The sequence below is a fragment of the Vibrio sp. genome (assembly GCF_048266485.1).
Taxonomy (GTDB): domain Bacteria; phylum Pseudomonadota; class Gammaproteobacteria; order Enterobacterales; family Vibrionaceae; genus Vibrio.
This window is the reverse complement of sequence record NZ_JBLWZK010000004.1, coordinates 173,015-218,113: the sequence shown is the minus strand read 5'-3', so window position 1 is coordinate 218,113 and position 45,099 is coordinate 173,015. Positions and strand designations below refer to the sequence as shown.

Below are 45,099 nucleotides of genomic sequence, written 5' to 3'. Positions count from 1 at the left end.
GTTCAGCAACCGGTGTTTTCTGCCAGATTTTTTGCCCAGCTTCCATATCAGCAACATCATGCTCAATTCTCGCTTGGCAAGAAACTGGCACCGTGGCGAGCAAACTATTATCAAATGGATTGAATACTTGCTGCCCTTTGCCATCCGTTAATACCGAGGCAAGGAGTGTTTGATTTTTTAATTGCTTCATATTCATCCCTTTTTTGTTTTTAACATATTCAGTTTAGCTGAAATTAAATCAGTAAGACGGCTTCATAATGCGCTCAATGAGAATGAAAATCTATCGACCAAGATCACCACTTAAAAAAATGAAGTAGTTCAGTATGGATTAAGGAAAGGAAGAAAAGAAACTCGCTAGATGTCAGATGCCAAAAAGGCGCTCAATTGCTTGAACGCCTTTCTTTAAATTTGGTAGGTGGGCGGACTTGAACCGCCACGCCCGAAGGCAACGGATTTTGAATCCAGAAACCTTAGTCATTAGGCGCATAATACGATCAATAAACCATTGTTGCAATTGACTTTGATAACATGTGGTCATGCTTGGTTTTGGTCGGTTTACCCATTTTTTACCCATTTTTTTCACACCGTTACCCATCGCACACCATCGCAGCCAACTGGTTATTAATAGCGTTAATTCTCTTTTCGCTGCGGTCTAAATAGCGTTGTGTCGTCGCAATGTCACCAGAACCGTTACCGTGACCAATCCAAAGACTAGCCGCCATCATATCAATGGTATTAGCCACTTTCTGGACTGCTGCTTTACGCGCACTATGCAACCCCAAACGAATCCCTTTTAATGCTTCTCTGCATCGACCTGATACAGCTTTCAACGCTTCACCAACGGATTGCACCACACGATAAACCGACTGCCTAGAAACTGGCTCATACCCCTGCCCTTTAGCGCGATTGCTGCGGAGTTCGCACGCCGGGAATAGATAGCCACCAACCGCCCCATATTTCGCAACACGGGCCTTTAAGATTCGTTTTGCTTCATGGTATCGACTGAAATCAATCACACGTCCTTTGGGTGCTGAACGCTCAACCTCTGCACGCACCTGCTCAACGTTTGTCGCGTAGTGTTGTTCTCGCGCTTGGTTATACTCTTCGAAAAGATCATACTCTTGAGCTAAGGCTTCGAGTTGGTCCACTGTTGTACACATTCGAACCAAAAGCGGCGCAAGCTCTCCACCAATGGCCGTGCGCAAGAACCTACGCCCCTCAATAAGCCATTGTTTTTGTATTTGCTTGTTAGTCGTTTTCGTAACATAAGAGCGCACCTGTTTTGAATCAGATAGAAGTATAATTCCACGTTCGAGATCAATGTGCTCGGCGCGCAATTCCCGCGCCTCGATGTTACGTAAACCGAAATCTAAACATAATTTCGCCATGTCATACCAGAACACGCCACGGTCTTTCATCAATGATAAATATTGTGAGTGAAGTTCTAAGGGAATTGCATCGACTGCTTTTGTAGACATAACTTAGCCCTCCACTTTAGTTAAACTTCGGATAATTTGTCTACGGGTGAGCAAATGAGCGATGCGTTTTAAATCTTCAAGTGTTATTCTCTGCTGCATATTGAAGCCCTCCATCGGCTTTGATATATGCCCCTTGTTACTTTGGCGAGTCAAGGGGCTCTTTTTTATTTGATACTGTGCGCCCTAGTGAGTACACTGTAGATATAGTTTTATATAGGTGTGCGCACATGTCAACAGGTAATGTAAATAAAAATAGTCAATCAGTGAAAAAGAACATCCGTTTCGAGCATGAATTAGTAGAAGCCATTGAAAAAAATAAAAATGAACTCGTACCTTTTTCGGCATGGGTTAAACAGGCGTGCCGTGAGAAGTTAGAAAGGGATTGCTCTTAGAAAAAAACGCCCCATTTACGGGGCGCTCAATTTTTTAGTAATCTCCTGGCTTCTCTGTTCATTGTTCGATAATCATCAATAAGTAACTGATACGGAAAATCTTTAGGTAAACCGGTGAGAAAAATAGACGGTATGTCGTGCTCTGATAGCCATCGTCGTGGGTGAACCAGGTAACTATCATCCGCCACAGCATTAGCCAATTCATCGATCAATTGATAATCCATTGCCGCGTGCTCCAGATAAGTTTAGTTTCCCGCCGTTCGTGAATGAGAACCTGTGCTTTAAGTCGGAGAGCCATACAGATTTAGGATCGCTTGAAAACGGGTAATGTCCAGCGTTCGGATATAAAAACCCCCAAACCTTTGAATAATAACGCAAACGGTCGTTATTCCAGTGAATCCCATCTATGCCGTAAATGAAGCGTTCTAGCTGGTTGTCGTTACGTGTCCAAAGTCTGTTGGCCGCATTGATCAGTGATTTACGATTCTTTGGCGGCTTTATTGCGGCCAGTTCATACAGTTCTGCATTTGAACGCCACACGATGCCGTCAACGGTCGCTGACTTTATTCCGAACCACCACCACGCCACGGCAAAGCGTCGCTGATAATGCGATAACTGTTGCCATTGTCTAAGCTGTTCATCTGTCATAATTGACCACCTAAGAAAAGTGGAGCGTGACACCACTAAATGACCATAAAAAAATAGCGTCACGCCCCAAAATAAAAATATAACCTTCGACTATTCCGTTGGTTGCTCGGTATCTTTTTTCTTCGGCGTTTCATTCTCAATCGCTCGCTGCTTGTTGCGCTGCATATAAAACTGGCCGTTGTTCCCTGAATTCCGACCACGCAACATTTTATTTAGCCCGGTTGAACTAGCCCCGCTCCCGCTTGAATTGGTGAACTTACCCATTGTTATCCGCCTCTTTATCATCAGTGAACAACTTCCAACCATTCGATAGGCGCTCTTTGAATGAATCGTAAGCATGCAACTTACGCTTAGACTCGGGCGCCGCATCGTTAACCTTGGCGGAGAACGAACGCATACGGCGCACGCCATCATAAACGCGCTTTGCTGATTGATCATTGGGTGCGCTTACACCTGCCACTTTCGCACCATCAGCCAGTTTATTAATGGCATCATCCACGCTCATTAAGTTGTCTGCATCATCAAACGCTGTTATCAAGCCGTTTTGCAAATCCGTGGCTAAGTCGCCTGTAAAATCAAATCGGTTAACGTGTAGTTTCATAATTCACCCCTTACATATTTACAAGATGCGGGTTAGTAGCTCGTTTAATGTCATGCTCAGTCGGTGCTGGGCCTTTACGCTCAAAATTAACCGGCATGATGAAAGATTTGCGCTCAACCTCACGACGCTTATCAAATAGCTCCGTACAGTGTCCGATTTGTTCCTCAGCAATTTCTAACGCCTGACACAGCAATTTTAAGTGGTGGTATTTCATCGAGTCCAACGCCACGAACACTGGCTGTTTTCGCTCGAACACATCGCAAGCACACAACGCGATCAGCTGCGCACCGTCGTTCTCGCGCACCAAGGTTTCAAACGTGGTGAACTGTGTGACATCGGCCAGCTTTTGGGATGCGCGTGCAACTGTCACCGGATTAAGGCCGTTGGTGTCATCAAATCCCCAGGCCTTTACAGCGTCGCGGCATTGGTCTGTAACTTCATTTATAGCGCCATCGATTTTAGCTAAGAATGGCTGCACGTCAGTTTTCGTTTTGGCGTAGTCATGTTCTAACCTCGATTGCTCGGCTTTTAGTTGAGCTAAGCGAGATAGAATAATTTTTCTGTCCTGCTCGTTTTGTTGCAAAATTTTATCAAGTTCGCTTAAGTCAATCATTTTGCGTCCCTCTTATCTTTAATCACGGAAGCAGCTTCAAAGTATTTGCGCATCACAGTTAACGCATTAATGTGAGTGTCGTTATCCTCGTGCAGTGCTTGGCGCACGCAATCATTAATGAATTGGGCGCGTTCAATGCCACCACGCGACGCCATGCGCTTTATTTGATTAGCCTTTACCCGCACGCAAGGCGCATTATGCCCGCTCATGTTGTTACGCATCTGGTGCACCAACTCGCAAAGGCTTTCCCACGCTTCATTGCGAACGGCACGTAATGGGTGCATATTTTGTTGAATGAGCGAACCAAGGTAGATCATCGCCTCTTGGTTATCACCGGCGAGTAATGCGGCCATTGTTGTGTTCACGTTTGGGTTTCGCATCAAATCGCCCCCTCAAGTGGCAATGCGATCAGGTCGCCTTTTTCAATTAAATGTTTACAGAATGCTGAGTTAACCGCCGACGGCGTGGCGTTTGTTGGTTCAGCGTGGCCGGGGATAACCTGCAAAGCGTATTGCTCGCCAGTTTCTTGATCACGAACGTTCAGCGTTATTAAACGTGCGGCCATATTTTTCAACCGGCAAATACTTTGATCAATAGGTAATTGCTCGCTTTTTGGCCCGTAGATTTTTGGTGCTTTGAATAAATTCGTATCCATGATGTTTCGCCTTTTATGTCTAATGTTGTGATATTTACAAGTAGACAATAGTCCCTATCACTTTTGACGGCAAGGTTAAATATAACTTATTTTTCAATAACTTAATTGACGATAGCGTCAACCGATAGAGGTAAATGATCCGGTATATTTATAATGTAACTTTCGAGCGCGGCGGAAAATTATAGCCACGTTTTTTGCAGTCTGTGGCGTGAAATGTAGTGCATGTGTTCTGCGTTACCGTGAAAACCAAACTTTTACATTTACGGGGCGCAATCGGGTGATCAGCTAAAAATAGACGTTTAGACAATAAGCCAGTGTTTTTTATGTGACTAGACAGGATAGACAAGTAAAGCAGGGCAAAACCCTATTCTATTTATATTTGTTTATTTTTTGTACAAATTCTTTCTCTCACTACTTTTTACGTTTATCCTGTCTATCCTGTCTACTGGGTTGATAAAATCAATAAATACAATAGCATAACCTAGACAAGTAAATTATTTTTCCTGTCCTTTACTTGTCCTCTTCCTGTCCACCGACACAAAAAAAACTGGCTAACTAGACAGGAACTAGACAGGATAGGACAAGTAAATAATTTTTCCTGTCTAATTGGATTACATAAAAATAATTATACAGGCGTAAAAAAACCCGCCGTAGCGGGTCACTTTTATTAAATGAAGTCGTTTATTGTTTTGCCAATGGGGAAACAATACAAGGTATGCTTAATACCGTTAACTGTGGGGCGAGATTCAACTCGTTTAAATCCTAAATCATCCAGTGCTTTGGAAAGAGATTTACCACCACTTAGGCGATATTGATAACCAGAATCGATATCACGACGTAAAAGCTCGGTTGTGGAAAGATGCCCGTTAATAACAAGTAACTGACCTAAAGAGCCTAATCTCTCCGTTATTGCCAGTGTGTTCTCAGGTAATGCAGATTGCATCATGCGCATCTTAGCTGGTGTCATAGGCGCCTCGCTAAATGAAAGGAATTTATCACTTATCACATGATCTTTTAAAAACCAATGAACGCCGCCATTGTCTTCGTGTTTTAGATAGTGGTAAACCTCTTCGTGGTGAATCTTCGATTGAGCTTTACACACCGGTTTATTGAGCCATTGCGACTCTATCACCCACCAACGACGATCATTTTTTTCTAACGGAATACAATCACGGTGGTTAGTACAAACAAAATAATTGGTGTAGTTATCAACAGTTACGCCATTCATATATTTTACGGTCAATCTAAAATCTTCGTTAGTGATAACCGGTTTTAATCTGTTGCCGATGGTGTAACGATCTTTGCCAGATACGTATAACTCTTCAATCACACCTACTGCCCCCTCGTTTGCCCAACCGTTGAAGCGTTCTTGTATCGCATCATTCGTGATCTGAGCAACGTTAGCCTTACCTATGGCATTTTTTATGAAATTAGCAATTGTAGTTTTACCATCACCAAAATCACCTACTACAACGGGGGCGAAACGGTTTAAAACACCTATTTTCTGAACTTGCCATGCCATCCAGTCGAGAATTAACATTTCTGTCTCTTCATCACCGAACACCCATTTAAGATGCTTTTTAATTAGTTCTCCGGCACGTTTAGTATCAACGCGCTCCGGTGAATAATGTACATAGGTGTTCAATGCTATAAGCCCTGTCTGCTTATCTCTATAAACGTCCCGACTTTCTAGCGGATTATAAAAAATACAGTCAACTGTAGGTATCTTACCTTTCACGTATTTACTGGCATTACCTTCACCATTAGGGACTACATTATGAAATCTATTATCGAATGATCGTTGTGTTAGAACGTTCTTCAATGCCTTATGTTGATATTGCCCCTCTGGTGTCATAACCCATTCTTCCACCCAATTTGCAGAAATCTCAAATAGGTTAAACTCACAATCCACATTAGGTAACGTAGGCGAGTTATGTTGTTGTGGTATCGCACCGTCACCGAACGCCACAGCGCCAACATGCGGTTTAACGGTATTTCGTGGTTGCGTTGCTGCTTTCCGATTCGCACTATTGAACGTCGCTTCAAAGCCCTCACCACCGCATTGCATGTATGCTTCTAATAGGCTATTGCGCACTGTTTCAACGTGGAGGAATCCTCCATGAGCCAACGATAAGAACTCAAGACTCAACTCGTTTAATTTTGAGTTGCGCCCGGTATCCGGCCCCATGGCCGCCAAGGCGTTACAAGCATCATCTAGGTGAAGTAATGCGTGTTGGTTTTCCTTGGTGCATGTTTTAACCTCACCTATCTGCGTTGCAACCGTCTTTGGTTTAAGAATTTCGTCAATGATGATTTGAGGAACTAGCGGTAGCTCATTGGTGAATGGAAGTATGTCATTACGCAATTCCTTGTGCGGTTTTAAATAGGCTAATTGGTTGCCTGTTTTAAAATCTATACCACGTATAAAATTACCGTTGTTGGAGTCCATAATTTGCGAACTGTCGAACCCATCAGGTAAGCGAAAAAAGAAATGCTTACTGTCCTTTTTCGGGTCGTTTTGTACCTCAGCACCGCGCAATTCACCTTCTGTAATACCAAGTTTTACAGCTAGTTCAGCAATGCTAATAACTTGGTCTTTGTATGCGTCCCAGTCGACCAAAACAACGTTATCTAACGCAATAGCTACAAAGTCAGCCGTTGCCCATTTAGGATCATCTGCTGTGTATCTTTGGCCTGCGGCATAGGGGGAAGGCTTACCGATAGACTTATAGTAAGGGATCGGCCGATAACCGCACAATTCAGCCATTGCGGCGGTTTGATACACCCAATCATTTAACGGTTTGACCATTCTGTCACTTAGGTTATAATTGTCAGCGGTAGAGGACTTGCCAAAGTTTTTACCACTTAGAGAACCCGGCGCATCGAGTTGCTGCTCGAATGCGCCGCCTCCATTTTCATCAAGCATTATGCTCACCTCGCTGCTCTGGTAACATCCCCGCCATAAACAAACCAAACAAAGGCGCATTGATATAACCTTTACGGCCTACACGTCTATAGCAACGATTAAGAGCTGGATTGTGCTCTCGCTTCCAGATTAAATTCTTTATCTGGGCATGGGTAAATTGTGGGAATTGCTTAGGCACATCAATAGCGGGGATCCAATTGTTTAAATCCATCGCCAATTCATCAAAATTGTTATTCATTTTATTCAATCCTCAGTAGTCGCTTATATATCGGATTAGGTTGTAATAATCCGTTGTGGTCGGATGAACTATATCTAAGAGCTAATTTTGACGATTTAGTCAAAAGATAAAAACGTGACACACATCACATAAAATAAACAGATATCTAATTGACCACACCGTCAAATAGTGATAACAAATCATCCAAATACCCTATCTATCAAGGTTGATTTATGACCGACACAAAGATGGGCATAACGTTTTGTCATTTCTAATGAACGATGACCTAAAACTTCGGCAATCTCTAATAACGTAGCCCCATTTCTAGCCAGTGTTGATGCTGCAGTGTGCCGTAAATCGTGAAAACGACAATTATTGATACCCGCCCTACTTTTTGCATCAGACCAATGACAATCGAAGTTTCTGAAATAATCACCAAGGTTCGAATTATGAGGGAATACGTAACCAGTAGATTTGAACCGGCGAAGCTCATCAACTACGGACATAGTTAACGGTAGCAATCTCTTATCACCGTTTTTCGTATTATGTAACGTAGCGAGTCGGTTATTTAAATCGATGTCGTGCCAAGTCAGTGTCAATAACTCAGTTCGCCGAGCTCCGGTAGTGAGCGCCATCAATACGAGTAAATATAATTTATTCCACTCAGACGAACGGCACGCTATAAGTAGGCGCTTTTGTTCATCGTCAGATAGAAATCGAGTAGAACCTTTAGATTCTTTTCGCTGTTGAATTTCACGGGCGGGATTATGGCGAATATCGAACTCATTACTAATGAATGTAAAGAGTGAGCTAATAGATGCTTTATAACGATTTACTGTTGCCGGGCTTAATCCTTGGTCAGTAAGTTTATCTAGTTCAGCTTTCAATACTGAACGTGTGATTTTACCAACTGGCTTATCTTCAAATACATTAATAAAGTATCCTAACCGTTGATTAATAGACGGATCTCTTCCGTCGTACTGTTCAAGGTATTGAGTTACAGCATTTTGAAATGTAAGTGTGTTTAATGTGTAGTTTGTTAGCGAAGAAGCTAGAGAGTCATCAAGCGTAATTTGAGCTAGGAATTTTTCAGCATCTTTTTTACGTTTGAAACATTTAGAAACGCGACGACCGTCACGCATAAATTGAACGCGATAGGTTTTACCCCGAACACCGCTTAGAGTTTGGATAGTAGCCATTGTAGTTACCTCAGTGCACAGATTTACACAGAATAAAGTAACGACTACGATTTGAGGATTTGTTGCTAAACTTCTAACCCTTTGACCACAAAAGGAAAAGAAGTGGTAGCGGTGGGCGGACTTGAACCGCCACGCCCGAAGGCAACGGATTTTGAATCCGTCGTGTATACCAATTTCACCACACCGCCAAATTGTCACTCAATTAGCTTATAACGCTAAGGAGTGATTGGAATTATACGTATGGAAGGCACCGGCGCAAGTGTTAAATTTTCAAAATGGTTTAATCGCTGATATTTTCACCATTAATACTAATTAGATACAAGTTTCAACTTTAAATGTCCCATACAAATGGCTATTCTGCTGACACCTTTTATAAATTAGATCGCTTATGAATTCTCAAGTACACACTAAGCCTGCTGGTTTTTTACGTCGTTTGGCGGCAATTTTTTATGATGCTCTGATTATTATTGCGGTGGAAATGATCGCGGTAGGTATTGTGATCGCCACCATGGAGGCCCTTTTATCTCAAGGTATCATCAACTACGGCTCTTATATTGATGCTAGTGATTTACTCAATCATCACCCTGTTTGGAGTATTTTATTTCATGGTTATGTGGTGTTTGTCTGGGTAGGCTTTTTAAGCTTCTTCTGGATGAAAGGACAGACTCTCGGCATGCGAGCTTGGAAGTTAAGAGTACAGAATGAAGATGGTAGTAACATTCGTTTCGCTCAATCTTTAATCCGAGCGGCTACATCTCTATTTGGGTTGGGTAATATCACGGTGTTATTTGATTCTGAAAAAAGAGCTTTGCAGGATATGTGGTCAAAATGCCAAGTAGTTCATCTACCAAAAGCAGTTTAAATTCAACTCTCTATTTGAACGACATTAAAAAGGGATGCACTTGGCATCCCTTGTTTATTTTAATACCAATCAAATTAATTATAACTATTTCACTGCTAGGCTTTCCGCCTCATCAGCATCACGGCGACCGCTAAAAAGATCACACTAGGAGCGAGTGCGCCAATTACCGGAGGTATGCCATATACCAAGCTCATCGGGCCAAATACTTCGCTGGAGATGTAGAAAGTAAAGCCTGCGATAACACCTGATAAAATTCTCGCCCCCATGGTCACACTACGAAGCGGGCCAAAGACAAACGATAGCGCCATCAACATCATCACAGCTATTGATAATGGCTGGAAGACTTTACGCCAAAAAGCTAATTCATAGCGAGATGGATCTTGCTCTGAATCTCTCAAATAGGTCACATAACTATATAAACCGGTTAACGATAATTCTTCTGGCTTAACCGTGACTACTGCTAGCTTGTCCGGTGTTAATGTCGTGTGCCATTCATAATTAGGCTCTTTCACTTTACTAAGCTGAACATCATTTTTCATCTTTGTAATTTGAACATCTTTCATCATCCAACGGTTATCATCTTCGTATCGAACGGTTTGCGATACCAGAATATCATTGAGTTTTTTCTTTTGATCAAACTGCCAGATAGTCACACCTTTCAACTCATCTTCGCCATTCACTCGGCCGATATAGATAAAGTTATTACCATCACGCGCCCAAACACCATCTCGAACCGAAACAATGTCACCACCGGCAATCGCCATGGCACGTGAATCTCGCGCTAGCTTTTGTGCTTGTGGCGAGCCCCATTCACCAAGAATCATCACCATTAGCATTAAAGGCACTGCGGTTTTCAATACTGAAACACCAATATTCAGCTTCGAGAAACCTGAGGCCTGCATTACCACAAGTTCAGAACTGGCGGCTAGCATACCTAAACCAATCAAGGCACCAAGTAAGGCTGCCATTGGGAAGAACATTTCGATATCACGAGGAATACTTAATACCACAAAGTACAAAGCTTCCATTAAGTCGTAAGTTCCTCGACCGACTTTACGTAACTGCTCAACGTATTTAATAATGGCAGACAAACCGACCAAGGTCGCGAGACACAAAGAAGAAGTGGCAATAATGGTTCGGCCAATATACCAATCAAGAATTTTAAACACGGCTCAACTTCCTTCTTCTCAATTTATCTCTGAGTCCACGTACAAATAAGCTATCTAAACTATTGAGAATAATCCCGGCAATCAACAAACAAGCATTTATCGACCACATTCCTAATGCTGGCGGCACAGTGCCATCTTCAATGGCCGATTTCATTGCACTGATTGCTAAGAAGTAAGCTAAATAAATCAATACAGCAGGACCTAGTTTGGCGAAACGCCCCTGTCTAGGGTTAACCGCCGATAAAGGCACCACAACTAAAGTAAGCAATGGAATACAAACAATCAAAGTTAAACGCCATTGCAGTTCGGATTTTGCTTCTAGGTCACTGATGCCGATAAGATCTTTCGTTGGAATGGCTTCCCACTTACGCTTTTTCGTTTGCACATCACGCTGACCAATTAACGCTGAGTATTCGTCATAATCGGTATTACGGTAGTCTAAAGAATTAGGAATGCCTTCATAACGAACCCCATCTTTTAGGGTCAACATTTGACGACCATCAGGAAATTCTTGCACCACACCAGAGTTAGCAAACATCACACTTGGACGAATCGAATCTCTTGGTTGTGCTTGAGCGACAAACACATTGGTCAGTTGTTTATCTTTAATATCATCAATAAAAACCACAGCACTACCATCTGGCGCAGGTTGGAACTGACCTTTTTTAAGTAAATCAATACTACTGGTTGCGGTAACTTGTTCAAGAAGTTGGGTTACTTTTTCCTGACTCCAAGGCGAAAGATATAAAGAATTAAAGCCAGCAATGACACCAGTGATCACGGCAAGATATAAAGCGGCATGCACTAAAAATTTATTACCAATCCCGGTGGCATTCATTACCGTAATTTCACTTTCAGCGTACAAGCGACCAAAAGTCAGCAAGATGCCAACATATAAACTCAATGGAAGCATTAATAATCCCATTGCTGGCATATTAAGACCAACAATAGACATAATCATACTGGCGGGAATGTCCCCATCAGATGCATCAGCTAACACACTGATAAATTTTTGGCTCAAAAACACGAGAAAAAGCACAAAGAAGACGGCGAACTGGCTTTTGAGTGTCTCGCGGATCAAATATCTAACAATAATCACGCAGCATTACCTATACAAAACTTGTTTTTTTGACGGAATCACTATAGTTTTCCGATGAGTCTATTATTTTTAATGTTTTTTAACTATATTAATCTTTAAATATCGAGTGAATTTTCAAAAACACTCGATTTACTATTTCTAACTAAATCTTGTGTCGCTTAATTCTAGAACAGTTTGCCCAATGGCAACGAAGAATAAGCATTATCCAACATTTAGTTCTATTTGTCTTTAGGATGTAGGAGTACGCATGGAGTTCAGTGTAAAAAGTGGCAGCCCAGAAAAACAACGCAGCGCTTGTATAGTCGTTGGAGTGTTTGAGCCACGTCGCCTTTCTCCTGTCGCCGAGCAACTAGATAAAATCAGCGACGGCTATATTAGTTCATTATTACGTCGAGGTGACCTCGAAGGTAAACCAGGTCAAATGCTGCTATTGCACCAAGTACCGGGCATGTTATCTGAACGTGTTCTACTTGTTGGTTGCGGTAAAGAACGTGAACTAGGCGAACGTCAATACAAAGATATTATCCAAAAAACCATTAGTACCTTGAACGACACCGGCTCAATGGAAGCAGTATGCTTCTTAACAGAGCTACATGTCAAAGGGCGTGATACTTATTGGAAAGTTCGTCAAGCAATTGAATCAACAAAAGATAGCCTTTACACATTTAATCAATTTAAGAGCAACAAGCCAGAAACTCGCCGCCCTCTACGTAAATTAGTATTTAACGTACCAACTCGTCGAGAGCTAAACCTAGGCGAAAAAGCGATTGCTCATGGTTTAGCGGTTTCATCAGGTGTGAAAGCATCGAAAGATCTTGGCAATATGCCACCAAATGTTGCAAACCCTGCTTATCTTGCTTCCCAAGCACGTCGCCTAGCCGATGATTTCGAAACCATCACAACCAAAATCATTGGTGAAGAAGAGATGGAAAAACTCGGAATGCACTCTTACCTAGCGGTAGGTCGTGGTTCGCGCAATGAATCTATGATGTCCATCATCAACTATAAAGGTAACCCAGATCCAGAAGCCAAACCAATTGTGCTTGTGGGTAAAGGTTTAACTTTTGATTCGGGCGGTATTTCATTAAAGCCAGGCGAAGGCATGGATGAAATGAAATACGACATGTGTGGCGCAGCCTCTGTCTTTGGTACCATGAAAGCACTCGCGAAATTAAACTTACCAATTAACGTGGTTGGTGTGTTAGCGGGCTGTGAAAATATGCCAGGTAGCAACGCTTACCGCCCAGGTGATATTTTAACAACAATGTCAGGCCAAACGGTTGAAGTATTAAATACCGATGCAGAAGGTCGTTTAGTACTTTGTGATGCTCTAACTTATGTCGAGCGTTTCGATCCTGATTGTGTCATTGATGTAGCAACCTTAACAGGCGCTTGTGTGATTGCACTAGGTCATCACATCAGTGGTGTGATTGCCAACCATAACCCGCTATCACATGAGATTGTCAACGCATCAGAGCAAGCAGGTGACCGCGCATGGCGTCTACCTATGTCTGATGAGTACCAAGAACAACTCAATAGTCCATTTGCTGATATGGCAAACATCGGCGGTCGCCCAGGTGGTACAATCACCGCAGGCTGTTTCTTATCTCGCTTTACTAAGAAATACAATTGGGCACACCTTGATATTGCAGGCACAGCTTGGAAATCAGGCGCACAAAAAGGCTCAACAGGCCGTCCAGTACCGTTACTAGTACAATTCTTAGTCAATCGTGCATCAGGCTCGCAAATCATAGAAGAATAATTCTTATCTCTTTGATGAGCTAATCGTATAAAATGGGGGCCTTTACGGTCCCCTTTCATTTTGGTGAACACAAAATCTGCGTATGGCTATTGCAACTTTTTACATCATTGAACCAAACAGCTTGCAAGATACCACTACTGGCCATATTGACTATGTAGTGTATTTAGCCAGCCATTTTGCTTCTCAAGGAGCAAAAGTGTACATCAATGCACAAGATCAAAGCCAAGCAGAAGCCATAGATGAAGCGTTTTGGCAAAAAGAACCTGAACAATTTCAACCGCATAACTTATCTGGGGAAGGACCACAATATGGTACCTCAATTGAAATTGGTTTTAGCCAAGTAAAGCCACATCGCAACCGCCAGTTAGTTATCAATATGGCGAATGATAATACAATTTTTGCTCAGACCTTTAGACAAGTGGTAGACTTCGTTCCTTGCGAAGAAAAACCAAAGCAACAAGCTCGAGAAAGGTATAAAATCTACCGACAAGCTGGCTTTGAAATGCAGACAATTAACATTAAAAACGTTACTCGTAGCTCGGAAAAGCAAAGCACGTAAATCGAGTAACGAATAAATCGAGCAGCGAAGCGCCCTAGCAACGAAAAAGCGCAGCGCTCTAGGCTCGAAAAACATTATTTTTCACGCTCAACGTATCGATAAAAGAAGACTATGGAAAAGACATATAACCCAACATCAATTGAACAAGCGCTATACCAGCGTTGGGAAGAGGCTGGTTACTTTAAGCCTCATGGTGATACTTCAAAGCAAGCCTACAGCATTGTCATTCCACCGCCGAACGTCACCGGTAGTCTTCACATGGGCCACGCCTTCCAAGATACCATCATGGATACTTTGATCCGTTGTGAGCGTATGAAAGGCAAAAACACCCTTTGGCAAGTCGGTACCGACCATGCTGGTATTGCGACTCAAATGGTGGTTGAGCGTAAGATCGCAGCAGAAGAAGGCAAAACAAAACACGATTACGGTCGTGAAGCCTTTATCGATAAGATCTGGGATTGGAAAGCTGAATCTGGTGGTAACATCACTCGTCAGCTTCGTCGTCTTGGCGCATCAGTTGATTGGGAACGTGAACGCTTTACTATGGATGATGGCTTATCTAATGCCACCCGTGAAGTTTTCGTCCGTCTTTATGAAGATGACCTCATTTACCGCGGCAAACGCCTAGTAAACTGGGATCCAAAACTGCACACCGCGATTTCTGATCTTGAAGTTGAAAACAAAGACAAAAAAGGTCACATGTGGCACTTCCGCTACCCATTAGCCGATGGTGCATTAACCGCGGAAGGTAAAGACTACATCGTTGTCGCAACCACTCGCCCTGAAACGGTACTAGGTGATACGGGTGTTGCGGTTAACCCAGAAGATCCTCGTTACAAAGATATCATTGGCAAAGAAATCATCTTGCCTATCGTTGATCGCCGTATTCCAATCGTTGGTGACGAACACGCCGATATGGAAAAAGGCACAGGTTGTGTGAAGATCACCCCTGCGCACGATTTCAATGACTATGAAGTGGGCAAACGTCACCAACTTCCAATGATCAACATTTTAACCCTAAATGCTGATATCCGTGATGCGGCTGAAGTCTTCACCACCACGGGTGAACCATCAGACATTTACAGCACTGACATTCCAGCTCAATACCAAGGCATGGAGCGCTTCGCAGCACGTAAAGCACTCGTTGCAGAAATGGATTCACTTGGCTTATTAGAAGAAGTTAAAGATCACGACCTAACGGTTCCTTACGGTGACCGTGGTGGCGTAGTTATCGAGCCAATGCTGACTGACCAATGGTATGTTCGCACTGCTCCTTTAGCCGCTCCAGCTGTGAAAGCGGTAGAAGATGGCGACATTCAATTCGTACCTAAGCAATATGAAAACATGTACTTTGCGTGGATGCGTGACGTACAAGACTGGTGTATCTCTCGCCAACTTTGGTGGGGTCATCGCATTCCAGCTTGGTATGACAACAACGGCAACGTTTATGTCGGTCGTACTGAAGAAGAAGTGCGTGAGAAAAACAATCTCGATCCAGTGATCGTACTACGCCAAGACGATGACGTATTAGATACCTGGTTCTCTTCAGCGCTTTGGACGTTCGGCACGATGGGCTGGCCTGAAAAAACCAAAGATCTTTCAACTTTCCACCCTACCGATGTATTGGTGTCTGGTTTTGACATCATCTTCTTCTGGGTTGCACGTATGATCATGATGACCATGCACTTTGTGAAAGATGAAGATGGCAAAGCACAAGTACCATTTAAAACCGTTTACATGACTGGCCTTATCCGTGATGAAAACGGCGATAAGATGTCTAAGTCAAAAGGTAACGTACTTGACCCAATCGATATGATTGACGGTATTGATCTTGAATCTCTGGTTGAAAAACGTTGCGGCAACATGATGCAGCCTCAGCTTGCGAAGAAGATCGAGAAAAACACCCGTAAAACTTTTGAAAACGGTATCGAACCTTATGGTACTGATGCCTTGCGTTTCACCCTAGCAGCCATGGCTTCAACTGGCCGTGACATCAACTGGGATATGAAACGTCTTGAAGGTTACCGTAACTTCTGTAACAAACTATGGAACGCAAGCCGTTACGTATTGATGAACACAGAAGAGCAAGATTGTGGTTTTGCTGAAGGTGCTGAGCTTGAATATTCTCTAGCCGACAAATGGATTGAATCTCAATTCGAAATCGCCGCTAAAGAGTTCAATGCGCATATCGAAAACTTCCGTCTAGATATGGCTGCTAACACGCTATACGAGTTTATCTGGAACCAATTCTGTGACTGGTACTTAGAGCTGACTAAGCCAGTATTATGGAAAGGGACTGAAGCAAAACAACGTGCTACTCGTCGTACTCTCATTACTGTACTAGAGAAAACATTGCGCCTTGCGCACCCTGTGATCCCATACATCACAGAGTCTATCTGGCAGAGCGTAAAACCGCTTGTTCCTGGCGTTGAAGGCGACACCATCATGACTCAGGCCATGCCTCTATTTGATGAAAGCAACTTCGATCAAAAAGCACTAGACGATATCGAGTGGGTAAAACAATTCATCACTTGTATCCGTAACTTACGTGCAGAATACGATATCGCGCCAAGCGTCCCGCTTTCAATTATGCTAAAAGCCGATTCGGTTGATGCTAAACGTCTTGAAGATAACCTAGCGGTATTAAGCTCTCTAGGTAAACTGGAAGAAGTGAAAGTATTAACGGAAGGCGAAGAAACACCAGCATGTGCAACGTCACTGGTAGGAAAATCAACTATCATGGTGCCAATGGCTGGTCTGATTGATAAAGATGCGGAACTGGCTCGTCTTGATAAAGAAGTCGCGAAAACCCAAGGTGAAATTAAACGCATCGAAGGTAAGCTAAACAATCAAGGCTTTGTCGCAAAAGCACCAGAAGCGGTTGTTACAGCCGAGCGCGCTAAACTTGAAGGCTACCAAGAAACCTTGGTTAAGCTAGAAGAGCAAAAAGCGACTATTGCTGCTTTATAAGCGGATTATTTAAGTAATACTCTCAAAGGCTAACCGAAAGGTTAGCCTTTTTTAAAGGTATTTTTTATTATTCTGTCACTAATATTAATAATCGCAGCTGGTATAAATAGCTCTTTTTTGTAAGGTTTACTCTTACCTAATTGTCTGAGCATTTTATTTTTACCCATACCGTTGCCATAAAATAATAGTGAGCGAATTATATATGGGCCATCTGATTTTCTTAATTTCTCGCCAGGAACAGAAAATGTATCGGATAACTCCTCTCGAGATATTGTTAACTTAAATTCATTCTCACCTTTGGCAACTTGAAATCGGTCACCAATATTCATATCAAAATGCCGTTCACTAAAAGATCCTTTAAGCATACCGTATAAATCGAACGTTCCTTCTCGATGAAAAGTTGCATTTACAGTGACTAAAATATCATTCACACATACATCATTAGGAATAACAACTTGGAGACTATCTACTGTCGCCACTTGCTCCGTTACTACCATATTTTTCCAGCATATGCTTGGTATTGATAACCCAAGCGGTGAGCCACTACTTTACTCTCAACAATATGCTCTCCCACTTGCTGGTAAGGAATGCTATCTGGGGCTGTATAAACACCATCTCCAGCCACTGCGTCTAAGCCAGAGCCATCATCGTACCCCACTAATTTATCCATACGACCATCAGGATAAGTGACAGTGATAGGAACCTCTGCATTTAAAACTGGTTGACCATTTGCAGTCACTAGTATCGCTGGCACCATAAAGTCTCCAACGACAGCCAGATGACCTAATATAGCAACTTTGGCATTTAAAATTGATTTTCTAAAAATTTGAAGTGCAATTGCAGAATCGTAATTCACTTCATCATACTGAATGATAAATTTCCAAGTACCTGTTTTGTTACCAACATCCAATGACGGTAGTTTATAGCTTGCCCCGGGAAGCCCCGGTTCAATTTCATCGCCATAACTAATTTTAATCGATTCATGGTGACTATCGAGCACACTATTTCCGTTTGAATCCAGCAATTCAAAATGTACGTTAGTGATAGGAATAACGACAGAAGCAAAAAAAGATTGCCCTCGATTAACCTCAAATTCTACCACGGTCTGACGATCGCCTTTTTTAAAAGGTGCATCAATGATTTCAAACAACTCTTTACCCGAAAATAAAGGGACAGTGTCTCTTGCTAAAAGCTGAGAACTAAAACCAAAGACTATACTCAACACCAAAACTTTTAAAATATTGCCATACAATTTCATGATTATTCTCCCCCGCGCATTGTCATAATTTGATTGATAAACAGATTCATCGTATTGGGGTTTTTCACCGTACTATGATTTGCTTTTTTAACTCCTAACGAAGTTGCAAATGTTGGTAATGCACTTCCAACGGTTACGACAATATCATTGTCATGCAATGTACTCTCATCTTGAGCTTCGGCTTGATAAATCACACGTACAACGACTTTTTACTACTATATTCATCTATTTCATTTCAGAGCTAACGTGTGTGAATTAAACCGGAAAGAATGTTAATAAATTAAAAAAAAGAGATAAGCATTAAAAAAGATTATATTTTATAAAAACTCACATAAGACATCGAACAACACAGAAACATAAAATCAATAGCTTCTACCTATCAAACAAATAATCATAAACTTACTTTACGTAATGAGAATTATTCGCAATAATGTACTCAACAAAACAAAGACATTATTCGGAGTCATTATGAAAAAGACATTTACTTTCGCTATCTTACATTTCACTGTTGCTTTTACCGTTGCTTATGTATTAACCGGTGACATTATCTTAGGTAGTTTAATCGCAATGATTGAACCAATGGTGAACACAGTTGCTTTCTACTTCCATGAAAAAGCATGGCAGCAACCAAAGTGGGCTCGTTTAGCAATGTTAAAACCGAGTCGTAAAACCGCAAGCTTCGCTGTGTTGCACTTTAGCGTAGCGTTCTTAGTCGTTTACTTATTAACAGGTGATGTGTTTGTCGGTGGTTTGATGGCGATGTTAGAGCCAAGTATTAATACGGTTGTATTCTACTTCCACGAGCGTGTATGGCAACATAATGAAAAAGCGAAAATCAGCTTACATTGCCACCATCATGAACTACAACAACATAGTATTGAAGTAACAGAAGTAAAAAATGATCAAGTCAGAGCCTATTAATTGCACAACCAAAAGTTAAACAACAAACGCCCACGACCCACTACTCCGAATAAGATAGTGGGCGTTTTTATTTTTCATTTTTATTTTCATAGCCGAGAAATATTGGGATACACTCTCTGCTCTTACTCATATCCTTAAGAATCCAGTCGTACTATGTCTTACACCATTCGCCCTATTGAGCCGCAAGATAACCCTCACATTGCTCAAGTCATTCGTGATGTTTCAGCAGAGTTTGGCTTAACCGCCGATAAAGGTTATAGCGTGGCCGATCCAACTTTAGATACCTTATTTGAGATCTATCAAGCGACGCGTTCTCACTACTGGGTAATGGTTGATAAAGACGGTCTGGTTGTGGGTGGTGCGGGGATTGCCTCACTCGCCAGTAAGCCCGAAGTGTGTGAATTACAGAAGATGTATATTTTAAATCGCGCTCGTGGCCAAGGTTTCGCTAAGCAGTTAATTGATGTTTGCTTTGATCAAGCGAGAGAAATCGGCTTTGAACAGTGTTATTTAGAATCAACCGCGGAGCTGAAAGCAGCGCTTACTTTATATCAAAAGCTTGGTTTTCAACATTTAGATGAGCCTTGGGGAAATACCGGTCACAGTGATTGTGAAGTAGTCATGGCTAAAACGCTATAATCACAATGAATAAAACCTAAGGTTTATAGCGGATGATGGCTAACGCTTTGCGTTTCTGATAACGCCACATTAAACCTAAAGTGATAGCCATCTAAGTGAACATAAAGTTCAGTATTACCAGATAATGCTTGATTAGTTTCTTGCTCTATGACCGCTTGCTTAGGAGCATCAACCTGAAAAATAGCCGTCACATGATCGCTTCTCACATCTAAAGGTATGGTGTACATCATCCCTTCGTATTTTATTTGAGTTGAAACTAACCCGGGCTTTAATGTCGAATAATACACATCAACCTTTAGCTCACAGCCACCACCGTGATGCCAAATTTGCTCAGCCACCACATGTTGCAATCGAACATTACGCACTAAACGTAAAAAGGGTGTGCGCTTAATTTCACTGACAATTGCAGCATCACTAACAGGATCGCCTAAGTGACAAACCGATGCTTCTTCAATCAAGAAATCATCATCAGGTTCTAAAAACAGAATCTCAATCCGATTTTTACCAAGGTTAAGATAAGGCTGAATATCTTTTTGATAACGATATTGGCTACCATCACAGTCAAATACTGCCACCCCACCCACTCGCACTTCGGCATAACGATCAATACCATCGATCACAAGATCTACCCCTGCAAGATCTAACATTGATTGATCGACCTCGATATCGTGCATTAGATGCCATTCTTGCTGATCAATCTCTTGTTCAGTTAAGTAGCTAGGTAATACCGAACTCAATTTGGCAGGAAAAGCGATATCTGCTTGCGGGATAGATAAATCAGTAAGTGGCGATATTTGCCAAAGGCCATCAAGTAAAAAATGCATAATCGTCCGTGAATAAAATTTAGATATAAAAATACCAGCCATATTCAGCTGGTATTTATTAACGAAAAGAAAAGCGTTATTCGCTGTCGTAGTCGTCATTCTCTTCATCATAAATCGCATCTTCACCTTCATAGAAGGTGCCCCAGCCATCATAGATAATGTCAAACTTTTCAGCCAAATGGACAAGCTTCTCAACTTGCTCATCAATAAGATTAGCATCTAAAGCCGATTGCATGATCGCATCACAGCACAATACTTTGCTGCCATCTTCGTCTTCCGTTTCTTCAGCTTCTAAAACCTCAAAGCCCATTTGGAATGCTTCCATCACCGCTTTTTCTAATGTTGCGAAATCTTCAGCGAATAAATGGTGCTCAATATCGTAAAGCGCATCTGGATCACTGCCATCTTCAATCAATGCTGCGATAATTTCACGTGTTTCTTCTTTTTGAAATTCAATCAGTTCTTCTACCGACATGTAATCGTCTTGCATCGATTGATCATTATTAGACATAGCTTAAGCTCCAGTGTGGGCGAATTTTCAATGTAGATTAATACGGTGTATTTTGCCATGAAAGCTCATACTAAGTAAGCGTTAATATGCCTATTAGTTATACTTTGATTTCCACCACACACAAGTTAAATAAAAATTCACTTTATTGGCATTTTTATGTATAAGTAACTTTTACCACCGACTCACAAGGACGTAGTTATGGCTTTCAACTTACGCAACCGTAATTTCTTAAAACTGTTGGATTTTACGCCGAAAGAAATCGATTTTTTACTCAGCTTATCTCGCGATCTAAAACGCGCTAAATACGCAGGCTGTGAGAAGAAATCACTGGTAGGTAAAAATATCGCGCTGATCTTTGAAAAATCTTCTACTCGTACTCGTTGCGCTTTTGAAGTTGCCGCGTTTGATCAAGGCGCGCAAGTCTCCTACCTCGGCCCTTCCGGTTCGCAAATTGGCCATAAGGAATCAATGAAAGATACCGCGCGTGTTTTGGGCCGTATGTATGATGGCATCGAATATCGCGGGTTTGGACAAGCGATTGTGGAAGAACTCGGAGAGCATGCCGGTGTACCGGTTTGGAATGGCTTAACCGATGAATTTCACCCAACGCAAATTTTAGCTGACTTCCTGACTATGCAAGAGTACAGCCAAGACAAACCATTAAATGAAGTGAGTTTTGCTTACTTAGGGGATGCTCGAAACAACATGGGTAATTCATTGATGGTTGGCGCAGCGAAAATGGGAATGGATATTCGCTTAGTTGCACCGAAAGCATTTTGGCCAGAAGAAAGCCTAGTGAAAGCTTGCCAAACTATCGCCCAAAGTACTGGCGCTAAAATCACACTCACTGAAGATGTGACCAAAGGTGTTCAAGGTTGTGATTTCTTATATACCGATGTGTGGGTTTCTATGGGTGAAGCGGCAGATGCTTGGGATGAACGTGTTGCCTTGATGACGCCTTATCAAATTAATATGGATATGATTAATGCTACCAACAATCCAAATGTGAAATTTATGCACTGCTTACCTGCTTTTCATAATGATGAAACTACTGTCGGTAAAGAAGTGGCTGAAAAATACGGCATGAAAGGCTTAGAAGTAACAGAGGAAGTGTTTGAATCAGACTACTCTATTGTCTTCGACCAAGCAGAAAACCGCATGCATACGATTAAAGCCATCATGGTGGCGACTTTAGGTGACTAGCATCATTAGATAAACAGAAATCAAGGCACATAATAATTAGCCTAGGGCTTTAGCAAACGCTTGCGCTTACTTTTATTGGGAGTATAATTTCCGCCAATTATCAAAGGAGTGAGCAATGCGACTGTTAAGCCTAAATATCAAATTTTGCTTCAAGCAAATGGGCTTATTTAATTCTGTTATTGCTTTTATTCTTTTATGATCAAGCCTCCTTTATTGGGGGCTTTTTTGTATCTAAAGCTAGCTAAGGACAAATCATGGCGAACTCGCTCTATCAAAAGCACATTATTTCCATTCCAGAACTGTCTCGTCAGGAGCTTGAATTAATCATTCAGACTGCCGCACAAATTAAAGAGAATCCTCAGCCAGAGTTGATCAAAGGCAAAGTGGTGGCAAGCTGCTTCTTTGAGCCCTCCACTCGTACTCGATTGTCTTTTGAAACCGCCATTCAACGTATTGGTGGTAGTGTGATTGGCTTTGATAACGCGGGGAATACTTCTCATGCGAAAAAAGGCGAAACGCTTGCCGATTCAATCCGCATCATTTCTTCTTATGTCGATGCGTTTGTAATGCGTCATCCACAAGAAGGTGCGGCACGCTTAGCATCTGAGTTCTCCAACGATACACCTATCATCAATGCGGGTGACGGTTCAAACCAACATCCAACCCAGACCTTGCTTGATTTGTACAGCATTTATGAAACGCAAAGCACTTTAGATAATATCAATATCGCGTTTGTCGGAGATTTAAAATACGGCCGCACCGTGCACTCGTTAACTCAAGCGCTCGCTAAGTTCAGCAACGTACGTTTTTATTTTGTCGCTCCTGAAGCGCTAGCGATGCCTGATTATATTTATGAAGAGCTGGATGATGCAGGCATAGAATACAGCTTGCATACCGATATGGATGAAGTGATTCCTAAGCTAGATATTTTATACATGACGCGCGTACAAAAAGAGCGTTTTGATGAGTCAGAATATGCTCATATTAAATCCGCTTTTGTATTAACCGCATCGGCATTAAAAAATGCTAAAGATAATTTGAAAGTGCTTCATCCACTGCCTCGTGTTGATGAAATCACGGTTGATGTTGATAAAACGCCATACGCTTATTATTTCGAACAAGCAGAGAATGGCGTTTACGCACGTACCGCACTGCTTGCACTTGTTCTAAACCAAACTTTATAATCACGGAGGCCTTCCATGTCTAAGCAATACCAATTACAAGTTGAAGCCATTAAAAACGGCACCGTGATCGACCACATTCCTGCACATATTGGCATAAAAGTGCTTAAACTATTTCAAATGGATAACTCAAATGAAAGAGTCACCGTCGGTTTAAATTTGCCCTCTTCGGCTCTTGGCGCTAAAGATTTACTCAAAATTGAAAATACCTTTATCACCGAAGAGCAAGCACAAAAACTCGCTTTATACGCACCTCATGCCACGGTGAATCAAATTGAAGATTATCAAGTCGTCAAGAAACTCGCCTTAACCTTGCCAAAAGTGGTGACTGACGTATTCAACTGTGCAAATAGCAATTGTATTACTCACAATGAACCAGTTTCGAGTAGCTTTTCTGTTATTGAAAAAAATGATGATATTCGCTTAAAGTGTAAGTATTGTGAGAAGAGCTTTTCTCGCGAAATCATGACTGAGAAATAATACCACGGAATAACAAGGAAAAAATAATGACTAAAGTATTGCATACTGAATCAGCACCCGCAGCGATTGGCCCATACGTTCAAGGCGTTGATCTTGGCAGTATGATAATGACATCAGGCCAAATTCCAGTGAACCCAACAACTGGTGAAGTGCCATCTGAGATTACCGCTCAGGCTCGCCAGTCTTTAGATAATGTTAAGGCAGTTGTCGAGTCTTCAGGCTTAACGGTGGGTGATATTGTTAAAATGACCGTATTTGTAAAAGACTTAAATGACTTTGTTGCAATAAATGAAGTGTACGGCACATTCTTTGATGAACACAAAGTTGCCAACTACCCTGCACGTTCTTGTGTAGAAGTCGCGCGTTTACCAAAAGATGTTGGTATTGAAATTGAAGCGATTGCAGTTCGTAAGTAATCGATACAAGAGTAATCAATAATACTAAGTGGGAGGCCTATGCCTCTCATTTTTGTTCAAAAATCCTCCACAAAATAGCACTAATTATCATGGTAATGTTAGAATGCGACTAAATATATGCGCAGGGTAACTATTACTAATGAAATCGATAATCTCATACTCTTTTCAACTGACATTAGCTTGGGTACTAATGGTGATTTCAACTGTCGCACAATCATCGCCTATGTTGAGCTTAGAGTCATCAACAGGACAACAAATTAACTTAAGCCTTAAAGATCTCGAAATCCTGCCTCAGACGATCTTCACAACCTCGACGCCTTGGACTAAAGGGGTTCATACCTATCAAGGACCGAAGTTAAGCTTAATTACTGACAAATTTTCATCTTCTATTAATGGTATTCGAATTTATGCTTTGAATGGCTATTCCTATGACATAAATACTCAAGATTTACAAAGATATCCATTTATCTTAGTCCTTCGACAAGACGAGAAAGTACTATCACTACGTAATAAAGGACCTTTTTGGTTATTGGTACCCTTTGACCTGAACCCTAAATTACTCTCTCACGATAAACTACAGAATCAATTGGTTTGGCAAATAAACAAAATTAAGGCTTTATAATGCACCTGCATCTCTCACGACACATGATGATCAATATTGCCTTTATCTTGCTGCTATCACTATTTACTAGCGGTTTTTTATGGACTGTCTACCTACAAAAAGAAAACAATCACAATATCGATCGATTCTATCGCTCGACCAATTGGTACGCCAACCGAATACTCTACCAGTCGGAAAAGTTTTTGTACAAAGCCGAATTATATCAATTAGGTGCGATTCCTTTATCAGACTTAACTCAAAGTTACGATCTCGTTTGGAACCGCCTACAACTCTTTTTAGAATCGAGTACTACAGAGCTTTTGCGCACTCGTCATCCGCAGGTCACTAAGGACGTAGAAACACTTTTTAATAGCATTAAAGCACTCAGTAATGACTTTAACGAACCAAGTAAACTTCACTCAAAAGCATTTACCGACAAAGTTGTTAACGTTAAAAATGCCCTACTAAAGTTAGATTATTCACTAAACCGAGTACTCACAAGTAGTATCAGCGAAGGTATACGTACCAATAACGATCTCATTCAGTTTTGGCAATTATCTGTTTTTATTATTACCGTATTACTTTCGACGGCTTTACTTCGAATGAGTCGACGCTCAGCAGAACTTGCACAACTCGACCCACTCACTCAATTAGGTAATAGGCGCGCCTTATCAGGCTACCTAAATAAGCAATTAAAACGCTCCTCAACAGTCTGTTTATACGCTATTGACCTAAAACTTTTTAAACAAATCAATGATCACATTGGTTATCAAGTAGGTGATCTCGTTTTAGTGAAATTTGCTCAAAGACTTGCTGCAATAAAACAATGTAAAGCTTTTAGACTTGGTGGTGATGAATTTGTACTTATTTGTACTAAATCAGGTACACCAAATAACTTAGTGGCTCGAGTTAAAGAGTTACAACAACAACTCGAATTTGATTACCAGTCCGAAGAACATCAGTTTCCAGTTCGTGTTCGCATTGGTATTACCTACTCAAATAAAAAAGGGCAACCTAAAGCAGAAGAATTACTCGACCAAGCAATCTTAGCGCTAGATGAAACTAAACGAGCAACCAATAAAGATTATGCTTTTTATCATACGCCTGCTTCATCCACTTCACCTGCCCCTTAAAAAACAAAAGGAGTGATATCATTCGCTCCTTTATTATTACGACTCAACGAACAAACTCGTTAATGCGCAGCTGCCGCCGATGAATTTGAACTTGATTTAATAAATGGTCCTTTCGCAAACCAAGTAATCACAATTAACGCAAAGAACAACCAACCTAGCATGTAGAAGTAATCAATCGTTGAGTTCATAAAAGCTTGAGTCGTGATGATGTGATCTACTGCCGCTAAATGAGCTTGCGTCTCTCCCCCCATCTTATCTAAATACTCTACCGCTGCAGGCTCATAATTACTCACATGTTCAGTCATTGTCGCATGATGAAAATCAGCTCGACGAGTCCATAACCATGTAGTTAATGACGATGCAAAGCTACCACCTAGTACACGCAAGAAAGTGGTTAAGCCCGAAGCATCAGCAATTTTCTGACCGTTCAAGTTCGATAAAAATATCGTGGTTAGGGGCATAAACATAAATGCGATACCAATTCCCATAAATAACTGCACTTGAGCAATCGAGTTAAAATCGACAAACGTATTAAAATAAGAACGTAAGAAACATGACAAGCCAATTACGACAAAGGAAATTGTCGCCAAGACTCTCATGTCCGCTTTATGCGCATATTTACCAACTAATGGCGTTAATAAAAATGGTAATATTCCCATTGGTGCAGAAGCTAAGCCCGCCCAAATCGAAGTATATCCCATGTAAATCTGTAACCACTGTGGCAAAATAATATTAATGGCAAAGAAAGCTGAATAACTTAACACTAGAGCCAGCGTGCCTACCGTATAGTTGCGATCTTTGAACAAGTATAAATTTACGATTGGATGTTCATCGGTTAATTCCCAAATGACAAATGAAATCAGAGCTATTGCTGCAATACAGCTCATTATCACAATGTGAGTTGAAGCAAACCAATCGGCATCATTCCCTAAATCAAGCACAACTTGCAGTAAACCTACCCCAAGAACTAATAAAGCAATACCAATAAAATCGATCGGCATTTTCGCTGTCACATCAACGCGATCTTTCAATTGCTGCCAAACTACCAAGCAACAAAAAATACCAATCGGTAAATTGATGAAAAAGATCCACGGCCAAGAGTAATTATCGGTTATCCACCCTCCCGTAATCGGCCCAACAATCGGCGCAACCACTGTCACCATAGAAATCAGCGCTAATGCTGCACTACGTTTGACTGATGGAAAAATTGCCAACAATAAGGTCTGACACATCGGAAACATAGGGCCAGCAAAAAAACCCTGTAGAGCACGGAATACGATAAGCTCAGGCATACTCGTCGCAATTCCACAAAGGAATGACGAAATTGTAAATAATGCCACCGATAAAATGAACAACCTAAGTTGGCCTATACGGCGAGAAAACCATCCTGTAAGTGGCAGTGCAATCGCATTACACACTGCAAATGAAGTAATTATCCAAGTACTTTGCTCTGAACTTACCCCTAAGTTACCTGCGATCGTCGGCAAGGCAACGTTAGCAATCGTACTGTCTAATACTTGCATAAACGTTGCTAAGGCGAGTGCGATTACCGCCAATGGCAGACTAGGTGGCGTGTATGTTTGATCGTTCATGAACGCCTCTATTGTGCGGTCGCTGTTGTGCCAACACTGCTTACATTAACACTTGATACACCAGCATTTTCATGCAAGATTTTAGCGACAAGCGTATCCACTTCTTCCAAAGAGTTATGATAAACATCAGTGTCATAGCGAGCGTGTTTATTCACTTCTTTAGCCAATAATTGACCATCGGTATCTTTAATATCGACTTTAGCTACCATAGACAAACCAATACGTAATGGGTATTTATCTTGGTTTTGTTCATCTAAATGAATTTTTACAGGCAAACGCTGAACAATCTTGATCCAGTTACCGCTAGCGTTTTGCGCAGGGAGTAGAGAGAACGCGCTGCCCGTACCAATACCTAGGCTTTCAATTTCACCTGTATATTGCACTTCTTCACCATAAAGATCGGAAGTTAAAGTAACTGGTTGGCCAATACGCATATCTTTCATCTGGCTTTCTTTGAAATTGGCATCAACCCACACTTGATGCAATGGAACGATTGCCATTAATTGACTACCCGGTTGTACTTGACTACCGAGTTGAACCGCACGTTTAGCCACATAACCACTAATTGGGGCAACAATTTCAGTACGCATATTATCTAAATAACTTTTACGTAACGCCGAAACCGCTGATTTCACACCTGGGTGCGTTTCTAAAACCGTGTTATCAACTAAGGCCACCGTCATTTGTAGTGATTGCTCTGCCGCTTCCAACTGGCTTTTTGCGCCTTCTAGAGTATCTTGGTAATGAATTAAATCTTCTTTTGAAATCGCGCCTTTCGAAACTAAATTTTTACGACGGTTGTAGTCATTTAAGGCTTGGCGATATTCAACTTTGCTGGCTTCAACTTTCGCTTTAAAGTTATCCGCCGACGCATACATACTACGAACTTCGCGAACTTTACTTGCTAATTTAGCTTCAGCATTTTGTAGTGCAATTTGGGTATCATTAGAATCCAACGTCACTAACACTTGACCTTTTTCCACATAATCACCAACATCTGGAATAACTTTAGTCACCGTACCTGCAATCTGTGGTGAAACCGTTACAAGGTTACCATTCACATAGGCATCATCCGTTTCTTCTACGAATTTTGCATACATTTGATAATAAGCAAACCAACCACCAGCAATCACCAACAATGCAACTAACAGGATCATAAAAGAGGTTTGGCGTTTACTTTTTTGTTTTACAGTACCTTCAATATTTTGTGTGTTTTCCATGATTCAACCATTTGATCATTAATGAATTATACCCAAGTGACTTCAAGGTGCGGAATTCAGAGCTATCATCCAAACTGTTCAGCAAGGAGGGTTGGCAAAAGAATATAGGCGCCTTTCAAACCAATATGACACGGCATAAAAGTTTGAATGAAGCTCCCGAAGGACTAATTAAAGTTACTTTTGGATATATAATTTTTTCTTGCCTAAATAACGCTTCGTTAAGGTAATAATCGCTCTAATAAACGGCTCAACTGTTTCACTTCATCAGCAGCTAAATCACCGACTAATAAGGGACTCACTTGAGTTTCAATCACCTCAATACACTCAGTTAATAATGATTGACCGGAAGACGTTAAAATTAAGATAACGCCTCTTTTATCTTCTGGGTTAGGCAACTTTTCTACTAACGACTTTTTAAGCAGTCGCTCAACCATGCGAGTCATCGATCCACAATCGATACCGAGTAATTTACTAATTTCAGCGGGTGAATTTTTTTTCTCAAATTCAATGGCCGCAAGTACTTTAAACTGAGCTGGTGTGATATCGAGTGGCATAAAATACTGTGACAGCAACCGCTCTTTATGATGGTTAACCAAACCAATTAGCTTTCCTAAAGGAATACTCGATGCATGAATATAAGGAGGAGTCGTCATAAATAACCTTCCAATTACTTGCCTAGACAATTACTTTGATAGGATTTTACTTGCCTAGGCAAAAAAGTGTCAATAAATATTTCAAAATGTAACAATAAAATCACATATGATTCAGACTGAAATTCGCATCCGATAGCCACTTAGGTATAAGATAAGAATATTCGTCCATCAGTCCAAAGGACTTCTTCACTATGCGATTTTTCAAAATAAATAACGGCTTTATTCAAGAAATAAGATATGACAAACAACAAGATCTAGAACCTCTTATCGAACAAGCTGATTGGATAGATGCCCACGATCCTAGCGACGAAGATCGTCAATTTTTATCTCAACAACTTGGTATTCGAATTCCCGGCACTAATGACGTAGAAGAAATCGAAGCGTCTTCTCGTTACTTTGTCGATCATGAAGGATTGCACGTCCACTCGCTGTTTCTCTCTCCGAGTGAAGGTCGCCATACTACCGTCAACATCGCGTCTATTCTGCAAAAAGATCGATTAATCACCATTCGTGAAGGCAGTATTGCGGATTTTCGTTTATTGCGCTTACGAGCTCGTAAAGGCCAGGTTCAATCTGATGATGTTCAATCACTGTTTATCACCATCTTGGAACAAAAAGTTGAGAATCATGCCGATACTATTGAGGATATCCATCATCAATTAGAAAAGATCAGTTATACCGTGCTGGAAGATGAGGAGTCAGATTGGGAAGAATGCATTAGCCGCCTAGCTCGACTTGAAGACAGCAATGGCAAAATTCGTTTATGTTTGATGGATACCCAGCGCGTCATTTCATTTTTATTGCGTCACTTAAAATCGACACCAGAACAACTGGAAACATTGCGTGAAATTGTGCGTGATATTGAAACATTAATGTCTCACACCACTTTCTTATTTGAAAAGATCAATTTCTTAATGGATTCGGCGCAAGGCTTTATCAGTATAGAGCAAAACCAGATCATCAAAATCTTCTCGATTGCTGCGGTTGTCTTCTTACCACCAACATTAATTGCTAGTATTTATGGGATGAACTTCCAAATTATGCCTGAGCTAGAGTGGACTTTTGGTTACCCGGCCGCTTTAGTGTTAATGGTGGCTTCAGGCTTTGCTCCTTACTTTTACTTTAAACGTAAAGGCTGGTTGTAATTTCTTCTTATACCCAAATAACAAAAAAGCCAATGAACACGAATATTCATTGGCTTTCTATTAAGTTGAATTCGAATCAAAAGAAGTTTACTTCGCGTTACGCTCTAGTACTTCAGCATCGAGCTCTTCTAACTTAGCTTTCATTTGATTGCGGCACAGTTTCAGTATCTCGCGAACATTTTCTTTATTATAGTCTTCAACACTGATCGGTGGCAGCATCTCAACAATCACATGACCGTTATTCCAGCGGTTCAACTTAAGATTATCGGTTGAGCTACATACGATTGGCACAATTGGCACCTGTGCAGCAATCGCCGCATGGAAAGCACCGGTTTTAAATGGCAGTAAACCACGGCCACGAGAACGTGTCCCTTCAGGAAACATCCACACTGATACTTTGCTTTTCTTAATTTGATCGGCAACTTGGCTAATAGTATCCATTGCCTTGCTACGATTAGCACGGTCAATCAAGATATTACCCGTTAGCCAATAAAGCTGACCAAATAATGGCAGCCAAACTAAGCTTTTCTTACCAACAGTAACCACATTCGGCGTTACCGCTGATGAAATGGTAAATAAATCCCAGTTATTTTGATGGTTACCTAAATAGATATGTTGGCCACGATCATAGGCATTGTCTGGAACTCTAAGTTCAAGCTTAATGCCAAACACTTTCGACATTTGGCCAAACATGCGGCCAAAAGTAAAAACATGGCGAGGGTTACGGGGGCTAAATAAACAGTAACCACAGCCAAAAATAAACATGAAGATAGCAAATATCGCGACAGCAATAATGCGTAGTAAAGCAATCATTCAGTTTCTCCAATTACATAAAGCATAAGGCAAATTGCCAACAGCCTATACAATAAAAAAGCCGAAACCATTAGGGCGTGTTTATCTTTCGTGGTGATTTTTACAGCGAGTTATTGAGCATTTTTACAAAGCCGATAACACAGTAGAAATGCCCAATAAACGTTGTCCGAAGGGTTCGGATAAAATTCAACCACGAAAGATGAATGCCCCCTTGGACTTCAGCTTCTATAGCCAAAAAAGTAAGCAAATTAAATGCTCACTTTCTCAAGCTATTATTGAAAACGTTCGATATTCGCACCAAGTGCATTGAGTTTATTTTCAATGCGGTCATAGCCACGGTCGATATGATAAATACGATCAACAATGGTCTCACCTTTAGCAATACAACCAGCAATAACAAGGCTCGCAGAAGCACGAAGGTCAGTTGCCATCACTTGTGCACCAGTTAAGCTTTCAGCATCCCCACAAATAACGGTATTACCTTCTATCTCAGCTTTAGCTCCCATACGCATTAATTCTGGTACATGCATAAAGCGATTTTCAAAGATAGTTTCTGTGATCACACCGCCGCCTTTCGCCATCATATTCAGCAAAGTAAACTGCGCTTGCATATCCGTTGGGAAACCTGGATGTGGAGCGGTACGAATCGTGACCGCTTTTAATTCACGGCCAGTCATATCTAGGCTAATCCAATCTTCACCAGATTCTACTTTCGCCCCCGCTTCTTCAAGCTTAGCCAAAACAGCTTCGAGTAAAGAGGCTTTAGTATTACGACATACGACTTTACCGCCAGAAACAGCCGCTGCAACTAGGAATGTACCAGTCTCAATACGGTCAGCGACTACTGAGTGCTTACCTCCCGCAAGACGCTCAACGCCTTCAATGGTAATTGTCCCCGTACCGGCACCTGTAATTTTCGCACCAATCGCATTTAAAAATGCCGCGGTATCTTCAATTTCTGGCTCACGAGCCGCATTTTCTAATACCGTAGTACCTTCTGCTAAGGTTGCTGCACTCATTACTGTAATGGTTGCACCTACTGACACTTTATCCATCACGATATGCGCACCTTTCAAGCGTCCATCAACTTCCGCTTTTACGTACCCATCTTCAAGCGTAATGTTTGCACCTAGTTGCTCTAGCCCATTAATATGTAAATCAACCGGGCGAGCACCGATAGCACAACCACCAGGTAAAGAAACTTGACCATGACCAAAACGAGCCACTAATGGACCTAGTGCCCAAATAGAAGCACGCATAGTTTTTACTAAATCATACGGAGCACAATATTCGTGAATTGGGCCAGAATTAACCGTTAACACTTCGCCATTTCGCTCAACTTCCGCACCGAGACGCTTAAGTAGCTCAATTGAAGTATCGATATCACGCAATGCAGGAACGTTCGCAACTTCAACTGGACCTTCAGATAAAATAGCGGCGAACAAAATTGGTAACGCTGCATTTTTAGCCCCAGAAATGGTGACTTCACCTTGTAGCACGCCTGAACCGTGTACTCTAAATTTTTCCATTAGTATAAGAACCTTGCTTCTTTATTTTTAATCTTTACTTCTTTTAGACAAAAAGTAAGCAATAGCGATTGAGTCTATAGAGGCCGTTGAATCTATAATGACATCAGCTTTTTATCACGTGCCCACTCTTCGGGTGTATACGCTTTAATTGACACAGCATGAATATCATTTCTTTGGATGTATTCCATCAGAGGTGCGTAAATTAATTGTTGTTTTTTAACTCGACTCATACCGTCAAAAGATGAATCAACCGCAACAACTTCGTAATGGCTACCTTCACCTTTCACGTGAATTTCTTGCAATGACAAAGCGTCATCTAATATTTGTTTTACTTGGATAATGTCCACGTAACCCTCTAATTTTTAACCGTCGGTAATTTGAATATGCTCAGCAAATAATTCATCAATATTGCTAAGTTTAAATAATGTGTATAGCTGACTTGGCATAAAGGTCAGCATTATATGACAATTTTGATTTTTTGCATGCTGTAATAAATGAATAAGCATTGCCATCCCTGCAGAATCCACTCTATCGAGATCTTTTAAGCATACTTCGTATTGCGTAATTTGTGGCTGCCAACCTTGTAGCTGAGACCACAGCTCGGGTACAGTATCACGAGTCAATTGACCAATGATAGAGGCGCGCTGTTCACTTTCCTCTCGCCAATAACGACTCTGCACTATTTTTTACCTTCAAAAACAATATCTTTCTGTGCCAATTGAGTTAACCCTTTAGTGACGGCAGGAATACCATCTTGACGGATTTTTGTGTTCCATTCCGACTGCTTGCTCGAAAGTAGACTGACTCCTTCTGCCACCATATCGTAAGCTTTCCACTCACCAGTCTTGGTATTTTTCAATAAGGTAAACTCAAGTTTAATATTAGGACGCCCCTTATCAATAATTTCAACTGGAATAGATAGGATGCGAGCGTCATCGTTAACCGATTTTTCTTGTGAAAATTGAATCGTTTGATCGGTATATTGCGTCAAGACTTGTGCATAAGAGGTAATTAAATAAGCACGGAACTCCTGAATAAACGCTCTTACTTGCTGTTTATCTGCTCCTCGTAGATTGGGGCCTAGTAATTTCAATGCCGTATATTGATAATTAACGTACGGCATCATTTCTTGTTCTACGATGGTTTTTAAATAGTTAGGATCCACTTTCACCTTCGGCTGCTCCGCTTTAAGGCGCTCAAAAGTTTGTTCTGCAACAGAATGAATCATTTTATAAGGATCGCTACTATCAACGGTTGCGGCACTCACATTAAAAGCTCCTCCTATGAACACCAACAATAATGCTGTTTTTCTTAACCAGGACATACCCAACTCCTTGTATTACTCAGACTCTTTGCTGCTATATAAAAACTGGCCAATTAAATCTTCTAACACTAACGCAGACTTCGTGTCTTCAATAAAATCACCATCCATTAAGGTACTGCTCATTCCTTCCATAACAAAACCTGGTACTAGGCTAATATATTGCTCCCCAATTAAACCTGAAGTCAGGATCCTCGCACTTGAAGTATCTGGATATTTCCCAAACTTTCGTCCAATGGACATACTAACAACTGGAATATAACTTTGAGTATCTAAACTAATGTCAGTCACTTGCCCAACGACCACACCACCCACTTTTACTGGAGAACGCACTTTCAAGTTACCAATATTATCAAAGCGCGCTTTCAAGATATAACTGTCACTTGGGCCAATACTGGTGACGTTAGCCACTTTAAACATCATTACTAAAATCGCAATAACGCCCAATAAGACAAAACTGCCTACCATAAATTCTAAACGACGATTTGTTTGCATGATTTACTTCCAATATAAATTCAAAATCAATGACCGAACATCAAGGCAGTCAGAATAAAATCTAGCCCTAATACCGCTAATGACGAATGTACAACCGTACGAGTAGTAGCGCGACTAATGCCTTCTGATGTAGGAATACAATCATAGCCATTAAATAACGCAATCCAGATAATGGTTATCGCAAACACCATACTCTTAATAACACTGTTACCAATATCGTAACCAAGGCTGACTGAAGATTGCATCGCCGACCAGTAACTCCCCGCATCGATGCCTTTCCATTCTACGCCGACGATCTGTCCCCCCCAGATGCCAACCGCCATAAAGATCATCGTCAGTATCGGCATTGCTACAACCCCTGCCCAAAAACGTGGCGCAACGACTCGACGCAAAGGATCGATCGCCATCATTTCCAAACTAGATAATTGCTCGGTGGCCTTCATCAAACCAATTTCAGCAGTTAACGCCGATCCTGCTCGTCCAGCAAATAATAATGCGGTCACCACTGGCCCTAACTCACGTAATAGCGACAGTGCCACCATTTGACCCAAGCTGCCTTCTGCGCCGTAGTCCACCAATATAATGTAACCTTGTAAACTCAACACCATGCCAATAAACAAACCTGACACAATAATAATCGCTAGAGATTGCACACCAATGGCGTAGATCTGATTGATAAATAAAGGAAAGTTCTTCCTTAATTGAGGTTTACCAATAAGTGCCCCCCACAGCATCAAAGAAGCTCTTCCCCAAGCTTCTGCTAAGCCAATAGTACGATCGCCAACTCGGGCGACCTTATTGATTATAGGGTGACTGTCTTTTACAGAATCACGGTTTTGCTCTGGTTTATTCACAACCCAATATATCCTTTTCAATTGGTGAAGCAGGGAAATGAAACGGAACTGGACCATCTTCTTTTCCAGTCAAAAACTGTTGTACACGCTCATCGGTACTCTGATTAAGATCATCGGGAGAACCTTGAGCAATGACTTTACCGTGAGACAATAAATACACATAATCGGCAATACTCATTACTTCAGGCACATCATGAGACACCACAATCGACGTCACGCCAAGGGCATGGTTTAAGTTTTTGATCAGCTCCACCAGCACGCCCATAGTGATAGGATCTTGTCCGACAAACGGTTCATCATACATAATTAAATCAGGATCTAGCGCAACCGCTCTCGCCAACGCTGCTCGCCGAGCCATACCACCAGAAAGTTCACTTGGCATTAGTTGCGCTGCCCCTCGTAACCCAACCGCTTCCAATTTGAGTTTAACTAAGGTGGAAATTAAAGATTGGTCCAGTTCAGTATGTTCTCGCAAAGGAAAAGCGACATTATCGAATACATTCATATCGGTAAACAAAGCACCAGATTGAAATAACATGCTCATTTTCTTACGAACTTGATACAAACGCTGTCGACTTAAAGTAGGAATATTGTCACCATCAAACCATATCTCACCTTGATCTGGTGAAATTTGGCCACCGATCAAACTCAGCAATGTCGTTTTACCAATTCCCGATGGCCCCATAATGGCGGTGATCTTTCCTTTTGGGATCGACAAATTCACATCATCAAAAATCACTCTTTGATTACGCTGAAACGTCAGAGATTTTATCGATATCAATTCCGCTGTCATAACTTCCCTTTATAATCACTAACCAAAGTAATATACCCAAGTGACTTCAAGATGCAGAATTCACTTGGGTATACATTATCGCATAATAAGCACATTACATCTTGAGTTCAAAAACAATACATCAAATAATCTGAAAATCAGCATGGTTTATCTGTCTTTTCATGTAAATAGAGACAATTCATTAATAAATACATCAAGAGACTTTCTTTTTGTTGCTTGAAACGTCAAAATTGCGCCCCTTATATTGAGGATAGTTAACTTCTCCCTTAATTTAACCTACTCAATATTTTGTTCACTTTTAAATTCACTTTAGTAAACAGGAATCATCATGTTACTTGCAGTTGTATTACTCCTTATTGGCCTTGCATTATTAGTATGGAGTGCTGATAAGCTGGTTTATGGCTCAGCAGCCGTTGCAAAGAACATGGGCATTTCCCCATTAGTCATTGGTATGACTATTCTGGCCATGGGCTCATCAGCACCAGAAATGATGGTCTCTGCCACAGCTGCGCTGGAAGGGAAAACCGATACTGCAATTGGTAACGTACTCGGTTCAAACATAGCCAACATTGCATTGATCTTAGGGATTACCGCCATGATTAAGCCGCTATCAATCAGCTCAACAATTTTGCATCGCGAACTACCTCTGATGATCATCGTGACTTTGATCGCTGGTGCCCTAATGTGGGATGACTACTTAGGCTTTACTGAAGGTCTGGTGTTAATCGCTTTATTTGCCGCCTTTATTTTAGGTATGCTTAAAATTAGCCAAAGTGAAAAAGGCGAAAAAGATGTCTTGTTAGAACAGCAAGAATCTGAAATCCCAGATGGGGTTGATAATAAAACCGCTATTTTTTGGGTCGTCGTGGGGTTAATTCTATTGCCAATAGCTGCCGATTTATTAGTCGATAACGCTGTGATCATCGCTAAATATTTCGGTATGAGCGATCTGGTTATCGGTTTGACTATCATCGCTATTGGTACCAGTTTACCTGAACTTGCTGCATCTCTCGCGGGCGTTCTTAAAGGTGAAGATGATATGGCGGTAGGTAACATCATCGGTTCGAATATCTTTAATATTTTAGCCGTGATGGGCATCCCTGCGATACTAACACCATCGGTATTAAGTGAATACGCCATGAACCGAGATTTTTGGGTCATGCTAGGCGTATCATTACTCTTGGTTATCATGGCTCTAGGAAAGTCTCGCAGCATAAAACGCACTGAGGGTGGGATATTATTGCTATGCTTTTTAGCTTATCAAAGTTATCTGTTTTACAATATCAGTGCCTAAAACAAGAAATTGCGAATAGGCGACCACACAATCGCCTTTTTATTAAATTATCGTTAACTGACGATGCAGTTAAACAACAATCTCCCCAGACTAGGAATAACATTGATGTCGACTTCTTTTGATTACCGCTCTGTTGCCCAAGATGTTTTATCAATTGAAATGCGAGGCCTACAACAGTTAGCGCAGTATTTTAATGACGACTTCCAACACGCTTGCGATATGGTTTTAAACAACCAAGGTAAGGTTGTAGTAATGGGTATGGGTAAATCGGGTCATATTGGTAACAAAATTGCTGCCACCTTAGCCAGTACTGGTACTCCTGCATTCTTCGTTCACCCAGGAGAAGCAAGCCATGGTGATCTGGGTATGATTGGCTCTGATGACATTGTATTAGCGATTTCAAACTCCGGCGAGTCTTCAGAAATATTAGCACTTTACCCAGTACTTAAACGTCGTCATATTCGCATTATTGGCATGACGGGTAAGCCTGAATCTAACATGGCTAAACTGGCTGACGTACACCTACAAATCACAGTTCCAGAAGAAGCCTGCCCACTGGATCTTGCGCCAACCTCAAGTACGACTGCTACCTTAGTGATGGGCGATGCCTTTGCGGTCGCATTAATGAAAGCGCGCGGATTCACCGCTGAAGATTTTGCACTATCGCATCCAGGTGGCGCACTAGGCCGTAAATTATTACTTAAACTGTCTGATATTATGCATTCAGGTGCCGCACTACCAACCGTAAACCAAGATGCTCTAATTCGTGATGCCTTGTTAGAAGTGTCACAAAAAGGACTCGGCATGACAGCGGTTGTCGATAAAGATATGACACTACTTGGTATTTTCACTGATGGTGATTTACGCCGCTTACTCGATCAACGTATCGATGTGCACACCACGCCAATTAGCCAAGTCATGACCAAGAACCCAACGATTGCAACACCAAATCTACTGGCTGTTGAAGGGTTGAATATCATGCAAGAAAAAAGTATCAATGGCTTAATGCTATGCCAAAATGGTAAATTGGTTGGTGCACTGAATATGCATGACTTATTAAAGGCTGGAGTAATGTAATGAGCCAAATGACACCTACCCCATACGGACAAGCTCCAACATCTATAATGAATATAGCGAAAAACATCAAATTATTGATCTGTGATGTCGATGGGGTATTCTCAGATGGCTTGGTGTACATGGGAAATCAAGGTGAAGAGCTCAAAACCTTTCACACTCGCGATGGCTATGGCGTTAAATCATTAATGCAAGCAGGGATTGATATCGCCATTATTACTGGTCGACAATCTCAAATCGTTGAAAACCGCATGAAAGCTTTGGGTATCACGCTTATCTACCAAGGCCAAGATAACAAACTTATCGCCTATGAAGATATTTTGAGCAAACTAAAGGTTTCGCCACAACAGGTTGGTTATATTGGGGATGACCTAATCGATTGGCCAGTGATGGAAAAAGTAGGCTTACAAGTCTCCGTTGCTGATGGGCATCCATTGTTAGTGCAACGCGCCAATTATGTTACCCATATTAAAGGCGGTCACGGAGCGGTACGTGAAGTATGTGATTTAATTTTACAGGCGAGAAATGAACTCGAAGCATATCAAGGACTCAGTATATGATGAGCTTATCTAGACTCATTTATTTACTGCTCATTTTTGTGGCGTCTTGGTCAGCTTATTATCTTTATGATCAATCGTCAGATGACGTAGAACTTATTGCACCAAGTTTAGAAGCGCCATTATTTACCGGTAAACATCTCACGAATACCACTTATGATATCGATGGGCTGCGCAACTATAAAATGTATTCGGACTCTTTAGAACACTTTGCACAAGATGGCCACACGGTATTCTATAAACCTAAATTGGTAGTTTACCGCGAAGGCAGCACAGAAGAATGGGTTGTTACTTCAGATAGCGCAGTGTTATCGAAAGATCATCTATTAACACTACAACATAATGTGGTAGCACGTAATACGATTGAAGGTGCAAGTTTTGATCGCATGACCACAGAAAAAATGCTCATTGATTTGAATAGCAAAGATTTTTCAACCAACACCACTGTCACAATGGTTGGGCCACAATTTACCAATATTGGCAACGCGATGAAAGGTAACTTTGATACCAACCTCGCTACGCTTTTTAATCAAGTTCAAGGTACCTATGAAAATATTACACCGTAGCTCTTTATACCTTAGTGTATTGTTTTGCTTATTCGCTTCAGCTTCATCATGGGCACTGACCAGCGATCAAGAACAACCAATCCATATCAGCTCTGATAGCCAAGATTTGGATATGAAGACTAACAAAGTTACCTTTATGGGCAATGTAAAATTGACTCAAGGCAGCATTGTACTGACTGCCGATAAGCTGATCGCTTTCCGTGATGCCAAAACTGGCGAACTGACTGAATTACAAGGCTATGGTAAACCTTCTCACTTTTCACAAAAAACCGATGAAGGTAAATTATTAAAAGGCCAGGCGAATACTCTCGTGTATACCGTTGCCAGCGACCAACTTGTGATGACTACCAACGCAGAACTGCACCAAGACGATAGCGTTATCAGAGGTAAAGAGATCACATACCATATTTCCAGCCAAAACTTAAAAGCAAGTAGCGGCGATGGCGAGCGAGTATCAACGGTTATTCAACCTGCGCAATTGGAACAAAAATAATTATGGCGACTCTTAAAGCAGAAAAACTGGCTAAAACCTATGGCAACCGAAAAGTCGTCAGTGATGTAGGCTTAGAAGTAAAATCTGGCCAAATTGTCGGCTTGCTTGGGCCTAACGGGGCAGGTAAAACGACCTCTTTCTATATGATTGTAGGGCTAGTCTCTCGTGATGAAGGCACCATTAGCATTGATGAAACTGACATCAGTATACTGCCGATGCACCAACGTTCCCGTATGGGTATAGGCTACCTACCTCAAGAAGCCTCAATCTTTCGCAAACTTTCTGTCGAAGATAACATTATGGCGGTGCTGCAAACCCGTGATGAGCTAACCAAAGCGGATAAGCAAGATCGTTTAGAAGAACTACTCGATGAGTTTAATATTCAACATATTCGTAAAAGTACGGGGATGGCGCTTTCTGGTGGTGAACGTCGCCGTGTCGAAATTGCTCGTGCATTAGCGGCAAACCCGAAATTTATTTTATTGGATGAACCTTTTGCCGGGGTCGATCCAATCTCGGTTATTGATATCAAAAAAATTATTGAGCACCTACGTGACCGTGGTTTAGGCGTATTAATTACCGACCACAACGTACGTGAAACATTAGATGTATGTGAGCACGCCTATATTGTGAGCCAAGGTCACTTGATCGCCAACGGTACTCCAGAAGAAGTATTGAATAACGAGCAAGTGAAGAAAGTATACCTAGGTGAACAATTCCGCTTATAACAGCTCTTTAGCACCAACTTGGATGATGTGAGCGAAGGAATCGCCACTCTCGACTTAGATACTACACCCAAAGTAATTGGAATTGCAGTGAGGCGACAAGTGAATGAAACCCCATAAGCATAGATCGTCTATGACTTTCTTTAATAAAGAGATAGGGGGAGAATGAGCGTAGTCAACAAAACTGTAGCTTCAAATACAATGGTATAAGCATCATTCAAGACACTATGAATAGGGATATTTCAGAACAAAGGGCACTGAGTATTGCATGAAGTCATCATTACAACTTAAGTTTGGTCAACAGCTTTCCATGACCCCCCAGTTACAGCAAGCAATACGTTTGTTGCAACTTTCTACACTCGATTTACAGCAAGAAATTCAAGAAGCGCTCGATTCCAACCCACTATTAGAAGTTGCTGATGAATTTTCTGAGCAAGCTGACGACGCGAATAAAAATGACGACAATACCGACTCAACAGAACACACTCTGCAAGATACCACTAACGCACAAGAAAACGAACTTGAAGTACCAGATAGCACCGAGCATATTGAACAATCAACCATTAGCGATGAACTTAGCATAGATGCTAGTTGGGAAGATATTTACAGCGCGAACACTGGCAGTACCGGAATAAATAGCAACGACGAACTCCCCGTCTACCAAGGTGAAACCACACAAACGCTACAAGACTATTTAGAGTGGCAATTAGAACTCACCCCTTTTAGCGATACCGACCGCACTATAGCGCTGGCGATACTTGATAGTCTCGATGAATATGGTTATATCACTGAAAGTTTAGACGATATTCAGCAAAGTCTTGGAAATGATGAAATTGAACTCGATGAAATTGAAGCGGTACTTAAACGTATTCAGCAGTTTGATCCACTCGGCGTTGCCTCACGTAATCTCCAAGAATGCTTATTACTGCAACTGGCTATTTACCCGAAAGACACCCCTTGGCTCGATGAAGCTAAAATGGTGTTACACAATTATATTGATTACCTAGGTAACCGAGATTACAAACTCATCTGTAAAGAAGCTAAACTGAAAGAAGATGAGCTAAAACAAATTTTAACCTTGATTCAGCAACTCGACCCGAGACCCGGCAATCATGTCAGCGGCGATGATATCGAATATGTGGTGCCAGATGTATCAGTGTTTAAAGATCGAGGTAAATGGACCGTTACTATCAATCCCGATAGTGTGCCTCGCTTAAAGGTTAATCAGCAATACGCCGCTTTAGGCAAAGGCAATAGTAACGATAGCCAATATATACGTACCCATGTTCAAGAAGCAAAATGGCTGATTAAAAGTTTAGAGAGTCGAAACGAGACCTTGCTCAAAGTTGCTCGTTGTATAGTTGAACATCAACAAGATTTCTTTGAACATGGTGAAGAAGCGATGAAACCAATGGTTCTCAACGATATCGCACTCGATGTCGATATGCATGAATCAACGATTTCTCGTGTAACAACACAAAAATATATGCATACACCAAAAGGAATTTTTGAGCTTAAATACTTCTTCTCAAGCCATGTCAGCACTGAAGCTGGTGGGGAATGTTCATCAACCGCAATTCGCGCTTTAATTAAGAAGCTCGTCGCCGCTGAGGACATTAAGAAGCCGTTAAGTGATAGTAAGATTGCAGCCCTTTTAGTTGAACAAGGAATACAAGTAGCAAGACGAACGGTCGCTAAATATCGTGAATCGCTCGGCATTGCACCTTCTAGTCAACGGAAACGTCTACTCTAGGTCTATTAATTAAGGGTAGAAATACTCAAGTGATTTGAGTATCTAACTAAAGAGGAAAGTTTATGCCAATGAATATTACCGGACACCACGTCGACTTAACCGATGCGTTAACCGAATATGTGAACACTAAATTCCAAAAGCTAGAACGCTTCTTTGACCATATCAATAACACTCATGTTGTATTAAAGGTTGAAAAGTTAGATCAAATCGCCGAGGCGACACTACACGTCAATCAAGGTGAAATTCATGCTTCCTCGCAAAGTGAGAACATGTATACCTCAATTGATGATTTAGTCGATAAACTCACTCGACAACTCAATAAACACAAAGAGAAACTAAGTAGTCATTAACTATGCAATTAAATGAAGTATTGTCACTGAACTGCACAAAAACTGCAGTTCAGTGCACTAGCAAAAAACGTGCACTCGAAATCATTAGTGAAATCGCAGCGCAACACAGTGGCCTAGATTCAACTCGCTTATTTGAGTGCATGTTGTCTCGTGAAAAAGTAGGAACGACAGGTATCGGTAACGGCATCGCTATTCCTCATGGCCGCATGCTAGATAGCGAACAAGCCATTGCAGTCTTACTACAGTGCGATCAACCGGTTGATTTTGATGCGATTGATAACCGCCCTGTCGATATTCTCTTTGCACTACTCGTGCCAGATGAACAATGTAAAGTTCATTTGAAAACCTTGTCATTGATGGCTGAAAAACTCAACGATAAAGCAATATTAAAGCAGTTACGTCACGCTCAAACCGACCAAGAGCTATACAACATTATGGTTGGTACTTAATGAATACGGATCAGTCTAAACCACTACACATCACCATAGTCAGCGGCCAATCCGGTGCAGGTAAAAGTGTGGCTCTGCGCGTATTGGAAGATCTTGGTTATTATTGCGTTGATAACCTTCCTGTAAACTTACTGGATGAATTTGTCGCCTCAGTTCGTAGTAGTAAACAAAACGTTGCTGTAAGCATTGATATTCGTAACCTGCCACAAGATCCAACTGCGGTGTCGACTACGCTGCAAAACCTTAAGCAATCGTATGATGTGAATGTTCTATTTTTAGATGCAGACCAATCAACCTTGCTCAAACGTTACAGCGAAACCCGTCGCTTGCACCCACTTTCAATGCACAAAGAAAAGCTCTCTCTTGAGCAAGCAATTCAATTAGAGAAAGACCTACTGCTTAATCTAAAAGAAGAGGCGGATTTGGTACTTGATAGTAGTAATCTGTCTTTACATGAATTAAGCGAGACTGTACGAATCCGCGTACAAGGTAGAGACTCTAAAGAATTAGTCATGGTCTTTGAATCATTTGGCTTTAAGTATGGCTTACCCAATGATGCTGATTATGTCTTCGATGTTCGCTTTTTACCTAATCCTCACTGGGTCCCAGAGTTAAGACCACTAACCGGACTCGATCAGCCCATTGTCGATTTTCTTAGTGCAGAGTCGGATGTTCTCGAATTACAATCGAGCATTGAAGGCTTCATCAAACAATGGCTACCGCGACTAGAAAAAAATAACCGTAGCTATCTCACCGTGGCAATTGGTTGTACTGGTGGTAAACATCGCTCTGTCTATATCACTCAACAACTTGGCGAACATTTCAAAGCACTAGGTCATCAAGTGCAAGTTCGTCATACTAGCCTAGAGAAGCATCACTCATGAGCCAACAGACTAAACCTCAAAAGCCTGCTCACCAAAAGACTAAGTGCCAGCAAACCGTACTAATTCAGAACCGATTAGGCCTACACGCTCGAGCGGCCATTAAATTAGTTGAATTAGCACAGAGCTTTGATGCAGTCATCACCATCAGCGCCGATGATCGTGAAGTGACTGCCGACAGCGTCATGGGATTATTATTACTTGATTCGGCACAAGGCCAATATA

53 protein-coding genes, 1 tRNA gene and 1 pseudogene (1 of these 55 running past the window's edge) are annotated in these 45,099 nt (G+C 41.4%); 25 read left to right on the top strand and 30 right to left on the bottom strand.

The features are described 5' to 3' along the window. Together ACN0T8_RS08175 and ACN0T8_RS08170 are read right to left on the bottom strand one after the other, a co-directional pair. Nucleotides 1–190, bottom strand: a pseudogene (locus ACN0T8_RS08175) (succinate-semialdehyde dehydrogenase (NADP(+))); the annotation flags it as partial. Between the two features lie 397 nt (nucleotides 191–587). After that, complete coding sequence (locus ACN0T8_RS08170; protein WP_417880129.1) at nucleotides 588–1,205, bottom strand: hypothetical protein; 618 nt, start codon at nucleotides 1,203–1,205, stop codon at nucleotides 588–590. Nucleotides 1,206–1,705: 500 nt separating this feature from the next. On the opposite strand from ACN0T8_RS08170, the gene ACN0T8_RS08165 reads away from it, so the two are divergent. Then, complete coding sequence (locus ACN0T8_RS08165; RefSeq protein ID WP_089122336.1) at nucleotides 1,706–1,870, top strand: YlcI/YnfO family protein; 165 nt, start codon at nucleotides 1,706–1,708, stop codon at nucleotides 1,868–1,870. Nucleotides 1,871–2,071: 201 nt separating this feature from the next. Here the strand turns inward: ACN0T8_RS08165 and ACN0T8_RS08160 are convergent, their stop codons facing one another. The 10 genes from ACN0T8_RS08160 to ACN0T8_RS08115 form a co-directional block, all read right to left on the bottom strand. Beyond that, a complete protein-coding gene (locus ACN0T8_RS08160; RefSeq protein WP_417880128.1) occupies nucleotides 2,072–2,518 on the bottom strand; it encodes a hypothetical protein in 447 nt (148 codons plus the stop codon). Between the two features lie 90 nt (nucleotides 2,519–2,608). Beyond that, nucleotides 2,609–2,782, bottom strand: coding sequence for a hypothetical protein (locus ACN0T8_RS08155; protein WP_417880127.1), 174 nt, complete (start codon nucleotides 2,780–2,782; stop codon nucleotides 2,609–2,611). Next, nucleotides 2,775–3,119 carry a hypothetical protein gene (locus tag ACN0T8_RS08150; protein ID WP_417880126.1) on the bottom strand — a complete coding sequence of 115 codons (345 nt, stop codon included), beginning with the start codon at nucleotides 3,117–3,119 and terminating at the stop codon, nucleotides 2,775–2,777. The genes ACN0T8_RS08155 and ACN0T8_RS08150 overlap by 8 nt, the downstream gene beginning before the upstream one ends. 10 nt (nucleotides 3,120–3,129) lie before the next feature. Then, nucleotides 3,130–3,732: a hypothetical protein gene (locus ACN0T8_RS08145; protein WP_417880125.1), complete on the bottom strand. Its 603-nt coding sequence runs from the start codon at nucleotides 3,730–3,732 to the stop codon at nucleotides 3,130–3,132. Beyond that, nucleotides 3,729–4,085, bottom strand: coding sequence for a hypothetical protein (locus tag ACN0T8_RS08140; protein ID WP_417880124.1), 357 nt, complete (start codon nucleotides 4,083–4,085; stop codon nucleotides 3,729–3,731). Before ACN0T8_RS08140 ends, ACN0T8_RS08145 begins: the two co-directional genes overlap by 4 nt. Before the next feature lie 26 nt (nucleotides 4,086–4,111). Further along, nucleotides 4,112–4,387, bottom strand: a complete 276-nt coding sequence (locus tag ACN0T8_RS08135; RefSeq protein WP_417880123.1) for a hypothetical protein — start codon at nucleotides 4,385–4,387, stop codon at nucleotides 4,112–4,114. A 667-nt stretch (nucleotides 4,388–5,054) separates the two neighbouring features. Next, nucleotides 5,055–7,313, bottom strand: a complete 2,259-nt coding sequence (locus ACN0T8_RS08130; protein WP_417880122.1) for a primase-helicase family protein — start codon at nucleotides 7,311–7,313, stop codon at nucleotides 5,055–5,057. Then, nucleotides 7,306–7,551: a hypothetical protein gene (locus tag ACN0T8_RS08125; protein ID WP_089122329.1), complete on the bottom strand. Its 246-nt coding sequence runs from the start codon at nucleotides 7,549–7,551 to the stop codon at nucleotides 7,306–7,308. The genes ACN0T8_RS08130 and ACN0T8_RS08125 overlap by 8 nt, the downstream gene beginning before the upstream one ends. Before the next feature lie 179 nt (nucleotides 7,552–7,730). Next, complete coding sequence (locus ACN0T8_RS08120; protein ID WP_417880121.1) at nucleotides 7,731–8,729, bottom strand: tyrosine-type recombinase/integrase; 999 nt, start codon at nucleotides 8,727–8,729, stop codon at nucleotides 7,731–7,733. Between the two features lie 103 nt (nucleotides 8,730–8,832). Beyond that, a tRNA-Leu gene (locus tag ACN0T8_RS08115) sits at nucleotides 8,833–8,917 on the bottom strand. A gap of 200 nt (nucleotides 8,918–9,117) precedes the next feature. Here ACN0T8_RS08115 and ACN0T8_RS08110 point away from each other — a divergent pair. Then, nucleotides 9,118–9,591 (top strand): RDD family protein, encoded by a 474-nt coding sequence (locus tag ACN0T8_RS08110; protein WP_417880120.1) that lies wholly within the window; start codon nucleotides 9,118–9,120, stop codon nucleotides 9,589–9,591. A gap of 95 nt (nucleotides 9,592–9,686) precedes the next feature. Here ACN0T8_RS08110 and lptG read toward each other — a convergent pair whose 3' ends face one another. Together lptG and lptF are read right to left on the bottom strand one after the other, a co-directional pair. Further along, nucleotides 9,687–10,760, bottom strand: coding sequence for an LPS export ABC transporter permease LptG (gene lptG / locus ACN0T8_RS08105; RefSeq protein WP_417880119.1), 1,074 nt, complete (start codon nucleotides 10,758–10,760; stop codon nucleotides 9,687–9,689). Then, entirely contained in the window at nucleotides 10,753–11,859 is a 1,107-nt protein-coding gene (gene lptF, locus ACN0T8_RS08100) for an LPS export ABC transporter permease LptF (protein ID WP_417880118.1), read from the bottom strand. The genes lptG and lptF overlap by 8 nt, the downstream gene beginning before the upstream one ends. 247 nt (nucleotides 11,860–12,106) lie before the next feature. On the opposite strand from lptF, the gene pepA reads away from it, so the two are divergent. From pepA to ACN0T8_RS08085, 3 genes are all read left to right on the top strand, one after another. Then, a complete protein-coding gene (pepA, locus tag ACN0T8_RS08095; RefSeq protein WP_417880117.1) occupies nucleotides 12,107–13,621 on the top strand; it encodes a leucyl aminopeptidase in 1,515 nt (504 codons plus the stop codon). Nucleotides 13,622–13,703: 82 nt separating this feature from the next. After that, nucleotides 13,704–14,180: a DNA polymerase III subunit chi gene (locus ACN0T8_RS08090; protein ID WP_417880116.1), complete on the top strand. Its 477-nt coding sequence runs from the start codon at nucleotides 13,704–13,706 to the stop codon at nucleotides 14,178–14,180. Between the two features lie 111 nt (nucleotides 14,181–14,291). Further along, entirely contained in the window at nucleotides 14,292–17,150 is a 2,859-nt protein-coding gene (locus ACN0T8_RS08085; protein WP_417880115.1) for a valine--tRNA ligase, read from the top strand. Between the two features lie 41 nt (nucleotides 17,151–17,191). Here ACN0T8_RS08085 and ACN0T8_RS08080 read toward each other — a convergent pair whose 3' ends face one another. The 3 genes from ACN0T8_RS08080 to ACN0T8_RS08070 are packed head-to-tail and all read right to left on the bottom strand — an operon-like array spanning nucleotide 17,192 to nucleotide 18,602. Next, entirely contained in the window at nucleotides 17,192–17,647 is a 456-nt protein-coding gene (locus tag ACN0T8_RS08080; protein WP_417880114.1) for a hypothetical protein, read from the bottom strand. After that, nucleotides 17,641–18,408: a choice-of-anchor X domain-containing protein gene (locus ACN0T8_RS08075; RefSeq protein WP_417880113.1), complete on the bottom strand. Its 768-nt coding sequence runs from the start codon at nucleotides 18,406–18,408 to the stop codon at nucleotides 17,641–17,643. Before ACN0T8_RS08075 ends, ACN0T8_RS08080 begins: the two co-directional genes overlap by 7 nt. Nucleotides 18,409–18,410: 2 nt before the next feature. Beyond that, nucleotides 18,411–18,602, bottom strand: a complete 192-nt coding sequence (locus tag ACN0T8_RS08070; protein ID WP_417880112.1) for a hypothetical protein — start codon at nucleotides 18,600–18,602, stop codon at nucleotides 18,411–18,413. Between the two features lie 274 nt (nucleotides 18,603–18,876). Here ACN0T8_RS08070 and ACN0T8_RS08065 point away from each other — a divergent pair, with 274 nt between their 5' ends. Together ACN0T8_RS08065 and ACN0T8_RS08060 are read left to right on the top strand one after the other, a co-directional pair. Then, nucleotides 18,877–19,329: a DUF2061 domain-containing protein gene (locus ACN0T8_RS08065; protein WP_417880111.1), complete on the top strand. Its 453-nt coding sequence runs from the start codon at nucleotides 18,877–18,879 to the stop codon at nucleotides 19,327–19,329. Nucleotides 19,330–19,482: 153 nt separating this feature from the next. Continuing rightward, complete coding sequence (locus tag ACN0T8_RS08060; RefSeq protein ID WP_417880110.1) at nucleotides 19,483–19,968, top strand: GNAT family N-acetyltransferase; 486 nt, start codon at nucleotides 19,483–19,485, stop codon at nucleotides 19,966–19,968. A 23-nt stretch (nucleotides 19,969–19,991) separates the two neighbouring features. On the opposite strand, the gene ACN0T8_RS08055 is transcribed toward ACN0T8_RS08060, so the two are convergent. After that, nucleotides 19,992–20,792, bottom strand: coding sequence for a glycosyl hydrolase 2 galactose-binding domain-containing protein (locus ACN0T8_RS08055; protein WP_417880109.1), 801 nt, complete (start codon nucleotides 20,790–20,792; stop codon nucleotides 19,992–19,994). A 76-nt stretch (nucleotides 20,793–20,868) separates the two neighbouring features. Further along, on the bottom strand, nucleotides 20,869–21,303 hold the full coding sequence (gene rraB / locus ACN0T8_RS08050) for a ribonuclease E inhibitor RraB (RefSeq protein ID WP_027697713.1): 435 nt from the start codon (nucleotides 21,301–21,303) through the stop codon (nucleotides 20,869–20,871). A 198-nt stretch (nucleotides 21,304–21,501) separates the two neighbouring features. Here rraB and ACN0T8_RS08045 point away from each other — a divergent pair, with 198 nt between their 5' ends. The 6 genes from ACN0T8_RS08045 to ACN0T8_RS08020 all read left to right on the top strand — a co-directional run bounded on the left by ACN0T8_RS08045 (nucleotide 21,502) and on the right by ACN0T8_RS08020 (nucleotide 26,317). Continuing rightward, nucleotides 21,502–22,506, top strand: a complete 1,005-nt coding sequence (locus ACN0T8_RS08045; RefSeq protein ID WP_417880108.1) for an ornithine carbamoyltransferase — start codon at nucleotides 21,502–21,504, stop codon at nucleotides 22,504–22,506. A gap of 254 nt (nucleotides 22,507–22,760) precedes the next feature. After that, nucleotides 22,761–23,690, top strand: a complete 930-nt coding sequence (gene pyrB, locus ACN0T8_RS08040; protein WP_417880107.1) for an aspartate carbamoyltransferase — start codon at nucleotides 22,761–22,763, stop codon at nucleotides 23,688–23,690. Between the two features lie 15 nt (nucleotides 23,691–23,705). Beyond that, nucleotides 23,706–24,167, top strand: a complete 462-nt coding sequence (pyrI, locus tag ACN0T8_RS08035) for an aspartate carbamoyltransferase regulatory subunit (protein WP_417880106.1) — start codon at nucleotides 23,706–23,708, stop codon at nucleotides 24,165–24,167. 26 nt (nucleotides 24,168–24,193) lie between these two features. Then, nucleotides 24,194–24,583 carry a Rid family detoxifying hydrolase gene (locus ACN0T8_RS08030; protein ID WP_417880105.1) on the top strand — a complete coding sequence of 130 codons (390 nt, stop codon included), beginning with the start codon at nucleotides 24,194–24,196 and terminating at the stop codon, nucleotides 24,581–24,583. 139 nt (nucleotides 24,584–24,722) lie between these two features. Then, the gene (locus ACN0T8_RS08025; RefSeq protein ID WP_417880104.1) at nucleotides 24,723–25,205 is read left to right on the top strand and encodes a hypothetical protein; all 483 of its coding nucleotides are present in this window, start codon (nucleotides 24,723–24,725) and stop codon (nucleotides 25,203–25,205) included. Beyond that, on the top strand, nucleotides 25,205–26,317 hold the full coding sequence (locus tag ACN0T8_RS08020) for a GGDEF domain-containing protein (RefSeq protein ID WP_417880103.1): 1,113 nt from the start codon (nucleotides 25,205–25,207) through the stop codon (nucleotides 26,315–26,317). The genes ACN0T8_RS08025 and ACN0T8_RS08020 overlap by 1 nt, the downstream gene beginning before the upstream one ends. Nucleotides 26,318–26,376: 59 nt before the next feature. Here ACN0T8_RS08020 and ACN0T8_RS08015 read toward each other — a convergent pair whose 3' ends face one another. The 3 genes from ACN0T8_RS08015 to ACN0T8_RS08005 all read right to left on the bottom strand — a co-directional run bounded on the left by ACN0T8_RS08015 (nucleotide 26,377) and on the right by ACN0T8_RS08005 (nucleotide 29,782). Continuing rightward, nucleotides 26,377–27,909, bottom strand: coding sequence for a DHA2 family efflux MFS transporter permease subunit (locus tag ACN0T8_RS08015; protein ID WP_417880102.1), 1,533 nt, complete (start codon nucleotides 27,907–27,909; stop codon nucleotides 26,377–26,379). Nucleotides 27,910–27,917: 8 nt separating this feature from the next. After that, entirely contained in the window at nucleotides 27,918–29,129 is a 1,212-nt protein-coding gene (locus tag ACN0T8_RS08010; protein WP_417880101.1) for an efflux RND transporter periplasmic adaptor subunit, read from the bottom strand. 218 nt (nucleotides 29,130–29,347) lie between these two features. Beyond that, a complete protein-coding gene (locus ACN0T8_RS08005) occupies nucleotides 29,348–29,782 on the bottom strand; it encodes a MarR family transcriptional regulator (protein WP_417880100.1) in 435 nt (144 codons plus the stop codon). Between the two features lie 191 nt (nucleotides 29,783–29,973). Here ACN0T8_RS08005 and corA point away from each other — a divergent pair, with 191 nt between their 5' ends. Then, the gene (gene corA, locus ACN0T8_RS08000; protein ID WP_417880099.1) at nucleotides 29,974–30,927 is read left to right on the top strand and encodes a magnesium/cobalt transporter CorA; all 954 of its coding nucleotides are present in this window, start codon (nucleotides 29,974–29,976) and stop codon (nucleotides 30,925–30,927) included. Between the two features lie 87 nt (nucleotides 30,928–31,014). On the opposite strand, the gene ACN0T8_RS07995 is transcribed toward corA, so the two are convergent. The 8 genes from ACN0T8_RS07995 to mlaF all read right to left on the bottom strand — a co-directional run bounded on the left by ACN0T8_RS07995 (nucleotide 31,015) and on the right by mlaF (nucleotide 36,732). Next, on the bottom strand, nucleotides 31,015–31,740 hold the full coding sequence (locus tag ACN0T8_RS07995) for a 1-acylglycerol-3-phosphate O-acyltransferase (protein ID WP_417880098.1): 726 nt from the start codon (nucleotides 31,738–31,740) through the stop codon (nucleotides 31,015–31,017). Between the two features lie 272 nt (nucleotides 31,741–32,012). Then, entirely contained in the window at nucleotides 32,013–33,269 is a 1,257-nt protein-coding gene (gene murA / locus ACN0T8_RS07990; protein WP_417880097.1) for a UDP-N-acetylglucosamine 1-carboxyvinyltransferase, read from the bottom strand. A 92-nt stretch (nucleotides 33,270–33,361) separates the two neighbouring features. Further along, entirely contained in the window at nucleotides 33,362–33,616 is a 255-nt protein-coding gene (gene ibaG, locus ACN0T8_RS07985) for a BolA family iron metabolism protein IbaG (protein WP_417880096.1), read from the bottom strand. Nucleotides 33,617–33,631: 15 nt separating this feature from the next. Further along, a complete protein-coding gene (locus ACN0T8_RS07980; RefSeq protein WP_417880095.1) occupies nucleotides 33,632–33,949 on the bottom strand; it encodes an STAS domain-containing protein in 318 nt (105 codons plus the stop codon). After that, nucleotides 33,949–34,593 carry a phospholipid-binding protein MlaC gene (gene mlaC, locus ACN0T8_RS07975; RefSeq protein ID WP_417880094.1) on the bottom strand — a complete coding sequence of 215 codons (645 nt, stop codon included), beginning with the start codon at nucleotides 34,591–34,593 and terminating at the stop codon, nucleotides 33,949–33,951. The genes ACN0T8_RS07980 and mlaC overlap by 1 nt, the downstream gene beginning before the upstream one ends. 15 nt (nucleotides 34,594–34,608) lie before the next feature. Next, nucleotides 34,609–35,085, bottom strand: coding sequence for an outer membrane lipid asymmetry maintenance protein MlaD (mlaD, locus tag ACN0T8_RS07970; RefSeq protein ID WP_417880093.1), 477 nt, complete (start codon nucleotides 35,083–35,085; stop codon nucleotides 34,609–34,611). A gap of 26 nt (nucleotides 35,086–35,111) precedes the next feature. Further along, the gene (gene mlaE / locus ACN0T8_RS07965; protein WP_417880138.1) at nucleotides 35,112–35,888 is read right to left on the bottom strand and encodes a lipid asymmetry maintenance ABC transporter permease subunit MlaE; all 777 of its coding nucleotides are present in this window, start codon (nucleotides 35,886–35,888) and stop codon (nucleotides 35,112–35,114) included. A gap of 43 nt (nucleotides 35,889–35,931) precedes the next feature. Then, on the bottom strand, nucleotides 35,932–36,732 hold the full coding sequence (gene mlaF, locus ACN0T8_RS07960; protein ID WP_417880092.1) for a phospholipid ABC transporter ATP-binding protein MlaF: 801 nt from the start codon (nucleotides 36,730–36,732) through the stop codon (nucleotides 35,932–35,934). Nucleotides 36,733–37,060: 328 nt separating this feature from the next. On the opposite strand from mlaF, the gene ACN0T8_RS07955 reads away from it, so the two are divergent. From ACN0T8_RS07955 to ACN0T8_RS07905, 11 genes are all read left to right on the top strand, one after another. Continuing rightward, nucleotides 37,061–38,026, top strand: a complete 966-nt coding sequence (locus ACN0T8_RS07955; protein WP_417880091.1) for a calcium/sodium antiporter — start codon at nucleotides 37,061–37,063, stop codon at nucleotides 38,024–38,026. A 105-nt stretch (nucleotides 38,027–38,131) separates the two neighbouring features. After that, nucleotides 38,132–39,103, top strand: coding sequence for an arabinose-5-phosphate isomerase KdsD (kdsD, locus tag ACN0T8_RS07950; protein ID WP_417880090.1), 972 nt, complete (start codon nucleotides 38,132–38,134; stop codon nucleotides 39,101–39,103). Next, nucleotides 39,103–39,660 (top strand): 3-deoxy-manno-octulosonate-8-phosphatase KdsC, encoded by a 558-nt coding sequence (gene kdsC / locus ACN0T8_RS07945; protein WP_417880089.1) that lies wholly within the window; start codon nucleotides 39,103–39,105, stop codon nucleotides 39,658–39,660. The genes kdsD and kdsC overlap by 1 nt, the downstream gene beginning before the upstream one ends. Continuing rightward, on the top strand, nucleotides 39,657–40,223 hold the full coding sequence (lptC, locus tag ACN0T8_RS07940) for an LPS export ABC transporter periplasmic protein LptC (protein WP_417880088.1): 567 nt from the start codon (nucleotides 39,657–39,659) through the stop codon (nucleotides 40,221–40,223). Before kdsC ends, lptC begins: the two co-directional genes overlap by 4 nt. Continuing rightward, entirely contained in the window at nucleotides 40,204–40,716 is a 513-nt protein-coding gene (gene lptA / locus ACN0T8_RS07935) for a lipopolysaccharide transport periplasmic protein LptA (protein ID WP_417880087.1), read from the top strand. Before lptC ends, lptA begins: the two co-directional genes overlap by 20 nt. A 2-nt stretch (nucleotides 40,717–40,718) precedes the next feature. Continuing rightward, nucleotides 40,719–41,444 (top strand): LPS export ABC transporter ATP-binding protein, encoded by a 726-nt coding sequence (gene lptB, locus ACN0T8_RS07930; protein WP_417880086.1) that lies wholly within the window; start codon nucleotides 40,719–40,721, stop codon nucleotides 41,442–41,444. Between the two features lie 265 nt (nucleotides 41,445–41,709). Further along, entirely contained in the window at nucleotides 41,710–43,194 is a 1,485-nt protein-coding gene (locus tag ACN0T8_RS07925) for an RNA polymerase factor sigma-54 (protein WP_417880085.1), read from the top strand. A 62-nt stretch (nucleotides 43,195–43,256) separates the two neighbouring features. Continuing rightward, nucleotides 43,257–43,544, top strand: a complete 288-nt coding sequence (gene hpf, locus ACN0T8_RS07920; protein ID WP_417880084.1) for a ribosome hibernation promoting factor — start codon at nucleotides 43,257–43,259, stop codon at nucleotides 43,542–43,544. 2 nt (nucleotides 43,545–43,546) lie between these two features. Next, complete coding sequence (ptsN, locus tag ACN0T8_RS07915) at nucleotides 43,547–43,993, top strand: PTS IIA-like nitrogen regulatory protein PtsN (protein ID WP_417880083.1); 447 nt, start codon at nucleotides 43,547–43,549, stop codon at nucleotides 43,991–43,993. Then, nucleotides 43,993–44,877 (top strand): RNase adapter RapZ, encoded by an 885-nt coding sequence (gene rapZ, locus ACN0T8_RS07910; protein WP_417880082.1) that lies wholly within the window; start codon nucleotides 43,993–43,995, stop codon nucleotides 44,875–44,877. Before ptsN ends, rapZ begins: the two co-directional genes overlap by 1 nt. Continuing rightward, nucleotides 44,874–45,099, top strand: partial view of an HPr family phosphocarrier protein gene (locus ACN0T8_RS07905; RefSeq protein WP_417880081.1) — the 5' portion only. It continues 89 nt past the right edge of the window; the window shows 226 of its 315 coding nt (coding positions 1–226); the start codon lies at nucleotides 44,874–44,876; its stop codon lies beyond the right edge, outside the window. The genes rapZ and ACN0T8_RS07905 overlap by 4 nt, the downstream gene beginning before the upstream one ends.

Bases quoted from the DNA above. Each gene is read 5' to 3' on its own strand.
- ACN0T8_RS08155 (WP_417880127.1), bottom strand. From the start codon at position 2,782: ATGGGTAAGTTCACCAATTCAAGCGGGAGCGGGGCTAGTTCAACCGGG.
- rapZ (WP_417880082.1), top strand. From the start codon at position 43,993: ATGAATACGGATCAGTCTAAACCACTACACATCACCATAGTCAGCGGC.
- corA (WP_417880099.1), top strand. From the start codon at position 29,974: ATGCGATTTTTCAAAATAAATAACGGCTTTATTCAAGAAATAAGATAT.
- murA (WP_417880097.1), bottom strand. From the start codon at position 33,269: ATGGAAAAATTTAGAGTACACGGTTCAGGCGTGCTACAAGGTGAAGTC.
- ACN0T8_RS08015 (WP_417880102.1), bottom strand. From the start codon at position 27,909: ATGAACGATCAAACATACACGCCACCTAGTCTGCCATTGGCGGTAATC.
- ACN0T8_RS08085 (WP_417880115.1), top strand. From the start codon at position 14,292: ATGGAAAAGACATATAACCCAACATCAATTGAACAAGCGCTATACCAG.
- ACN0T8_RS08060 (WP_417880110.1), top strand. From the start codon at position 19,483: ATGTCTTACACCATTCGCCCTATTGAGCCGCAAGATAACCCTCACATT.
- ACN0T8_RS08130 (WP_417880122.1), bottom strand. From the start codon at position 7,313: ATGCTTGATGAAAATGGAGGCGGCGCATTCGAGCAGCAACTCGATGCG.
- ACN0T8_RS07925 (WP_417880085.1), top strand. From the start codon at position 41,710: ATGAAGTCATCATTACAACTTAAGTTTGGTCAACAGCTTTCCATGACC.
- lptA (WP_417880087.1), top strand. From the start codon at position 40,204: ATGAAAATATTACACCGTAGCTCTTTATACCTTAGTGTATTGTTTTGC.
- hpf (WP_417880084.1), top strand. From the start codon at position 43,257: ATGCCAATGAATATTACCGGACACCACGTCGACTTAACCGATGCGTTA.
- ACN0T8_RS08135 (WP_417880123.1), bottom strand. From the start codon at position 4,387: ATGGATACGAATTTATTCAAAGCACCAAAAATCTACGGGCCAAAAAGC.
- ACN0T8_RS08110 (WP_417880120.1), top strand. From the start codon at position 9,118: ATGAATTCTCAAGTACACACTAAGCCTGCTGGTTTTTTACGTCGTTTG.
- mlaD (WP_417880093.1), bottom strand. From the start codon at position 35,085: ATGCAAACAAATCGTCGTTTAGAATTTATGGTAGGCAGTTTTGTCTTA.
- ACN0T8_RS08120 (WP_417880121.1), bottom strand. From the start codon at position 8,729: ATGGCTACTATCCAAACTCTAAGCGGTGTTCGGGGTAAAACCTATCGC.
- lptB (WP_417880086.1), top strand. From the start codon at position 40,719: ATGGCGACTCTTAAAGCAGAAAAACTGGCTAAAACCTATGGCAACCGA.
- ACN0T8_RS08140 (WP_417880124.1), bottom strand. From the start codon at position 4,085: ATGGCCGCATTACTCGCCGGTGATAACCAAGAGGCGATGATCTACCTT.
- ACN0T8_RS08090 (WP_417880116.1), top strand. From the start codon at position 13,704: ATGGCTATTGCAACTTTTTACATCATTGAACCAAACAGCTTGCAAGAT.
- ACN0T8_RS08005 (WP_417880100.1), bottom strand. From the start codon at position 29,782: ATGACGACTCCTCCTTATATTCATGCATCGAGTATTCCTTTAGGAAAG.
- kdsD (WP_417880090.1), top strand. From the start codon at position 38,132: ATGTCGACTTCTTTTGATTACCGCTCTGTTGCCCAAGATGTTTTATCA.
- rraB (WP_027697713.1), bottom strand. From the start codon at position 21,303: ATGTCTAATAATGATCAATCGATGCAAGACGATTACATGTCGGTAGAA.
- ACN0T8_RS08165 (WP_089122336.1), top strand. From the start codon at position 1,706: ATGTCAACAGGTAATGTAAATAAAAATAGTCAATCAGTGAAAAAGAAC.
- ACN0T8_RS08125 (WP_089122329.1), bottom strand. From the start codon at position 7,551: ATGAATAACAATTTTGATGAATTGGCGATGGATTTAAACAATTGGATC.
- ACN0T8_RS07995 (WP_417880098.1), bottom strand. From the start codon at position 31,740: ATGATTGCTTTACTACGCATTATTGCTGTCGCGATATTTGCTATCTTC.
- ACN0T8_RS08145 (WP_417880125.1), bottom strand. From the start codon at position 3,732: ATGATTGACTTAAGCGAACTTGATAAAATTTTGCAACAAAACGAGCAG.
- mlaF (WP_417880092.1), bottom strand. From the start codon at position 36,732: ATGACAGCGGAATTGATATCGATAAAATCTCTGACGTTTCAGCGTAAT.
- ACN0T8_RS08080 (WP_417880114.1), bottom strand. From the start codon at position 17,647: ATGGTAGTAACGGAGCAAGTGGCGACAGTAGATAGTCTCCAAGTTGTT.
- pepA (WP_417880117.1), top strand. From the start codon at position 12,107: ATGGAGTTCAGTGTAAAAAGTGGCAGCCCAGAAAAACAACGCAGCGCT.
- ACN0T8_RS08065 (WP_417880111.1), top strand. From the start codon at position 18,877: ATGAAAAAGACATTTACTTTCGCTATCTTACATTTCACTGTTGCTTTT.
- pyrI (WP_417880106.1), top strand. From the start codon at position 23,706: ATGTCTAAGCAATACCAATTACAAGTTGAAGCCATTAAAAACGGCACC.
- ACN0T8_RS08055 (WP_417880109.1), bottom strand. From the start codon at position 20,792: ATGCATTTTTTACTTGATGGCCTTTGGCAAATATCGCCACTTACTGAT.
- ACN0T8_RS08020 (WP_417880103.1), top strand. From the start codon at position 25,205: ATGCACCTGCATCTCTCACGACACATGATGATCAATATTGCCTTTATC.
- kdsC (WP_417880089.1), top strand. From the start codon at position 39,103: ATGAGCCAAATGACACCTACCCCATACGGACAAGCTCCAACATCTATA.
- ACN0T8_RS08150 (WP_417880126.1), bottom strand. From the start codon at position 3,119: ATGAAACTACACGTTAACCGATTTGATTTTACAGGCGACTTAGCCACG.
- ACN0T8_RS07955 (WP_417880091.1), top strand. From the start codon at position 37,061: ATGTTACTTGCAGTTGTATTACTCCTTATTGGCCTTGCATTATTAGTA.
- ptsN (WP_417880083.1), top strand. From the start codon at position 43,547: ATGCAATTAAATGAAGTATTGTCACTGAACTGCACAAAAACTGCAGTT.
- ACN0T8_RS08030 (WP_417880105.1), top strand. From the start codon at position 24,194: ATGACTAAAGTATTGCATACTGAATCAGCACCCGCAGCGATTGGCCCA.
- ACN0T8_RS08075 (WP_417880113.1), bottom strand. From the start codon at position 18,408: ATGAAATTGTATGGCAATATTTTAAAAGTTTTGGTGTTGAGTATAGTC.
- ACN0T8_RS08160 (WP_417880128.1), bottom strand. From the start codon at position 2,518: ATGACAGATGAACAGCTTAGACAATGGCAACAGTTATCGCATTATCAG.
- ACN0T8_RS08045 (WP_417880108.1), top strand. From the start codon at position 21,502: ATGGCTTTCAACTTACGCAACCGTAATTTCTTAAAACTGTTGGATTTT.
- ACN0T8_RS08010 (WP_417880101.1), bottom strand. From the start codon at position 29,129: ATGGAAAACACACAAAATATTGAAGGTACTGTAAAACAAAAAAGTAAA.
- mlaC (WP_417880094.1), bottom strand. From the start codon at position 34,593: ATGTCCTGGTTAAGAAAAACAGCATTATTGTTGGTGTTCATAGGAGGA.
- pyrB (WP_417880107.1), top strand. From the start codon at position 22,761: ATGGCGAACTCGCTCTATCAAAAGCACATTATTTCCATTCCAGAACTG.
- lptC (WP_417880088.1), top strand. From the start codon at position 39,657: ATGATGAGCTTATCTAGACTCATTTATTTACTGCTCATTTTTGTGGCG.
- ACN0T8_RS08025 (WP_417880104.1), top strand. From the start codon at position 24,723: ATGAAATCGATAATCTCATACTCTTTTCAACTGACATTAGCTTGGGTA.